General features: G+C 66.4%; 51 protein-coding genes (1 of these 51 cut by a window edge). 23 read left to right on the top strand and 28 right to left on the bottom strand.

The genetic code is table 11. The features are described from left to right. Positions 1-664: the 5' portion of an acyclic terpene utilization AtuA family protein gene (locus tag AD89_RS0111885; RefSeq protein WP_231488618.1), read on the bottom strand. 752 nt of this gene lie to the left of the window's left edge; the window shows 664 of its 1,416 coding nt (coding positions 1-664); it begins with the start codon at positions 662-664; the stop codon falls past the left edge of the window. Further along, on the bottom strand, positions 661-2,121 hold the full coding sequence (locus tag AD89_RS0111880) for a CitMHS family transporter (protein WP_025779142.1): 1,461 nt from the start codon (positions 2,119-2,121) through the stop codon (positions 661-663). Before AD89_RS0111880 ends, AD89_RS0111885 begins: the two co-directional genes overlap by 4 nt. A gap of 42 nt (positions 2,122-2,163) precedes the next feature. On the opposite strand from AD89_RS0111880, the gene AD89_RS0111875 reads away from it, so the two are divergent. After that, a complete protein-coding gene (locus AD89_RS0111875; protein WP_081770455.1) occupies positions 2,164-3,105 on the top strand; it encodes a LysR family transcriptional regulator in 942 nt (313 codons plus the stop codon). A gap of 234 nt (positions 3,106-3,339) precedes the next feature. Here the strand turns inward: AD89_RS0111875 and AD89_RS0111870 are convergent, their stop codons facing one another. The 6 genes from AD89_RS0111870 to AD89_RS0111845 all read right to left on the bottom strand — a co-directional run bounded on the left by AD89_RS0111870 (position 3,340) and on the right by AD89_RS0111845 (position 9,911). After that, positions 3,340-4,761, bottom strand: coding sequence for a dihydrolipoamide acetyltransferase family protein (locus tag AD89_RS0111870; RefSeq protein WP_025779138.1), 1,422 nt, complete (start codon positions 4,759-4,761; stop codon positions 3,340-3,342). Positions 4,762-4,779: 18 nt separating this feature from the next. After that, positions 4,780-5,757, bottom strand: coding sequence for an alpha-ketoacid dehydrogenase subunit beta (locus tag AD89_RS0111865; protein WP_035320620.1), 978 nt, complete (start codon positions 5,755-5,757; stop codon positions 4,780-4,782). Beyond that, positions 5,757-6,911 carry a pyruvate dehydrogenase (acetyl-transferring) E1 component subunit alpha gene (gene pdhA, locus AD89_RS0111860; RefSeq protein WP_025779135.1) on the bottom strand — a complete coding sequence of 385 codons (1,155 nt, stop codon included), beginning with the start codon at positions 6,909-6,911 and terminating at the stop codon, positions 5,757-5,759. The genes AD89_RS0111865 and pdhA overlap by 1 nt, the downstream gene beginning before the upstream one ends. A 467-nt stretch (positions 6,912-7,378) precedes the next feature. Further along, positions 7,379-8,896 (bottom strand): hypothetical protein, encoded by a 1,518-nt coding sequence (locus AD89_RS0111855; protein WP_025779133.1) that lies wholly within the window; start codon positions 8,894-8,896, stop codon positions 7,379-7,381. After that, positions 8,893-9,669 (bottom strand): hypothetical protein, encoded by a 777-nt coding sequence (locus AD89_RS0111850; protein ID WP_025779130.1) that lies wholly within the window; start codon positions 9,667-9,669, stop codon positions 8,893-8,895. The genes AD89_RS0111855 and AD89_RS0111850 overlap by 4 nt, the downstream gene beginning before the upstream one ends. Then, a complete protein-coding gene (locus AD89_RS0111845) occupies positions 9,666-9,911 on the bottom strand; it encodes a hypothetical protein (RefSeq protein WP_025779129.1) in 246 nt (81 codons plus the stop codon). The genes AD89_RS0111850 and AD89_RS0111845 overlap by 4 nt, the downstream gene beginning before the upstream one ends. Before the next feature lie 251 nt (positions 9,912-10,162). Here AD89_RS0111845 and purB point away from each other — a divergent pair, with 251 nt between their 5' ends. Beyond that, positions 10,163-11,596 carry an adenylosuccinate lyase gene (purB, locus tag AD89_RS0111840; protein ID WP_025779127.1) on the top strand — a complete coding sequence of 478 codons (1,434 nt, stop codon included), beginning with the start codon at positions 10,163-10,165 and terminating at the stop codon, positions 11,594-11,596. A gap of 74 nt (positions 11,597-11,670) precedes the next feature. Here the strand turns inward: purB and AD89_RS18560 are convergent, their stop codons facing one another. After that, positions 11,671-12,465: a hypothetical protein gene (locus tag AD89_RS18560; RefSeq protein ID WP_025779125.1), complete on the bottom strand. Its 795-nt coding sequence runs from the start codon at positions 12,463-12,465 to the stop codon at positions 11,671-11,673. 166 nt (positions 12,466-12,631) lie between these two features. After that, complete coding sequence (locus AD89_RS0111830) at positions 12,632-13,930, bottom strand: MFS transporter (RefSeq protein WP_231488615.1); 1,299 nt, start codon at positions 13,928-13,930, stop codon at positions 12,632-12,634. A gap of 227 nt (positions 13,931-14,157) precedes the next feature. On the opposite strand from AD89_RS0111830, the gene AD89_RS20370 reads away from it, so the two are divergent. Both AD89_RS20370 and AD89_RS20365 read left to right on the top strand, forming a co-directional pair. Then, entirely contained in the window at positions 14,158-14,676 is a 519-nt protein-coding gene (locus AD89_RS20370) for a serine aminopeptidase domain-containing protein (RefSeq protein WP_231488606.1), read from the top strand. Then, positions 14,677-15,042 carry a hypothetical protein gene (locus tag AD89_RS20365; RefSeq protein ID WP_231488604.1) on the top strand — a complete coding sequence of 122 codons (366 nt, stop codon included), beginning with the start codon at positions 14,677-14,679 and terminating at the stop codon, positions 15,040-15,042. 100 nt (positions 15,043-15,142) lie between these two features. On the opposite strand, the gene AD89_RS0111820 is transcribed toward AD89_RS20365, so the two are convergent. Then, positions 15,143-16,513 carry a D-arabinono-1,4-lactone oxidase gene (locus AD89_RS0111820; RefSeq protein WP_025779121.1) on the bottom strand — a complete coding sequence of 457 codons (1,371 nt, stop codon included), beginning with the start codon at positions 16,511-16,513 and terminating at the stop codon, positions 15,143-15,145. Further along, positions 16,510-17,709, bottom strand: coding sequence for an amino acid deaminase/aldolase (locus tag AD89_RS0111815; protein WP_025779119.1), 1,200 nt, complete (start codon positions 17,707-17,709; stop codon positions 16,510-16,512). The genes AD89_RS0111820 and AD89_RS0111815 overlap by 4 nt, the downstream gene beginning before the upstream one ends. A 49-nt stretch (positions 17,710-17,758) precedes the next feature. Here AD89_RS0111815 and AD89_RS0111810 point away from each other — a divergent pair, with 49 nt between their 5' ends. Then, positions 17,759-19,360: a succinic semialdehyde dehydrogenase gene (locus tag AD89_RS0111810; protein ID WP_025779117.1), complete on the top strand. Its 1,602-nt coding sequence runs from the start codon at positions 17,759-17,761 to the stop codon at positions 19,358-19,360. A gap of 182 nt (positions 19,361-19,542) precedes the next feature. Here AD89_RS0111810 and AD89_RS0111805 read toward each other — a convergent pair whose 3' ends face one another. The 4 genes from AD89_RS0111805 to AD89_RS0111790 form a co-directional block, all read right to left on the bottom strand. Next, positions 19,543-21,492 carry a penicillin-binding transpeptidase domain-containing protein gene (locus tag AD89_RS0111805; protein WP_025779115.1) on the bottom strand — a complete coding sequence of 650 codons (1,950 nt, stop codon included), beginning with the start codon at positions 21,490-21,492 and terminating at the stop codon, positions 19,543-19,545. A gap of 58 nt (positions 21,493-21,550) precedes the next feature. Further along, positions 21,551-22,285: a response regulator gene (locus tag AD89_RS0111800; RefSeq protein WP_025779113.1), complete on the bottom strand. Its 735-nt coding sequence runs from the start codon at positions 22,283-22,285 to the stop codon at positions 21,551-21,553. Between the two features lie 55 nt (positions 22,286-22,340). Further along, entirely contained in the window at positions 22,341-24,218 is a 1,878-nt protein-coding gene (locus AD89_RS0111795; protein ID WP_025779111.1) for a sensor histidine kinase, read from the bottom strand. An 80-nt stretch (positions 24,219-24,298) separates the two neighbouring features. Continuing rightward, the gene (locus AD89_RS0111790; protein WP_025779109.1) at positions 24,299-26,215 is read right to left on the bottom strand and encodes an MOSC domain-containing protein; all 1,917 of its coding nucleotides are present in this window, start codon (positions 26,213-26,215) and stop codon (positions 24,299-24,301) included. A 113-nt stretch (positions 26,216-26,328) separates the two neighbouring features. Between AD89_RS0111790 and AD89_RS0111785 the strand changes: the two genes are divergently transcribed. From AD89_RS0111785 to AD89_RS0111775, 3 genes are all read left to right on the top strand, one after another. Continuing rightward, entirely contained in the window at positions 26,329-26,622 is a 294-nt protein-coding gene (locus AD89_RS0111785) for a metal-sensitive transcriptional regulator (RefSeq protein ID WP_025779107.1), read from the top strand. A gap of 87 nt (positions 26,623-26,709) precedes the next feature. Continuing rightward, positions 26,710-26,922 (top strand): heavy-metal-associated domain-containing protein, encoded by a 213-nt coding sequence (locus AD89_RS0111780; protein ID WP_025779106.1) that lies wholly within the window; start codon positions 26,710-26,712, stop codon positions 26,920-26,922. Next, positions 26,922-29,216 carry a heavy metal translocating P-type ATPase gene (locus tag AD89_RS0111775; protein ID WP_025779104.1) on the top strand — a complete coding sequence of 765 codons (2,295 nt, stop codon included), beginning with the start codon at positions 26,922-26,924 and terminating at the stop codon, positions 29,214-29,216. The genes AD89_RS0111780 and AD89_RS0111775 overlap by 1 nt, the downstream gene beginning before the upstream one ends. Before the next feature lie 166 nt (positions 29,217-29,382). Here the strand turns inward: AD89_RS0111775 and AD89_RS0111770 are convergent, their stop codons facing one another. Then, the gene (locus tag AD89_RS0111770; protein WP_025779103.1) at positions 29,383-29,664 is read right to left on the bottom strand and encodes a hypothetical protein; all 282 of its coding nucleotides are present in this window, start codon (positions 29,662-29,664) and stop codon (positions 29,383-29,385) included. Positions 29,665-30,032: 368 nt separating this feature from the next. On the opposite strand from AD89_RS0111770, the gene AD89_RS18550 reads away from it, so the two are divergent. The 4 genes from AD89_RS18550 (at position 30,033) to AD89_RS18545 (ending at position 34,136) form a co-directional block, all read left to right on the top strand. Beyond that, a complete protein-coding gene (locus AD89_RS18550) occupies positions 30,033-30,578 on the top strand; it encodes a hypothetical protein (protein ID WP_035320610.1) in 546 nt (181 codons plus the stop codon). Further along, complete coding sequence (locus tag AD89_RS0111760) at positions 30,578-31,537, top strand: response regulator transcription factor (protein ID WP_025779100.1); 960 nt, start codon at positions 30,578-30,580, stop codon at positions 31,535-31,537. The genes AD89_RS18550 and AD89_RS0111760 overlap by 1 nt, the downstream gene beginning before the upstream one ends. Before the next feature lie 4 nt (positions 31,538-31,541). After that, a complete protein-coding gene (locus AD89_RS0111755) occupies positions 31,542-32,828 on the top strand; it encodes a sensor histidine kinase (protein WP_025779099.1) in 1,287 nt (428 codons plus the stop codon). 225 nt (positions 32,829-33,053) lie between these two features. Further along, positions 33,054-34,136, top strand: a complete 1,083-nt coding sequence (locus AD89_RS18545) for a M15 family metallopeptidase (protein ID WP_035320608.1) — start codon at positions 33,054-33,056, stop codon at positions 34,134-34,136. Positions 34,137-34,140: 4 nt separating this feature from the next. On the opposite strand, the gene AD89_RS0111745 is transcribed toward AD89_RS18545, so the two are convergent. After that, positions 34,141-34,758, bottom strand: coding sequence for a DUF1990 family protein (locus AD89_RS0111745; protein ID WP_025779095.1), 618 nt, complete (start codon positions 34,756-34,758; stop codon positions 34,141-34,143). 168 nt (positions 34,759-34,926) lie between these two features. Here AD89_RS0111745 and AD89_RS0111740 point away from each other — a divergent pair, with 168 nt between their 5' ends. Further along, entirely contained in the window at positions 34,927-35,379 is a 453-nt protein-coding gene (locus AD89_RS0111740; RefSeq protein WP_025779093.1) for a MaoC family dehydratase, read from the top strand. A 107-nt stretch (positions 35,380-35,486) separates the two neighbouring features. Here AD89_RS0111740 and otsB read toward each other — a convergent pair whose 3' ends face one another. Together otsB and AD89_RS0111730 are read right to left on the bottom strand one after the other, a co-directional pair. Further along, positions 35,487-38,132 (bottom strand): trehalose-phosphatase, encoded by a 2,646-nt coding sequence (gene otsB, locus AD89_RS0111735; protein ID WP_025779091.1) that lies wholly within the window; start codon positions 38,130-38,132, stop codon positions 35,487-35,489. A 35-nt stretch (positions 38,133-38,167) separates the two neighbouring features. Continuing rightward, the gene (locus AD89_RS0111730; RefSeq protein ID WP_025779089.1) at positions 38,168-39,004 is read right to left on the bottom strand and encodes an HdeD family acid-resistance protein; all 837 of its coding nucleotides are present in this window, start codon (positions 39,002-39,004) and stop codon (positions 38,168-38,170) included. A gap of 124 nt (positions 39,005-39,128) precedes the next feature. Here AD89_RS0111730 and AD89_RS0111725 point away from each other — a divergent pair, with 124 nt between their 5' ends. The 3 genes from AD89_RS0111725 to AD89_RS0111715 all read left to right on the top strand — a co-directional run bounded on the left by AD89_RS0111725 (position 39,129) and on the right by AD89_RS0111715 (position 41,229). Further along, positions 39,129-39,671, top strand: a complete 543-nt coding sequence (locus AD89_RS0111725; protein ID WP_025779088.1) for an ArsR/SmtB family transcription factor — start codon at positions 39,129-39,131, stop codon at positions 39,669-39,671. A gap of 86 nt (positions 39,672-39,757) precedes the next feature. Next, the gene (locus AD89_RS0111720; protein ID WP_025779086.1) at positions 39,758-40,858 is read left to right on the top strand and encodes a serine hydrolase domain-containing protein; all 1,101 of its coding nucleotides are present in this window, start codon (positions 39,758-39,760) and stop codon (positions 40,856-40,858) included. Beyond that, positions 40,855-41,229 (top strand): hypothetical protein, encoded by a 375-nt coding sequence (locus AD89_RS0111715; protein WP_025779084.1) that lies wholly within the window; start codon positions 40,855-40,857, stop codon positions 41,227-41,229. Before AD89_RS0111720 ends, AD89_RS0111715 begins: the two co-directional genes overlap by 4 nt. 2 nt (positions 41,230-41,231) lie before the next feature. Here the strand turns inward: AD89_RS0111715 and AD89_RS18540 are convergent, their stop codons facing one another. Further along, positions 41,232-41,708 carry a Rieske (2Fe-2S) protein gene (locus AD89_RS18540; protein WP_155807425.1) on the bottom strand — a complete coding sequence of 159 codons (477 nt, stop codon included), beginning with the start codon at positions 41,706-41,708 and terminating at the stop codon, positions 41,232-41,234. Between the two features lie 269 nt (positions 41,709-41,977). Here AD89_RS18540 and AD89_RS0111700 point away from each other — a divergent pair, with 269 nt between their 5' ends. Continuing rightward, a complete protein-coding gene (locus tag AD89_RS0111700; protein WP_025779078.1) occupies positions 41,978-43,189 on the top strand; it encodes an MFS transporter in 1,212 nt (403 codons plus the stop codon). Between the two features lie 235 nt (positions 43,190-43,424). After that, the gene (gene recQ, locus AD89_RS0111695; protein WP_025779077.1) at positions 43,425-45,260 is read left to right on the top strand and encodes a DNA helicase RecQ; all 1,836 of its coding nucleotides are present in this window, start codon (positions 43,425-43,427) and stop codon (positions 45,258-45,260) included. A 1-nt stretch (position 45,261) separates the two neighbouring features. Here recQ and AD89_RS0111690 read toward each other — a convergent pair whose 3' ends face one another. Then, the gene (locus AD89_RS0111690) at positions 45,262-45,687 is read right to left on the bottom strand and encodes a VOC family protein (protein WP_025779075.1); all 426 of its coding nucleotides are present in this window, start codon (positions 45,685-45,687) and stop codon (positions 45,262-45,264) included. 256 nt (positions 45,688-45,943) lie between these two features. Here AD89_RS0111690 and kynU point away from each other — a divergent pair, with 256 nt between their 5' ends. After that, a complete protein-coding gene (gene kynU / locus AD89_RS0111685; protein ID WP_035320606.1) occupies positions 45,944-47,236 on the top strand; it encodes a kynureninase in 1,293 nt (430 codons plus the stop codon). Positions 47,237-47,311: 75 nt separating this feature from the next. Here kynU and AD89_RS0111680 read toward each other — a convergent pair whose 3' ends face one another. Together AD89_RS0111680 and AD89_RS0111675 are read right to left on the bottom strand one after the other, a co-directional pair. After that, positions 47,312-48,064: an MOSC domain-containing protein gene (locus tag AD89_RS0111680; protein WP_025779071.1), complete on the bottom strand. Its 753-nt coding sequence runs from the start codon at positions 48,062-48,064 to the stop codon at positions 47,312-47,314. A gap of 67 nt (positions 48,065-48,131) precedes the next feature. Further along, the gene (locus AD89_RS0111675) at positions 48,132-49,469 is read right to left on the bottom strand and encodes an MFS transporter (RefSeq protein WP_025779069.1); all 1,338 of its coding nucleotides are present in this window, start codon (positions 49,467-49,469) and stop codon (positions 48,132-48,134) included. Between the two features lie 94 nt (positions 49,470-49,563). Here AD89_RS0111675 and AD89_RS0111670 point away from each other — a divergent pair, with 94 nt between their 5' ends. Both AD89_RS0111670 and AD89_RS0111665 read left to right on the top strand, forming a co-directional pair. Then, positions 49,564-50,133: a cysteine hydrolase family protein gene (locus tag AD89_RS0111670; protein WP_035320623.1), complete on the top strand. Its 570-nt coding sequence runs from the start codon at positions 49,564-49,566 to the stop codon at positions 50,131-50,133. A gap of 59 nt (positions 50,134-50,192) precedes the next feature. Next, complete coding sequence (locus AD89_RS0111665; protein ID WP_025779065.1) at positions 50,193-50,615, top strand: OsmC family protein; 423 nt, start codon at positions 50,193-50,195, stop codon at positions 50,613-50,615. 64 nt (positions 50,616-50,679) lie between these two features. Here AD89_RS0111665 and AD89_RS0111660 read toward each other — a convergent pair whose 3' ends face one another. From AD89_RS0111660 to AD89_RS0111645, 4 genes are all read right to left on the bottom strand, one after another. Next, positions 50,680-51,540 (bottom strand): PPK2 family polyphosphate kinase, encoded by an 861-nt coding sequence (locus AD89_RS0111660; protein WP_025779063.1) that lies wholly within the window; start codon positions 51,538-51,540, stop codon positions 50,680-50,682. A gap of 45 nt (positions 51,541-51,585) precedes the next feature. Further along, complete coding sequence (locus AD89_RS0111655) at positions 51,586-52,413, bottom strand: hypothetical protein (RefSeq protein ID WP_035320605.1); 828 nt, start codon at positions 52,411-52,413, stop codon at positions 51,586-51,588. A 21-nt stretch (positions 52,414-52,434) separates the two neighbouring features. Further along, positions 52,435-53,127 carry a trimeric intracellular cation channel family protein gene (locus AD89_RS0111650; protein WP_025779060.1) on the bottom strand — a complete coding sequence of 231 codons (693 nt, stop codon included), beginning with the start codon at positions 53,125-53,127 and terminating at the stop codon, positions 52,435-52,437. A gap of 231 nt (positions 53,128-53,358) precedes the next feature. Beyond that, entirely contained in the window at positions 53,359-53,862 is a 504-nt protein-coding gene (locus AD89_RS0111645) for an OsmC family protein (protein WP_025779059.1), read from the bottom strand. A 109-nt stretch (positions 53,863-53,971) separates the two neighbouring features. On the opposite strand from AD89_RS0111645, the gene AD89_RS0111640 reads away from it, so the two are divergent. Then, positions 53,972-55,549: a molybdopterin-dependent oxidoreductase gene (locus AD89_RS0111640; protein WP_025779057.1), complete on the top strand. Its 1,578-nt coding sequence runs from the start codon at positions 53,972-53,974 to the stop codon at positions 55,547-55,549. 154 nt (positions 55,550-55,703) lie between these two features. Beyond that, positions 55,704-56,396 carry a fasciclin domain-containing protein gene (locus tag AD89_RS0111635; RefSeq protein WP_025779055.1) on the top strand — a complete coding sequence of 231 codons (693 nt, stop codon included), beginning with the start codon at positions 55,704-55,706 and terminating at the stop codon, positions 56,394-56,396. The last annotated feature ends 386 nt before the right edge of the window (positions 56,397-56,782 follow it).

The raw sequence follows: 56,782 nt of genomic DNA, 5'->3' as shown, positions 1-56,782 counted from the left end.
ATTCGAGGAGGTGACCGATGACAGTGGCCTGACCGATGAGGTCGGCATCGTTGTTCGGCCAGGAGAAGCTGTGGCTCAGCGGCCCGACATACAGTGAGGGATCTGCGACCCTGCCGGTGATGACAACGCCTGCGCCCTCATCGAGGGCCCTTCTGATTCCAGCTGCTCCGAGGTAGGCATTGGCAGAGGCAAGGCGGGCGTCCCCATCGCTGACTGGCAGCGATTCCTCCCATGTGAGGGGATTCGCCGCCCGCACCTGGTCGAGCACATCGTCACCGGTGACAACTGCCACCGGCATGTCGATGCCCATATCGTCGAGAAGCTCAGCGACGGCCCGTCCTGCCGCAAGCGGATTGGCTGCCCCACCATTGGTGATGATGCGAGTTCCATTGGCCGAGCAATGCGGTGCGGTGAGTCGGATCCTATCGAGCAGGGACGGATCATAGCCCACAGACGGGTCATTCAGCCGGGCCCTCTGGGCGTTCGCGACCGTCCGTTCGCCGAGGAGCTCGAAGACGAGGAAGTCGAGGTGCCCGAGCTGGGCGAGTTCGAGAGCCGGGTCGAGACGGTCGCCAGCGAACCCTGCTCCCGATCCGATGCGAACCGTCCGGGGTCCAGGCGGATCAGCCTCTCTGGCCGTTGAGCCCAGATCCTGTGCATTCACGATACCCACAGTGGAATCACTCCTAGCGCGATGGCGACGATGGTGATGACGATACTGACCAACCACAGCCATCCGGTGGCGCGGATGATGTGTTTGCCGATAGGCACTCCGGCCAGGCCGACAAGCAGATAGAAGGATCCGGTCAGCGGGCTGATGGGGAAGCCCAAGGTCTCCTGCCCGATGATCGACGCCTGTCCGAGGACCACCGGGTCGATCCCGTAGGTGCTGCCGACACTCGCCAGCACGGGCAAGAGCCCGAAATAGTATGCGTCCGGACCGAACAACAGACTCATGGGAACGCCGAGCACAGCGACGATGATCGGCAGCACAGGCATGATTCCGGCAGGGAGGACTGCTATCGCCGACTCGGCCATCGCCTCGATCATTCCACTCTCGTCGAGCACTCCCAAGAGCACACCGGCAGCCAACAGAGTGCTGGCCATGAGCATGCATGATTTTGCGTTGAGATCGAACTGTTCGGACTGTCCCGCCATTCCGCGATGGTTGATCAGCAGAGCGAGAATCGTTGCGACCATAAACGTCAGTGCCGGTGAGATCGCTCCCGTCATCATCGCCGCCAGAGCTGCGATGAGCACGAGTCCGTTGAGAATCAGCGACAGTGGCGTCGGCCCCGCTGCCGCAGAACCACGAGTGGAGTCAGACTCACCTGAGATGTCGGCTCCGCCGGATGCGTCCGACCCAGCAGACGAGCCGGTCTCGGCCAGTGTCTCCGAACTCCGAGAAGAACGGCCGGTGCGGGGTGCCGCTGCCGAAGGTCCGATTCCTGCGGCCGACGTCGCGTCGATCACTGCTGCGTTCGCAGAGTCGTCGACGGGCACCCTGTCGAGCCGCTTGGCTTCCCGATGACCGAGGTACCAAGCCACAGCCAGAGCTGCAATGATCCCAACGAGCTGGGCCGGAATGAGCGGGGCCCACAGATCGTTCGCGTCAGCCTTGATCGTTGCGGCCGCTCGGGCCGTCGGACCTCCCCAGGGAAGCATGTTCATGACACCGGCGCCCAGCGCCACACATGTCGACAGCGTCAGCCGGCTCATCCCGAGGCGCTGGTAGAGCGGCAGCATCGCCGGGATGGCGACCAGGAAGGTCGTTGCACCTGCGCCGTCGAGGTGAACTACACAGGCCAAGAGTGTGGTCGCCACGGCGACCGTTCGTGGCGAGGAGCCACCGAACCTGATGATTCTGTCAATGATCGGATCGAAGAACTTCGCATTGCGCAGAATTCCGAAGAAGACGATGGCGAAGATGAACATGACGACGACATCTGCGACCCCGGCGATTCCGGCTGAGACGAATTCGCTGACATCAGTCAGCGACTGACCGGCGATCAGCGCCGCAACGAGCGGCACTCCGGCCAACGCGACGACCGGAGAGACCTTCTGCGTGAGCAGCAACGCCAGGATGACCAGCATAGTGACATAGCCGATAAGTGAAAGCACCTTTGATTCCCTTCTCGATGAACGTATTCATCCTCGCCGAGCATGAGTGTGAGCGTCCAATATCTATCGCAGCTAGACTCATGCCTTGTGGTTATCAATCTGTCAATGCATCACCTACGAGCGATCGAAGCCGTGCATCGCACGGAGAATTTCACTCGGGCAGCCGAGGAAATCGAGGTGAGCCAACCGGCGCTCAGCCGAACCGTCGCGGAGGCGGAACGGCGCATCGGTGCTCCCCTGTTCGATCGAACGACTCGAAAGGTCACCGCTACCGTCGCCGGCAACGAGGTGGCTCTGTACGCCGCACACGCAGTTCGGTCGTTTGACTCCGCACTGACGCGGATCTCCGGCTTCGTCACGGGCAGTTCCGGGCAGGTCAGGATCTCCTGCCTGCCGTCATTGGCGGCAACAGGTCTGCCCGAGGTCGTTCAGGGGTTTCGCCGGGACTATCCGGAAGTCGAACTCGTCATCCATGATGCTGCTCAGGACCAGATCGTGCCGATGGTGAGTGACGGGACAGTTGACATCGGTCTCGTCGCCTTCACGGATTCCCTCCCGACTGACCTGGCGGTGACACCATTCCTGTCCGACCCCTTCGTCGCAATCGTTCCACGCGATCATGGATTCGCTGCACGAGCATCCGTTCGGTGGGAGGATCTTCACGGCGAGGAGTTCGTCGGCTTCAATTCCGTGACCAGCATCGCACCGATGGTGCGGCGTGCTCTGCTGCAGGTCGGAGCAGAAACTCATGAGGTGCAGACGGCCGATACGATTCCCGCGGTCGGGGGGATGGTCGCGGCGGGCATGGGCATCACCGCAGTGCCGAGGCTGGTCGTCCCACTGATGAACTTCAGCGAACTCGTCAGCATACCGATCACCCCCAGCATCGAACGCGAGCTGGTCATCACCTATCTGGCCGATGCGCCGCTCCCGCGCCCGGTCGCCAATTTCAAACAGCGACTGATCGCCGCAGCCGCCGGCTGACTGGCGAAACGCTCAAACACACCGCGCCCGCTGCCCGGCCCGGTCCTGCCAATTGCTCGCAGCCCAGTCTGAGGCAGATAGCACAGATTTGAAGCTGGGCTATCTGACTCGAACTGGGCTGCGGCCGGCACTAGGGACAGAAAGAACGCCCCGGCCTCGCACCAAGCGAGACCGGGGCGTTCTCGTCACGTTCACGCCCTTGCGCCGACGAACAGCCGACACCAGGGTGAGGCTTCAGGCCAACATCAGGGTCGGGTCCTCCAGACCCCGGCCGACATCGGCGAGGAACTTCGAGATGATCTCGCCGTCGACGACACGGTGATCGGCGCTGACCGACAGCGTGGTGATCTCACGCGGAACGATCTCGTCGCCCACCACCCACGGCTTCTTCCGCACCTGCCCGAACGCGAGGATCGCGGCCTCGCCCGGATTGATGATCGGCGTACCGGCATCGACTCCGAAGACGCCCACATTCGTGATCGTGATCGTACCCCCGGCCTGATCGGCCGGCGGTGTCTTGCCCGACCGCGCCAGAGCGGTGAGATCCTGAATGCCCTGCGCCAGTTCGCCCAGACCCATGGCCTGCGCGTTCTTGATGTTCGGCACGATGAGTCCGCGCGGGGTGGCGGCCGCGATGCCGAGGTTGACGTACTTCTTCACGACGATCTCGTCGCCTTCGAGGCACGAGTTGATCCGCGGATTGCGTCCCACGGCCCACGCCACTGCCTTGGCGACGATGAGCAGAGGAGAGACCTTCACATCCTCGCCGAGGAACTTCGTCGACTTGAGCCGGCGGACCATCGCCATCGTCTCGGTGACGTCGACGTCGAGGAACTCGGTGACGTGCGGCATGGTGAATGCCGAATCGACCATGGCCTTGGCCATCATCTTCGTCACGCCCTTGAACGGGATCCGCTCTTCGAGCGCTGCCTGATCACTCGCCGAGGCGGCCGCCGGTGCCGTGGCACCCGCGGTCGGTGCGGCCGTCCTGTTGGCGGCGGCGTGCACATCATCGCGCGTGACGTCGCCGCGGGGACCGGTCGGGGTCACCTGGGACAGGTCGACGCCGAGATCCTTCGCAAGCTTCCGCACGGGCGGCTTCGCCAGCGGTTTGCCCGGTGAGGCAGGTGCCGATGCGGGCTGTGCTTGAGCAGCGGGAGCCGCTGCAGGAGCCGACGCCGCTGGCGCCGGTGTGTCCGCGTCCGCCCCCTCCGCAGCCGACGCTGCGGGAGAAGCGCCAGCCGCAGGGGCCGGGACGGGAGCGCCCTTGCGCGGACGACGCTTCGACGAAGTCTCCTTCGCCCCGTAACCGACGAGGGTGGCTCCGCCGTCGGCATCACCGGAGGCACCGGCCGATTCCTCGGCCGAACCGGAAGTCGGCGCACCGGCGGAGGCGGGGGCCGCCTCGGCGCCGGAGTCATCTCCGCCGAAGCGGATGATCGGGGTGCCGACCTCGATGGTCTGGCCCTCCTCGACCAGGAGGGCACCGACGGTGCCCGCGTGCGGGCTGGGCAGCTCGACGAGCGACTTCGCGGTCTCGATCTCGACGAGGATCTGGTTGACGGTGACGGTGTCGCCGGGGGCGACCTTCCACGCGACGATGTCGGCCTCGGTCAGGCCCTCACCGACGTCGGGAAGAGGAAATTCGAATGACATTCTTGACTCTCCTCGAAATCAGTAGGACAGGGCCCGATCGACACCATCGAAGATGCGATCGAGGTCGGGCAGGTAGTGCTCTTCCATTCGCGAACCGGGGTACGGGGTGTGGTAGCCGCCGACCCGGATGACCGGAGCTTCGAGGTTGAAGAAGCAGCGTTCGGTGATGCGCGCGGCGATCTCCGAACCCAGCCCCAAGAAGGTCGGAGCCTCGTGGGCGACGACCAGTCGGCCGGTCTTCGTCACGGACTTCTCGATCGCGGTGAAGTCGATCGGGTTGAGGCTGCGCAGGTCGATGAGTTCGACGCTCTTGCCCTCCTCGGCGGCCGCGGTGACCACGTCCTGCGCCGTCGGGACCAGCGGCCCGTAGGCGACGAGGGTGACATCGGTGCCTTCGGACACGACCCGGGCGTCGTGCATGCCCAGCTCGCCGCGAGCGGTGGTGTCGACGTCTCCGCGCATCCAGTAGCGACGCTTGGGTTCGAAGAACATCACCGGATCTTCGCTCTTGATCGCATCCTGGATCATCCAGTACGCGTCATGAGCGTTCGCCGGGGAGACGAGCCGCAGTCCCGCGTGGTGGGCGAACACGGTCTCGGGGCTCTCCGAATGGTGCTCGGGTGAACCGATGCCGCCGCCGTAGGGCACGCGGATGACCAGGGGGATGTTCTCCTTGCCCAGGGTGCGGTTGTACAGCTTCGCCACCTGGGTCACGATCTGGTCGTAAGCCGGGAAGATGAATGCGTCGAACTGGATCTCGATGACGGGACGGTAGCCGCGGATGGCCATGCCGATCGAGGTGCCGACGATGCCGGACTCGGCCAGCGGGGCATCGATGACGCGCTGCGGGCCGAAGTCCTTCTGCAGACCTTCGGTGACGCGGAAGACGCCGCCGAGTTTGCCGATGTCCTCACCGATGAGGACGACCTTCGGGTCGTCCTCCATGGCCTTGCGCATTCCGGCGGTGATCGCCTTCGAGAGGGGAAGTTTCTCCATCAGGCCTCACCCGCATCGGCGAACGAGGCCTGGTATGCCAGGAATTCGGCACGTTCCTCGTCGACGAGGGAGTGGGGTTCCGCAGTGACGTGCGCGAACATCTCGACGCCGTCGGGGTTCTCCATGGTCATGCAGTTGTGGCGGATGCGGGCGGCCAGGGTGTCGGCCTCGGCGTCCACCTCGGCGAAGAACTCGTCGCTGGTCTCGGTGTGCTTGTCCAGATACGCCTTGAGGCGGGTGATCGGGTCGCGGTCCTCCCAGATCTCCTCTTCGGCCTTGTCACGGTACTTCGTCGGATCATCGGCCGTGGTGTGGGCACCGCGACGGTAGGTGAAGGCTTCGATGAGCATCGGACCGTGGCCGGCGCGCACGGAATCGAGGCTGGCGCGGGCGACGGAGTACATCGCGATGATGTCGTTGCCGTCGACGCGGATGCCGGGGACTCCGAATCCTTCGCCGCGGGTCGACAGCGGAGCTGCGGACTGGACGTGAGTCGGTTCGGAGATGGCCCACTGGTTGTTCTGGCAGAAGAACAGGACCGGAGCGTGGAAGGCTCCGGCGAAGGTCAGCGCCTCGGAGACATCGCCCTGTGAGGTCGCACCGTCGCCGAAGCAGGCGATGGAGACGGTGTCGCGTTCGATGTCGCCGGTGCCGACGTCGCCGTCCATGGTGATTCCCATGGCGTAGCCGGTGGCGTGCAGGGCCTGCGAGCCGATGACGATGGTGTAGGTGTGGAAGCGGTGCTCCTGGGGATCCCAGCCGCCGTGGTTCTGACCGCGGAAGATCGACAGCAGGGTTTCGGGTTCGACGCCGCGGGTGTAGGCGAGGCCGTGTTCGCGGTAGGTGGGGAAGACGAAGTCTTGGGGGCGAGCGGCTCGTCCCATGCCGATCTGGGCCGCTTCCTGTCCGAACAGAGGCGCCCACAGGCCCAACTGTCCCTGACGCTGCAGGGCAGCTCCTTCGGCGTCGATGCGACGTACCAGGACCATATCCCGGTAGAAGCCGCGCAGATCCTCATCGGTGAGTTCTGCGGCGAAGGCGTCGTACTCACCGGATTCGACGCGATTTCCGTCTTCGGTGAGCATCTGGATCATTCTGGGCTCCGAGGACTGACTGTGGGCAGCACCGGTTCCCACTGAAATGTTGGAGGTCATTTCAGTTCTCCTTTGTTCGAGGTCCAACTTCACCGGAGGTGACCAGTGGTGGACCGTGTCCGTCGGGCAGGCCCTCGGATGTGAGAACTCGCCCTCGAGTGATCTGATTCACAGGTGGTATCACAATACCGAATCCACTCACTGCTTGCCACTCTCCCCATGCGGTTCGAGTATCAAAAGTGCAGGTCAGAAACAGACTATGGCCCGAGCTCGACACATGTGGCCGAGTTCCAAAGCGCTGAGCGGACAATTGTCGATCTCGGCAGAGATGCTCCATCGTCCGACCAATGCACATCCGAGCACCGAGGCGGCCCTTCACCGGGAGGCGGAGCACAGGTTTCGTCAGGTCCGTTCGCGCACCGAGGCGGCCCTCCGGCACGCAGTCGGTTTCGGGTTCGGTCAGGCCCGTTCGCGCACCGAGGCGGCCCATCGTGTCGATGCCGACTGCCGCACCCCTCCGACCGAGGTCAGTGTCGTTCTCGCTTTCCCTGGTAGTCGCGCGTCTTGGCGAGGTCCCCGGTGAAGAAGCCCGAATTCTTCGAGGTGAAGCGGTCGAAGGCGGGAGTCCCGGCTCTGCGCAGAAGCCCGATGGAGGCAGCGTAGGCAACGGAGGAGTGCGCCGCCCCGGCCGAGGCGAACATCTCGTCGAGTTCGGCATCGGTCTTGTCCGCGAGCTCGGGGACTCTGCGCAGTTCGTCGGGATCATAGTCGACGGTGACCGTCGACCAGTTCTTCGTCGCCGGGTTCTCGTTGCCGTCGAGATCGGGCACGAGGTCCTGTTCGTGTTCGATCGAGAGTACGTCGATTCCCTCATCGATGGCGAAGTCGGAGACCGGAGCACCCACCGTCATCAGTGCCGTGACGTTGACATCGTCGAGAAAGGCCGGGTCCGCGGCCAGAGAACCTGCGGTGATCCCTCCCTGCGAATAGCCGACGAGCATGACCTCGGCGTCGTGCCCGATACCGGCGTCGGCGATCGCCTGGCGCACCATTTCGCGCATCACGGTGTCGTTGCCGGCCATCCCCTGCACGTTCGTCGTCAGGTCGGTCGTATTGTCTCCCGGCTTCGGCGACCAATCCGTGGTGGCCGGCACGTAGACGATATAGCGGGTCGTCCCGTCGGGTCCGACGATCTCCTCGATGCGCACCTGTCCGGAATCGACTCCGCGGTGGCAGTTCGCTTCGCGGAGGAAGAGGTCGTCGACGTCAGGTGGCGGCTCTTTGTGCGGCGGCGTCAGTCCTTTCGCCCTCCATACCTCGACATCGGAGGGCAGCAGCAGTCCGAATGCGTTCGCACCGGCCAGGACCCAGATCGTCATCGACGTTGAATCGTGCGGCCAGAACGCGTGGTCGCCTTCGGAATCGAGGACGAACGGAGGCAGCCCGAGGAATCCGACGACGAAGCCCGGCAGCACGTGCTCGATGACGGCTCCCGTGACATCCGACTGTTCGAACACGAACGTGATCAGCGCTTCCTTCGCTTTCGCCTTCGTCTTGCCCAGGTCGATTCCGAACTGTTTGGTGATGACGTCGTCGAGTCCGGTCACGTCGAGGATCTTCGTGACCACAACGACCTGAGCCCCGACCACGAGTGCGACGGGGATGATGACGGGCAGGCTGAGAGCGATGACGCGGCCGGTCGCGTAACCGAGAGCGTCGAGCAGTCCGCCGAAGACTTCGCTGAGGCCCTTCTCCGCCTGACGGTAGGCGAAGGCGGCGGTCCGAACGGCGAGCAGTGTCGCCTCGAGCTCGAGCACCGAGGCGGTCAGCTGGCTGTGGAATCGGATCCGGCAGGCATCGAGGTTGAGCGCTGTCACGGGAGCCGGCACCTGGGTGAGGAGGGTCGCGAGATCGAAGTCTCCGACAGCTGCTTCGACGGACAGCTCACCGATGTCTGTGATGACGGTCTGCAGTGCGTCCCCGCTGCCATCGGCGCGTTCGTCGACGGTGATCCGCCCACCGCCGCGCGTCGTCGAATCGATCATTGCGGGCCTTTCGCAGCCCCTGCCGTCAGTGTCCGTGTGAGCACGGCGCTCAGCAGCGTCCGCACCGCCGCATCTCCCGCAGCGACGTCGTCATCGACGGTGACGGAATCGCCGTCGCGCTCGATGACCGGCCGGAACCACGCGCCGCTTTTTCGGCGGAGGAACTCCAGCCCCGTGGCTCCCCCTCCGCACGCCCAGCTGAGCGTGAGCACGCAATCCTGTTCGACGAGCTCGGCGAGGTCCTCGACGACGTGCCCGATCCGTCCCGGTTCGATCCGGCGCAGCAGCTGGTGCTGTGCGAAGTCCTCAAGTCCCTCCCCCTGCAGTGCCAGGATCGCGTGCCCGACACCCGAACCGAGGCACAGCGCCAGGTGAACGGTTTCGGTTCCCGAGGACACGACAACGCTGAGGCGCGAGCTCACCCGGTTGAGCTCGGAGGCGAATCCTCGCAGCCAGGCGGTGAGCACATCGAGATCCCGTGTCGCGCCTCCACCGCCACCGACGCCGCCGATCTCCGAGGCCGCGGCGCCAGACCTCTCACCCGCGCCGGCCCTCCCCGGATCTGCACCGCCCGGGTCTGCGGATTCCGGGGCAGTGCTGCCCTGCCCCACCTCCGCCGAGGCGGAAAGACAGTCCCGTTCGACTCGGCGAGGGAGCAGGTCGGGCGGCCAGAGCCGACGCAGCCGTTCGGGCAGCCGGGTGATCCGATCGAGGTCGACGACGATCCAACTGTCGATCCCTGCTGTCTCACGTGCGGCGGGGCGGGCGTTCACAGTTGGATCCGCCCGCCTGCCGACACGACCTGCAGGTGGAGGTCGTACGCCTCGGCGAGCTTCTCCGCCCGCTCACCCAACCGGTCGATCGATTCCGCGCATGAGGCCACCCGGTCATCGAACAGCTTTCCTGCTGGCGAATCCCATCCGTCGATTCGGCGGCAGCTCTGCGCCAGGGAGTGCAGCACCTGCGCTCGCCGTCTCCACTGCTCGCGATTGCGCTCCAGCTCATCCGTGATCATGCCTCAGTCCTCCCGCCTGTCCGTCCGGCATCCGTGCCCGAATCCCTCGACCGTAGGAGGCCCCAGCACGGGAGAGGAAGCCTCGATTTCGGGCCTGGGGAAGAGCCTCGAGCGTCCACAGGGCCGTGATGTCGAAGTCACCACGGAATCCACAGGGGACGACGCTCGAGTCCGCCCCTTCTCCCGCGCCTACCGGCCGGTAGACCCGGACGCGTGCCGGCCCGATTCGCCGCTCATGAGAAAATGAGGGCATGCCGACTGTTTCCCTTGCCGAAATCTCGCCCGCCATCGCTCTCGGACCGCTTGATGGTCGCTATCGCAAAGACACCGCTGACCTCGTCGATCACCTCTCCGAGGCGGCTCTCAACCGCAATCGCATCACGGTGGAGATCGAATGGTTCATCCACCTCGCACAGAACTCGGTGATCGAGGGTGTACGCACCCTCACCCCCGACGAGGTCGACGGACTGCGCGCCTTCGCCGCCGACTTCGACGCCGACACCATCGCCACACTGGCCGCTCATGAAGCCGTCACCGTCCATGACGTCAAGGCCGTCGAATACACAATCAAAGAAGCACTAGTGACGATCGGCGCCGAGGATCTCGGCGAGCTCGTCCACTTCTGCTGCACGTCCGAAGACATCAACAACCTGTCCTGGGCATTGGGCATCAAAGGCGCCACCGAACAGGTGTGGCTGCCGCGGGCCAGGGCTCTCATCGACGCTCTCGCCGAGTCCGCCACGGAACTGGCCGAGGTTCCGATGCTCGCCCACACCCATGGTCAGCCGGCCACACCGACGACGATGGGCAAGGAACTCGCGGTCTTCGTCCACCGCCTCCGCCGCCAGTACGAACGCATCGCCGCCACCGAGTTCCTCGGCAAGATCAACGGCGCCACGGGCACCTACTCGGCGCATCTGGCGGCCGTGCCGGGAGCCGACTGGCCGCAGATCGCCCGCACCTTCGTCGAAGACCGTCTCGGGCTGACCTTCAACCCTCTGACCACTCAGATCGAGTCCCACGACTGGAACGCCGAACTGTTCGCCGATCTCGCTCGGTTCAATCGGATCGCCCACAATCTGGCCACCGATATGTGGACCTACATCTCGATGAACTACTTCAAGCAGATCCCCGTCGCCGGTGCGACCGGTTCGTCGACGATGCCGCACAAGGTCAATCCGATCCGGTTCGAGAACGCCGAAGCCAACCTCGAACTCTCCTGTGCTCTTCTCGACTCCCTGGGCTCGACGTTGGTCACCTCGCGGATGCAGCGCGACCTCACCGACTCGACCTCACAGCGCAACATCGGTGTCGCTTTCGGCCACTCGGTTCTCGCGCTCAACAATCTGGTCAAGGGCCTCGGAGCCCTCGCCATCAACGAGGAGGCACTGGCCGCCGACCTCGACGGCAACTGGGAGGTCCTCGGTGAAGCCGTTCAGTCGGTCATGCGCGCCGCCGGGCTGCAGGGTGTGCCGGGAATGGACAATCCGTACGAAACGCTCAAGGAACTCACTCGCGGCAAGCGCATCAACCAGGCCGATCTGCAGACGTTCGTCGACGGCCTCGGGCTGCCCGAGGAGCGCGCCGAACTGCTCAAGGCTCTGACACCTGCCACCTACACCGGTGTCGCGGCTCAGCTCGCTGAGTCCGAGGTCGCGGACTGGAAGGCCGTCAGCGAGGGCTGAACCACGACGCTGACGACTCGTCGAGGCCGGTCTTGCGAATTCGCGAGACCGGCCTCGATGCTCAGACGGCAGGCTCAGCCGGCGGGGATGTCGAAGGTCGTCGTGAACTCGGGGACCTTCTCGTCGGTTCCCATCACCTTGCCGGCACCGCGTTCGTAGCGGATCGTGTAAGTGTCCTGCTTCTCATTCGGAACATAGGCGAGCCAGCCCTGATGTGTTCCGCCGTCGCGGCGAGACACATCTTCGAAGGGTTCGAATCCGGCGGCCCGCATCTCGGCTTCGAGGCCGTCGGTCTGGTCGTAGCGGAAATCCGCACCCCCGTCTTCGGAGATCTTGAACGCTCCGGACTGGATGAGTCCGCTGTATTTCTTGCCCGGGGTGATCTTGACTTCGAGGAGGACGACTTCGCCGCCGAGCTCGATCGACGAGGCCCTCTTGGACGACTCGAAGTTCCGCACCGCCGAGAGCACCTCGATCTTGTCCTGCATCTCCGGGTCCTCGAAGCTTTCACCGATGCTGATCTGGCCCTGACTGCCGGACGACGACCCCGAATCCGACCCGGTGGACCCGTCGGCGGACGAGGTCGACGACGACGAGGAGTTCGAGGCCGACTGGTCCGAACTCGAGTCCTGCTCGCCGGCCTGGTCCTGGCCGTTCTGGTCGGCACTCGGCTCCTGCCCGTTCTCATCGCCCTGATCCTGACCATTCTGGTCCTGACCGTTCTGGTCCTGACCGTCGGCGTTCGACTGCTCGCCGGTCTGGCCCTGGTCGGGCTGGACGACCTGGCTGATGAGCGAGCAGCCCGAGAAGGCGAGGGTACAGCTGAGCAGGGCCGCAGCGGTGAAGGTGGCACGCTTCATGCGTTTCATGGTGACTCCTTGATCGGTCTCTCGCACTCGGAAGCAGGTCGCCCGAATGCGTGTTCTGAAACCAATCTATGAGCTCGTTGCGGCCGAGATGTGTGCAGCGTGTGGCAGAACGGCAACGTCTGTCACCGATCCGCCGCAGCCCCCGAACAGCCGCCCGGCCACGTCCTCAAGCGGGCGCGAGATGCCTGTCCGCGTCCACCTCGGCGAGGGTCTTCTTGCCCATGCTGCGGGCGAGGATGAGGGTCGGGACTCCGGCGACGATGATGACGACGGTGGCGTAGATCGCCGGTGCCAGCGTGATGCCCGTCGACGACATGAGTGCCGTGGCGATGAGCGGTGAGAGCCCGCCGAACAGAACGGTGGCGACGTTGTAGCCGATCGCCATGCCGGAGAAGCGGCTCGTGCCGGTGAACTGCTCGGGGACCATGGCGGCCGCCACAGCGCTCCACCCGGCCGCCGGGATCGCGAGGAACGCCGATCCTGCGATCGCGATGCCCGCGGACTGGTTTGACAGCAGCACATACGCGGGAATCGTCGTGAAGACGAAGACGACCATGAGTGCCGCCAAGGCAGGTTTGCGCCCGAACTTGTCCGAGGCGAGGCCGAAGAACGGGGTGACGACGATGGCGACGACGGCCGCAACGGTGCCCAGTGCCAGGGAACCGGAGTTCGGGACCTTCGCCACCTCTTCGATGTAGGTGGGCACATAGGTGATGTTGAGGAAGTAGCTGACCGAGCCGATCGACGAGATGAGGAAGGCGACGAGGATCGCCCGCGGCTGCTCGAGGATCGCGGTGATGAGCGGGGAGCGTTCGAGACCGACGTCCTTCTTGCCCTTGTTGTCCTTCTCCGCCTGCTGCAGCCGTTTGAAGGTCTCGGTCTCCTCCATCATCGACCGAAGCGGAACCATGATGATGGCAAGCACGGCGCCGAGGACGAACAGCAGCCGCCAGCCCCAGGAATCCATCGCCTCGGGAGAGAGCGTATTCGCCAGCAGCGCACCGGATCCCACGGCCAGAAGCGCGCCGACCTCGCTGTTGGCCGCAGCCCAGCTGGCAGCCAATCCGCGCTTTCCCGGTCCCGCCGATTCCATGAGGAAGACCATGATGCCGGTGTACTCGGCACCGACCGAGAATCCGGACAGGCAGCGCAGGGCGACCATGAGGACGCCGGCCCAGATGCCGATCGTGTCGTAGTTCGGGATCACCGCGATCCCGAGCATGGAGATCGCCATGAGGACCGCGGAGATGATGAGCGTCGAACGACGTCCGATCCGATCACCGAGGTGACCGAAGACCATCGCACCCAAGGGTCGGAAGAGGAATCCCGCTGCACCGACCCCGAGGGTCAGCAGCAGAGAATCCGTCTGGTCGCCGAAGAATTCCTTGGTCAGGGTCGTGGCGACATAGAAGAAGATCGAGAAGTCGTACCATTCGACGACGGTGCCGAAGGCGGCGACAAACATCGACCTGCGCCGGCCTCTCTCCCGCTCTCGACTGCCTGCTTGGGCGGGTGATGCGGGATGGTTCCGATCCGACGCTGTCATTCCCCGAGCGTACCAGCACGCTCGGACATGGGATACCGCCGAGGATTTCGGCAGTGATTGCGCCGCACATGTCGGCAGTCGAGGCCAACCGGAATTATATTACTGACTGGTAGCATATTGGGGCAGTGGAGATTACCCTGAAAGTTATGGACTCACTTCTCAAGCAGGACGTGTGCATCCCGGTGTCGAGCCGGTCCGGCTCCAGCGATCTCAAGGGACATCTCTTCCTCACCTCGGCCGACCCGCATGCGGTGCTGACGATCCACCCGGCCACCGCGACTCCCGAACGCTTCTACTTCTCCTTCGCCGAGGCGGCGGCTGCCCGTGGGTTCGCTGTGGTCACCTACGGCTTCCGCGGTGTCGGTGACCGGAGGGCGGCTCGCGCCCATCGGCATCTGCGCATGCGCGACTGGATCTGCGAAGATGTGGCGGCCGCGGGCGCCTGGGCCGAGGAGAGTTTCCCTGATCTGCCGCATACGGCGTTGGGCCACAGCCTCGGCGGGCACGCCCTGCTCCTGGGCAGCGGCGGACAGCGGCTGTCCGGAATCGTCACAATCACCACAGCGATGGTGGCGGCACGCAGCATCGCGCCCCGCAGCGAGCGCTGGCGAGTGGAAGTCGGCCTCGGAGTCTTCGGCAGGGTGGCCACACGAGTGTGCGGGTAGATGCCCGGCAGCCGAGTCGGACTCGGCGAGGACATCCCCGCCGCCGCCCTCTACGAGTGGACAAACTGGCTGCGCCGTCCCCACTTCTTCTTCGACGACCCGAGTTTCGACGCCGAAGCGCGCGCCGCCCGACTGCGCACACCTGTTCTCGCCGTCGGCACCTCCGACGATCCGTGGGCGACAGAAGCGTTCATCGATGCGCTCACCGACCGCCTGCGACTGGCCCCGGTGACCCGTCGCACTGTCGACCCGACAGAACTCGACGCGACGAGCATCGGCCATCACGGTCTCATGCGCCGATCCGTCGCCGCAGACGCCTGGCCGGAGATCCTCGACTGGCTCGAGAGGAAAGCAGCCGAAGAATAGGTCACCATCGGAGACTTTCCTCGCCCAGAATTATCCGTTTGCGACCACTTTTCGACCGCCGGTATCCGTTTGCGACCACTTCTCGACTGACGCTGCGCCCTCAGCTGCGGCTGAGACCGAACAGCGAGTCGGTGAAGCGGTTGCCGAACATGGCCGCCGGATCCAGACGGGCCCGCAGCTCGCAGAAGTCCGCGAATCGCGGATAGAGCTCGTTCAGGTCGGCGGCCGTGCGGGTGTGGATCTTGCCCCAGTGCGGTCGGCCACCGTGCCGGCAGACGATCTCTTCGACGACGCGAAAGTACTCGGCGAAGTCCTCCTTGATGAAGCGGTGGACGGCGATGTACATCGTCTCCCGTCCCGTCGCCGTCGACAGCGGCACATCATCGGCGGCGGCGCACCTGACCTCGAGGGGGAATGAGATCGCCCACCCCTTGGCCTCGATGGCGCCTCGGATCTCCCGGATCGCCTCGGGTCCGGAGTCGAAGGGCAGGGCGTACTCCATCTCGTTGAACCGCACCCGCCGTGGGGTGACGAACACATCGTGGCCCGGTGCCCGGTACGTTCGGTCTGCCACGACGGACTGGGCGACGCGATTGATCGAGGGCACCACGCCCGGGACCTTCGCCCCGAGCTCGACGGCCAACCGGAGCGCTCCGTTCTCCACCACCTCTTTGTCGAGGAGGTTGAGCCACCGGTTGCGCACCCCCGCCTCGGCGAGGTGGCCCGGCCCGGCCTGCCCCGGTTCCACCCGGGTGTTCGTCTTCGTCAGCACCGAATCGGTGTGCGGGAACCAGTAGAACTCGAAATGGTCGGCCCCGCGCATCCTCTCGGTCAGCCCGTCGAGGAGCTCGTCGAATCCGGCGACCTTCTCCTCGGCGATGAGGTCGAAGGCCGGCACGCACTGGAGTTCGACTTCGGTGATGACACCGAGAACGCCGAGGCTGACCCGTGCAAGGTCGAAGACCTCCGGTTCCGACTCCGCCGACAGCTCCCGCGCCTGCCCGTCGGGGCCCATCAGGCTCAGCCCGGTGACGGTCCCGGCGAACCCGGTGAACCCGATTCCGGTGCCGTGCGTGCTCGTCGAGATCGCGCCCGCCAGGGCCTGCGGATTGACGTCGCCCTGATTCTCCAGGGCCAGACCGTAGGGTGCGAGCAGGGCGGGAATGTCCCGCAGCCGGGTGCCGGCGGCGAAGCGCACCCGCTTGCGCTCCTCGTCGACGGCGATGATGCCGGAGAGTCCGTCGAGATTGACCATGACATCGTCGCCGGCGGCCACCGGGGTGAACGAATGCCCGGCCCCGACGACCCGCAGACGGTCCCCCGCCGCCGCAGCGGCCGTGACGATGCCCGATAGCTCCTCCGCCGAGGCGGGGCGTGCGAATGTGTGCGGATGTGCATGGACATGACCGGCCCAGTTCCGGAATCTCTGCCGACCGTGCCGGTCGCCTCGTCGCGGCTGCACGTCTCTCACAGCACGAGCCCCTCTCCTCGATAGGTGGTCCAGGCATCGCGGATGCGGCCCTGAGACACGATCTGGAAGTCGTTGAAATGTTCGGCCAGCTCACCGGCCTTCGCGTGCCGGAACCACACGAGGTCGCCGATGCGCAGCGAGTCCGTGCCGGGCCCGGTCAGCGGCGTCTGCACCTCTCCGGGCCCCTCGAGGCCGGAGTATTCGAGGCCCGGCGGCCAGGCGATCGTCGGCAGACGGTCGGGGCCGGGGACTCCCGAGGCGATGAATCCGCCCTTGAAGACCGTCACCCAGCCGGGCCCGGGCCTGCGCACGACGGGAGTGACGAAGTATGCGGCGGGCCGGTGCCGGAAGTGCGTATAGCCGTCGAAGAGTCCCGGGGAGAAGAGGCCGGATCCGGCGGCGAGTTCGGTCAGAGTGCCTTCGACGGAGCTGGATTCGAACGAGCCGGTTCCCCCGCCGTTGACGAATTCGAGGTCGGCGACCTCTCTGACGGCGGCGATGACGGCGGCTCGTCGTTCGGCGAGTTCGGCGATCGAGGCTCTCTGCATGAACCGCACGATCGCCTGCCGGGCTGTTCGTCCGGCGTCGGCGGTGCCGGCGATCTGCCCCTCGTAGAACATCATCCCGACGAGATCGAACCCGGGCCGGGCCGCGACCTGACGGGCGAGCGCGACGGCCGCTCGCCCCTCCCGGATCGGTGAGCGCCTGGCCCCGATATGGACGCGGTCGCCCAACCAGGATTCGGCCGGGCGAAAGGAGGAGTCGACGTCGATGCACACCCGCACCGAGGCGGCTCCCGCCTCGGCGAGGGATCTGCGGACGTCGTCGATGATGTCGAGGTGGTCCACGGAGTCGATCATCACGGTGATGTTCGACCGCGCTCCCGCCTCGGCGACCATCCGGGTCAGGGCCGGCCGGTCGAGGCTGGGATAGCCGATGACGATGTCGCGGACACCGTGGGCATGGAGCGACAGCGCCTCGGGAACGGAGAAGGCGAGCACGCCGGAATAGGCGGGATGGGCGAGCGCTCGGTCGATGGCGGCGGGCACACGCAGGGACTTCGTGGCCAGCCGGATCGGCAGTCCGCGAGCGCGCTGAGCCAGGGCATCGAGGTTCTCGTCGAAGGCGTCGAGATCGACGACGGCGGTGGGTGCACAGGTCCCTTTCAGCGCACGCCGGAGTCCACTCGAAACCATATTCGGTAGTCTAGCCTGCGATGACCTACGTCACATGGTTAGGAAGCCGATGAGAACAGAGACCAGCGCCCGCACCTCCGAAGCAGGCACTGCACAGACCGCGTCCGCGCATGTCACCGCGGCACTGCGGGACTTCCTCGACACCGATCCGTACGCCGATGCCTCCGGTTCGGGCGAGGTGATGCGCGGCGTCGAACCGTTCACCGGCCAGGAGGTCGACCGGTTCGCCCGGAACACTCCCGACGACATCGAAGCCGCCTACGCCACGGCCCGCATCGCAGGCGAAGCATGGGCCGCTCAGTCGGTTCAGCACCGGGCGAAGGTGCTCACTCGACTGCATTCCGCACTGGTCCGGAACGAGGATCTGCTCCTCGACATCATCCAGTACGAGACCGGCAAGGCCCGCATCCACGCCTATGACGAGATCCTCGATACCTTCAATGTGCTCCGCCACTACGGGGTGATGGCCGCCCGGTATCTGCGTCCCGAACGTCGGCGCGGGGCGATCCCCGTGCTCACCCGCACCGAGGTCACGCGCACCCCGCTGGGCGTGATCGGGTTCATCACACCGTGGAACTACCCGCTGACCTTGGGTGCGACCGACCTGTTCGCGGCCCTGACCGCCGGCAACGCCGTCGTCCACAAAACCGATTCGACGACGACGCTGACCTCGGTGTTCATGCGCAGGCTGGCCATCGCCGCCGGTCTGCCCGCCGAGGTGTGGCAGCTCGTGCCCGGCCCGTCCTCCGAGGTCGGACCTGCACTCATGGCTGGTGCCGACGGAATCTCGTTCACCGGGTCGACGGCCGCGGGACGGTCGATCGCCGCCGAGGCGGGGCAGCGTCTGCTCCCGGCCGCGCTCGAGCTCGGGGGCAAGAACCCGCTGATCGTGGCCGCCGATGCGGATCTGGAGAAGGCCGTCGAGGGCGCCGTGCGCGGATCGTTCTCCTCGGCCGGGCAGCTGTGCATCTCGATCGAGCGCATCTACGTCCACGAAGACCTCTATGAGACCTTCTGCGCCCATTTCGCCGAGGCGGCCCGCGCCCACCGTCTCAGCGCGGAGTTCGAATACGGCCCGGACATGGGCACCCTGGCGGGACCGAAGCAGCTCGAGACGATCACGGCTCATGTCGAACAGGCCCGCAACGCCGGTGCCACGGTGCTCGCCGGCGGGCACCCGGTGCCCGATCTCGGCCCCTATTTCTACGCTCCGACCGTGCTCACGGATGTTCCCGCCACGGCGGAGCTGCATCGCGAGGAGACCTTCGGCCCCGTCGTCTCCGTCTATCCGGTGCCGTCGGACGCCGCGGCGATCGCTGCGGCCAACGACAGCGACTACGGACTCTCGGCGTCGGTCTACTCGCGTTCCCATGGGCGCGAGATCGCGCGGCTGGTCGAGGCCGGCATGGTCAATGTCAATGAGGTCTACCCGGCCAGCTGGGGGTCCATCGACGCTCCGGCCGGCGGAGTCAAGGCCTCAGGCATGGGCCACCGGCACGGACCCGAGGGCCTCTTCCAATTCATGCATTCGCACACGATCGCGCAGCAGCGCCTCCACCCGATCGCACCGGCTGGTCCTCTCGATCAGAAGACGTTCGCGAAGGCCATGACCGGCGCACTTCAGGTGATGCGGTCTCTGCGCATGAAGTAGGCCGGCGGCCTTCACCGGCGAATATAGGTCACCATCGGATACTTCTGGCGCCGAAAAGTATCCGATGGTGACCTATGTTTCGGACCGATTGTCCGATTGTGACCTATTCTCCTGCCCGGGCCGGCCGCAGGACGAGCCCTGCGGCGTCGGGCAAGGCTCAGTCGACAGCTGAGCAGTGGGACTCAGCTGACGGAATCGAAGAATTCGTGCGCCACCGGCACGGCCGCCTCGGCGCCGAATCCGCCGTCTTCGACGAGGACGGCCACGGCCAGATCTCCCTGGAACCCGGCGAACCACGAATGTGTGCGCGGCGGGGTCTCCTCGCCGTATTCGGCCGTTCCGGTCTTGCCGTGGACGGGGTCACCGGGAATGTCCTTGAGCGCAGTCGCAGTGCCCTCGGTGACGACTGTGCGCATCATCGTCGAGATCTCCTTCGCCGCGTCCGCGTCGAGCGTCGGGGCATCGCCGTCGCTGCCGTCCTTCGCACCCTGACCGCCGTCGCCGCTCTTCGCCTCGTCGAGCGCCTCACCGAGGACGAGCTGCGGGTCGACCGTCTCCCCCGCCTCCACCGAGGCGGCCATCGTCGCCACGGCCAGCGGGCTCGCCTGGACCTTGCCCTGGCCGATCATCTGCGCGGCGTGGGTGACCTCGTCATCGTCGGCCGGCACCGAGGCCATCTTCGCGCCGATGGCCGAGGTGTCACCGAGCATGCCGAGCTGGGCGGCGGCCTCGGCCACCTCGTCGCCGGTGACCTTCTCCGAAGAGGAGACGAAGGCGGTGTTGCAGGAGTGTGCGAAGTCGTCGGCGAAGCTGACGGTGCCGAGCACTTCGTCTTCGGCGTTCTTGAAGCTCTTGCCGCCGATGTTCACGGTCTTCGGACAGTCGATGTCGTCAGCCGGTTTCACCCCGGCGTCGAGGAGTGCCAGGCCAGAGGCGATCTTGAACACGGAACCGGGAGGGTACTGACCACTCAGCGCTCTGTCCCAGGCCGCTCCTGCCGGGTCGTGGTTGGCCACGGCGAGCACCTGGCCGTCGCTGGGACGGATCGCGACGACGGCGGCCGGTTTCTTCGCGGTCGCCGCCGCGTCGTCCGCGGCGGTCTGGATATCGACGTCGAGGGTGGTCTCGAGATCCTCACCGTCCTGCGACTCGAAGGCGTGGAGGCTCGTCAGCTTCGTCTTTCCGCCCTTGTCGTCGGTCGGATCGCCTTTGGCGAAGACTTCGACGCTGCCGGGTCCGCTGAGGCGGGAATCGAAGGTCTTCTGCAGGCCGGTGCGGCCGACGATGTCACCGGCGATGATCTCGCCCTCGGAGTTCTCGATGTCTTCGGCGCTGGCGGGTCCGGCCGAACCGAGCGTGGCCTGCGCGAACCCGCGAGACCGGGTCAGAGTCTGGGTGTCCTCGGAAAAGAGCACCCCCGGCAGATCGTGGATGGCGCTCTTGACCGATCTGTAGTCGTCTTCGCGCAGGGTCACGACGGGGACGAGCTGATTGCCTGCGGCGTCGTCGACGGACTTCTCGAGGTCAGCGGCGTCGAGGTCGAGGGAGTCGACGCCGTCGTTGAGCCCGCTGACGAGTCGGCCGATGGTGTCGGGCTCCAGGCGATTCGGATGGACGCCGATGTCGATGACCTTCCCCTCTGCCATGAGCACTTCGCCATCGGCGCCGAGGATCTTCCCGCGTCCGCCCGGATTCGCGCGCAGTGCGAAGCGGCCGCCCTTGCCGAGCTTCGGGTGGACGGCCTGCTCCGTGAGATCCGCCCACCAGAAGAGTCCGTTCTTCTCCAGGGGCAGCTGGGAACTGTACTCCCAGGACTCTCCGCCGTTGTTCGCCCAGCTCCAGTCGAGTGTGGCCACGGTCCGCCCCTCGGCCTCGGTGATGTCGTCGACGGTGACCGACCGCAGGTCGACTCGCTTGCCCAATGCCTTCGTGACCCGGTCGAACAGGCTCTGAGCGAGGTCCTTCTGGTGCCAGACGTCCGAGTTCAGCTGCTCTTCGGCGAGGTCGTTGGCGGCTGCCTCGGCAGCTGAGGACTTCGTCATCGGAAGCCGGAAGAGCGCGAAGACCCCGGCGCCGAGCAGCAGAACGAGGACGAGTGCGACGGCCAGCCAGACCCGGGACTTCTTCGACATGGGACCATCCTCTACCGAGGGGCGTCCGATGTCCATTGCGCTGAGCCGAGACCGCCGGTCAGCCTGCGTCGGGGACGACGGTGTATTCGAGGACGGGGCGGCCGGCCGAACCGTACCGGGGACGGCGTTCGAGCATGCCGGCGTCGGCCATGGATTCGAGGTAGCGGCGTGCGGTGACCCGGGAGACGCCGAGGCCCTCGGCCAACTCAGTCGCGGACTGTCCCGGATTCTCATCGAGCAGGTTCTTCACCTCGGACTGGACGGCATCGGGCACACCCTTCGCGGTCGCGGCCACGGTGTGGGTGCGCAGGGCCGAGATCGCCTTGTCGACCTCGGTCTGGGTGACCTCCCCGTCGTTCGAATCTCCGCCGAGGCGGTTGCGGAAGGACGAATACGCCTCGAGTTTGGATTTGAAGACGGGGAAGGTGAATGGCTTGATGATGTACTGGGCGACGCCGTACGACAACGCCTCCTGCACGATCTGCATGTCCCGGGCGGCGGTGACGGCGATGATGTCGACGTCGACGCGCTGGCCGCGGATGGCGCGACAGACCTGGAGTCCGTGCCCGTCGGGCAGATTCATATCGAGGAGGACGAGGTGGATGCCGGAGGACTCGAGGCCGTAGATCTGACCGGTGAGAGCAGCCATCGCCTGAGTGGCATTCTTCGCCACCCCCGCGACGTGATAGCCGTCGATGCGATCGATGTACTTCGCGTGAGCACGGGCGGCGACCACCTCATCCTCGACGACGAGCACACCGATGCTCGATTCGGGCACAGTTGAGTCCGACATGCCGCCAGTCTATCTGCACCCGTTTGACAGCGTGCCTGATCGTGTTGCAGTCCCGTCACATCGAGCTGTGGCCCGCTTGACCTGCACCGGCCGAGTCCGGCAGCCACACCGTGAGCACCGCACCCTTGAACCGGTCGCAGTCCTCCCCCCGGCCCTGCACGTCGACGGCTCCCCCGAGGCGGCGGATCGCCTGCACGACCAGGGACAGCCCGACCCCGCGGGTGCCCGTCTGCTGGCGCCCCTGCCCCTGGTCGATCTCGACACCGTCGTGCTTCGTCGACCAGCCGCGTTCGAAGATCGCGTCGAGGTGCTCCTCGTCGATGCCCGGACCGTCGTCGCTGACCTCGATCGTGAATCCGCCGGGACCGCCGGATCCGGAGAGCTCGACGTGGACTCTCTTGTCTTCAGGCAGGACATCCTGCCTGCTCAGAGCGTCGAAAGCATTGTCGATGAGGTTGCCGATGATCGTCGCGAGATCCCGATCGTCCCCACCGAGGCTGCCCGTGAGGCCCGCAGTGTCCACCGTCATCTCGATGCCCACCTCGGCGGCTTGGGCGATCTTCGACAGCAGCAGGGCCGACAGCACGGGGTGGTCGAAAGTCATCGACCCGTCCCCGTTGACTCGGTTGAGGTCGTCGATGTCCCTGGCCGCGAAGTCGATGGCCTCATCGACGTGGTCGGTCTCGAGCAGGGACACGACCATGTGCAGCCGGTTCGCGTATTCGTGGGTCTGTGCGCGCAGGGAATCGGAGAACGATCGCACGGACACGAGCTCGCCGGAGAGCTCGGCCAGCTCCGTGTGATCGCGCATGGTCACGACCCACGTATCGCTGGCCGCCTCGGTGGGCTGCTGATTGACGACGAGGACGCGGTCGTCGGTGTAGTGGATCTCGTCGCGGGCCCACCGGCCGGAGGCGAGAAGATCGTGCAGCGCCTCCGGCAGGTCGAGTTCACGCAGCGGCATCTCCTCCGCCGAGGTGGGGCCCGAGTCCTCGTCGTCTCCGGCGGCCGGCATGCCCAGCAGTTCCCGGGCCTCGGTGTTGATGAGCACGATTCCGCGGGCGCGGTCGACGAGCAGCAGACCTTCGGAGACGGCCGTGAGCACGGAGGAGTAGAAGTCGAGCATGCTGCGCAGCTCCTCGGCGCCGTAGTCGCCGGTGACCCTGCGCAGGCCCCGCGATGTCACCCAGGAGGAGCCGATGCCGAGGATGAGAGTGAGGACGGCGATGCCGATGAGCCATTTGCCCTGCGCCAGGAAGCCTTCGCGGACCGAATCGGCGGAGCTGCCGACGATGACGGCGCCGACGACGGTGTCGGACCTCATGCCGTCGACGCCGACGTGTTCGGCATAGACCGGGGTGACGACGTACATGGTGCCATCGGACGCGCCTCCGTCGTCGATGAAGCGCACGGTCGACCGGCCCTCCTGCAGAGCCTGCCCGTCGACCGCCTGGGCCAGCTGGTCGATGGAGTCCTCGGGAATCTTCCCGGACTCCGCCGAGGCGGTCTTCGCTTCCAGCGCCTGTTGGCGTCCGGGTGAGCCCAGGGTCGGCGGGGTGAGGAGGAAGTCGATGGGCACGACCGCGGCGATGTCGAAGCCGTATTGGCTGATGACGTTGTCCAGCAGCGTCTGGACGTCGTCGCGGGACTCGGAGTCGAGATAGTCGTCTTGGCCGACGTCACCGGTGCCGACGAGGCCCAGCGACATCGAGATGTTGTCCGCGGCCGACCGCAGCAGGTCCTGTTCGCGTTTCGTGTTGAGTTGGGAGAGCTGGAGGTAGAGCAGACTCGTCGTGAGCACCATGACGCCCACGAGCATGATCGAGTTCGCGAACATGATCCGCCCTGCCGCGGACAGGCGCACCCACCGACTCAGGCGGCCCACCGGTCCGGCGGGCCCCTGCGGCAGCACGGTGCGCTTCTTCTTCGGCATAAAATCCATTGTGCCACCCGCTCAGTGGCAGCCTGCTGGGTCGGTCTGCTGCGTCAGGCGGCCAGATGAGCCTGCCGGGGTCAGAGCGCCAGAGTGATGGGTCCGGCGGGGACCGCGGAGCACACGAGCACCTCGTCGCTCTCGACTCGGGCGGCGGGTTCGATCGGGTAGAGCACGGACCCGGCGGCCAGGGAGACCGAACAGGTTCCGCAGGATCCGCCGCGGCAGGAGCTCGGCGACCGGAATCCGCGTGCTTCCAAGGATTCGAGCAGAGTGCCTTCCTGCGGCTGCCAGACGAAGCTCGTTCCCGAGTTCTCCAGGGTCACCTCGGCGGGCGAGCACGCGGCGATGGCCTCGCTCATGCCCGTGTTCGGAGAGGCGAAGGTCTCCTGGTGGACCGCGGGAACGCCGGCCTCGTCCGCGGCGGCGAGCACGGCCGCCGTGAAGTCGCGGGGTCCGCAGACCATGACGTTGTCGCAGCCGGCCACCCAGTCGACGAGGTCCCGGTGGCCCGGTCGACCGGCCGTCGCGGTATTGCGGTGGTGGGTCTCGACGGGCACGGCGCCCGAGCGGGCGCGGTCCTGCAGCCGGTTCCACAGGCATGCGGTGCGGTGGTCGCGGTCGACGTGGACGAGTCGGATCCGATCGGTCTCAGGCAGCTCGGCCATACCGTCGCTGCGCAGCAGTCCGAGGCTCGGGGTGATACCGATTCCGGCGGTGATCAGGGCCGTTGTGCCGCCGAAGACGCGTGAGGCGGTCATGGTTCCGTGCGGACCGGAGGTCAGTATCCGCTGTCCTTCGTCCAGCGATGCCACGGCGCGCGAGCCCTTGCCCTGGGTGCGCACGGCGATGCGGACGATGTCGTCGTCGACGTCGGTGATCGTATAGGTCCGCCAGAACGGTGCGCCGAGGTCGAGGTGGACGCGCAGATTGGTGCCCGGTTCGTCGAATTCGCGGATCCAGCCGAGGTCGTCGCGCAGCGCCACCTCGACGATGTCGTTGCAGATCTGCCGGCGGCCGACGACGGTCATGAACCGCGGAGTCCGCGCGACCTTGATCAGTTCGCGCGGGGCCGGACCTTCGACGGTGATCTCGTCGCCGGCCGTGACGTCGCCGGTCTCGAGGATCTGTCCGTAGATTCCGCAGTGCAGGTGCCCGCAGGCGGTATTGAGCAGCCTTGGGACGTTGACGTCGACCTCGGTCGTCGTCGGGTTGACGGTCGTCGCCGGGCAGCGTTCGATCGTCGAGCGGATCGCCAGTCGCACACCGCCGAGGCGGATGACCGAACCGATGAGCGCGAACTCCTCGAACGGGGCGAGTCCGTCGACGAGGATGTTGCCGCGGAACCGCAGCGGGTCGAGCTCGACTGCATGATCGGCTGCACCAGTCGCACGATCGTCCGGAGTACCCGCGTCAGCCGACGTCGGACCTACCGATTCCGCGCTCAGGCCGAGGGCCGCGCGGCCCTCATCCGTCTCGGCGATCGCGGCGACCGTGGCGGGGTTGATGAGCGAGATTCCCGAGCGCTGCGAGTCGAACATCCCCTGATCGGCGACGGCCAGGCTGCGCGGGAATGTACCCTGAGGGGGTATCCGTTCGGAGAGGAAGCTCGCCGAGGCGGCCCTGCCCTCTTCGTCATCCGTGGAGAAGGTCGTCGACTCCCCCGTCGGGGACGTGAAGGTCACGGTCGCGGAAACATCGTCGACCGCCTCGGCGGGGGCACTCCGGTCATCCGGATCGGGCGCGGTTGCGGATTCGCCTCCGGCCGCCTCGGGGAGGGCCACTGCGACCTGCCACTTCTGCAGGTCGGTGTCGTTCTTGAGCACCGTGAAGGCGGAATACGAGTGCCAGGCGTCGACGGGAACGTCGAGGCTGCCGTTCGTGAACGCCGCGATCCGGTCACCGCGGATCCCGCGGTCCTTGACCACTCTGGCCTCGGTGAGCTCCTCGGCGGGGAATCCCTTCACCGGGAACCGGAACAGTCTGGCAACATGCATAATTCGATTGTAGGAGCCGGAGAACACGGAACGGTCGGGATGAGAGCAAACGCACAGCCGCCTCGGCGAGGGCCGATCTTGATTTATACCCTATAGGGGTATACGGTTTATCCATGACTGAGCACCATGGATACACCCCGCAGAAGGACGCTCTCGCGCGGAGGATGAAGCGGATCGAAGGCCAGGTCCGCGGCATCGGGAAGATGATCGATGACGACAAGTACTGCATCGACATCCTCACCCAGGTCTCCGCCGCGACAGCCGCGCTGCACGCGGTCTCCATCAACCTCCTCGAAGAGCACATCGCTCACTGCGTGGTCGACGCCGCCTCATCGGGCGACGACGAGGAAGCGCGGAAGAAGGTCGAGGAGGCATCAGCCGCCATCTCCCGACTCATCAAGAGCTGAAGCCGCAGGCCGCGTCCGCCCCATCGGGGTGGAACGACGCTTGAGGTCCGGACGTCGGGACAATTTCACCGCTGATAGGAGAGCACGATGACGACCACCACCATCACCGTTTCGGGAATGACCTGCGGACACTGCGAAGCCGCGGTCAAGGACGAGCTCGGGGCGCTTGCAGGCGTCTCGGACGTCGCGGTCGACCTCAACGCCGGGGGCGATTCCCCGGTCACGATCACATCGTCGGCCGAACTCGACGACGCGGCGATCCGTGCCGCCGTGGATGAAGCCGGCTATGAGGTGAAGTGATGCCTCGCGAGCTCGAGCTCGACATCACGGGCATGACCTGCGCGTCGTGTTCGGCGCGGATCGAGAAGAAGCTCACCCGCCTCGATGGGGTCACGGCGGAGGTCAACCTGCCGCTGGAGACCGCGCATGTGGTCATCGACTCCGAACTCAGCGACGACGACATCACCGGCGCCGTCGCGAAGGCCGGCTACGGTGCCACCGTGCGCCGCCCCGGCGCGGGCGGTGCTGGAGGCGCCGGTCCGGAGATCGTCGACTACGATCCCCGCCATCTGCGGCCGCGCTTCGCAGGCGCCCTCATCCTGGCCGTCCCGATCGTCGCGATCTCGATGGTCATGAGCTGGCACTTCGCCGGGTGGCAGTGGGTTGTCGCGATCCTCGCCCTGCCGGTCGTGACCTGGGGTGCGTGGCCGTTCCACTCGGCGGCGTACAAGGCCGCCCGCGGTGGGTCGACGACCATGGACACCCTGGTCAGCGTCGGCATCACCGTCGCGAGCCTGTATTCCTACTTCACGCTGGGCCGGGCCGTCGCCGACGGTCACGGCTGGACGATTCCCGCCGAATACCATGTGTGGTTCGAAGCGGCCGCGGCGATCACGGTGTTCCTGCTCATCGGCAAGCTCACCGAGGACCGGGCGAAGAACCGGGCGACGGCGGCGCTCAAGGCGCTGCTCGACCTCGGCGCGAAGTCCGCAACCGTGCTGCGTGAAGGTGATGCTGCCGAGGGCGCGCCGGAGGCGACTGCGGCCGATGCTGCTTCCGGCGCTGCCGGCGCGAATGGCGACCGCGTCGAAGTGCAGGTGCCGATCGACGAGCTGACCGTCGGCGATGTCTTCCTCGTCCGTCCCGGTGAGAAGATCGCCGCCGACGGTGAGGTGCTGACCGGACATTCTGCTGTCGACGAGGCGATGCTCACCGGCGAATCCGTTCCGATCGAGGTCGGCCCCGGCGATTCCGTCACCGGAGCCACGATCAACACCTCGGGTGTGCTCGAGGTCCGCACCACCCGCGTGGGTGCCGATACGACACTGGCGGCCATGGCCGATCTCGTCTCTCGCGCGCAGAGCGGGAAGCCTGCCGTGCAGCGGTTGGCCGACCGGATCTCGGCGGTGTTCGTGCCGATCGTCTTCGGCATCGCGATCCTCACCCTGCTCATCTGGGGATTCGTCACCGGAGACTGGGCGGCGGGGCTGCATGCGGCGCTCACCGTGCTCATCATCGCCTGCCCCTGTGCCTTGGGTTTGGCCACGCCGACGGCACTGGCGGTGTCCTCGGGGCGCGGATCCCAGCTGGGCATCCTCGTCTCCGGGCCCGAGGCGCTGGAGTCGACGCGGTCGATCGATACGGTCGTGCTCGACAAGACCGGCACCCTGACGACCGGCGTGATGAGCCTGACCGGAACCGAGCTCTCACCCGCGGACTTCGCTGTGCTCGCTCGTTTGGAGGCGCGCAGCGAACACCCGATCGCCCGCGCCATCGTCGACGCCGCACCCGAGATCGTCGAGGCGGGTTCCGCGGGGGCAGGCTCGGCCGGGACTGGCTCGACTGAGGCGGGCTCGGCCGGGACATCGGTCACGGATTTCGAGAACATCGCCGGCGGCGGTCTGCGGGCCACGATCGACGGCGCCGAGGTGCTCGCCGGGCGCCCGGACCTGCTCCGGGAGCGCGGGATCGCGGTCGACTGTGCGGCCGATTCGGTGCCGCGCGGAGCCACGATCGTCGCGCTGGCGATCGACGGGGTCTTCCACGGTCTGAGCTTCGTCTCCGATGAGGCCAAGCCGACGGCCAAGGCTGCGATCGCCGAACTGCATTCGCTGGGGCTGAGCACCGTGCTGCTGACCGGGGACAATGCCCAAGCCGCCGAGGTGGTCGCCGAGGCTCTCGGGATCACCGAGGTCCGCGCGGATGTCCGCCCGGAGGGCAAGGTGTCCGTGGTCAGCGAACTGCAGGAGCAGGGCCGGGCCGTCGCCATGGTCGGCGACGGGGTCAACGACGCCGCCGCTCTGGCCGGTGCGGACCTCGGCATCGCGATGGGGTCGGGCACGGACGCGGCGATGGCGGCATCAGACATCACCATGGTCAAGTCCGATCCGCAGCAGATCCCGCAGGCGATCCGGCTCTCGCGCCGGACCTTGGGGCTCATCAAGGGCAACCTGTTCTGGGCCTTCGCCTACAACACCGCGGCGATCCCGATCGCGGCGTTCGGACTACTCGATCCGATGATCGCCGGCGCCGCAATGGCGTTCTCGTCGGTGTTCGTCATCCTCAACAGCCTCCGCCTGCTCCGTTTCTCGTAAGCGCGGCGGGGCCTCCGGCGACGGAGCTGCGGCGAGGTCGGTGCCCACATCTCAGCGCATGGGCCTAGAGCCTCAGCGCATGGGCCGGAGGCCTCAGTGAAGGGTGCCGCTTCTCAGTGCGATTCTCAGTGCAGCCCCCGGCGTCTCAGCGCATGTCTGGTGCGGCTCACCGCATGACAGGGTAGGACTGGTTCTGATTCTGCGTGTCCTTGCGCATCACCCAGTTGAGGTAGCTCGTGAAGCCCGACACCAGCACAAAAGCCGCTCCGGCGTAGACGAACGCATAGCCGAAGGCGCGACCGTCCTGCCACGCTCGGGTGACGATGATCGCGAGGACGAGAGTGACGATTCCGCAGACGGCGCCGACTCTGATCGCATCCTTGTAGGACACCGTGCTGGAGGGCTTGCCGCCTGTGGACTTCTTCTTCGGGGTGTTCGAGGGCGCCATGCCCTCCATTCTACCGGTCCGAGCTGAGAGCCGAGGTGGCCACAAGCCGCCTTGAAACCGACGGATCCTGCCTCGCCCGGCGGATCCGACGACGCCGGCGACCCGCCTGAGCCGACGATCAGGTGGACTACGGGCTCGGAACAGGCAAAAATGAGGGTGTGCCCGTCACCGTCAGACGCGCCTCCGGGGAGGCGCTGTGCTCATCTCTCTCCAGCCAGGCCCCGCCTGGCCGTGAACCATGCGCAGGCACTGCGACTCGGTCCGCCGTCGGCCCCGGCCCCCTCGACCCTCGCCCTTCGACACCCCTGTCTTCGACGCCCTTCCGCCGCACCGCCCGCACTGCCACGGCGCTCCTCCTTGCGACAGTCATGGCCCTCACCGTCACAGCATGCGGCCCCGATCGCGGTCTCAAGGTCTCCCCCGAGGGCAACCCCTCCCCCTCCCTCTTCGCCCCCAACACCGAGGCTGCGGGCGAAGCGAATGAACCGTTCTCCCTCGACGAAGTCCGCACGGCCATCGAATCAGCGTCGGGAGTTGCGGTCACCGGCCGCGCCACGAAGACGGCCGAGGTCGTCGCCGACTGCAAGGACTGTCTGAAGTTCGCGTCGCCGTTCCTCAGCGGTGAACAGAAGTTCCAGCTGGTCACGGTGGCCAACCCCAAACAGCGGAATGAGATCATCGCCGGTGCGGTCATCAGCGATCACAGGGGCGAGCCCCGCCTCGAGCTCATCGCCACCGGCAATCAGCTCAAGGTCAGCCCCGGCAGAAATGGGACACTGGTAGTGCAGGAGGCCATGTTCGCCGACGGGGACAGAGCATGCTGCCCCTCCGGCTGGTCGGTGCAGGTGTTCCGCATGCACGACGGTAGGTTTGAACCAGGTCAACGCTTCACGCGGCTAAATGGAGAAACGTAATGCACATAGTTCTGGTCGAGGATGACGAAGTCATCCGTGAGACGACGCAGATCGGACTCGAACGCTTCGATTACACGGTCTCGGCATTCGCCGACGGCCGCGAAGGGTACGAGTTCGTCTCCGCCAACGGCGCCGACGTCCTGCTTCTCGATCTCATGCTGCCGACGATGAACGGCGCCTCCATATGCCGTGCCGTGCGCGAGCGCTCGACGATCCCGATCATCATCATCTCCGCCCGGTCCGACGCCATCGACATCGTCCAGGCCCTCGAGGCCGGAGCCGACGACTATCTCACCAAGCCCTTCGACATGCAGGTGCTCAACGCTCGCATCCGCGCGGTCGTGCGTCGGTTCATCACCACCGGCACCGACCGGTTCGGCTACTCCCCCGCACCCGAAGCGGACGAGCATCACGACACCGTGATCGGCCCCGGCGGCATGGTCACCGGCGACGGCATCCCCGAGGTCCTCGGCGCCAGCCCCGGAATGGACACCCGGGATCGACTGCGAGCGCAGCTCGAATCCGATGACACCTACCTCGGTGCCGGTGGGAAATTCACCACCGCCCCCGAGGCGGACGACGACGAAGAGGCGATCGGCGGAGTTCCCCCGCGCCCGAGCGGCTCCCCCACGGTGAGCGCGGAGACGTCCGATTCCGACGGCGGGCTCGGCCAGTTCCGCACGCGACTGGGGTCCCTGGTCCTTGACACCGGCCGGCTGACGGTCGAGGTCGACGGGGAGGAAGTCCACCTCACCCCGACCGAACTGCGGGTCCTCCTGCTGCTCACCGAGCAGCCCGAACACGTGTATTCGCGGGAGAAGATCGCGTTCACGGTGTGGGGCTACGAATGGGCCGGCGACTCCCGCGTCGTCGACGTCCACATCCAGCGCCTGCGGAAGAAGATCGGGGCGAGCATGATCGAAACCGTTCGCGGATTCGGTTACCGCTTCGCAGGCTGATCGCATGTCGCTGCGCTGGAAGATCTCTCTGCTCATCGTCGCCTCGGTGATCATCGCCGTGCTGTCGTGCTCGATCGTGCTGCGCCAATCCGCGGCCCGGGCCGAAGACGACCGGATGCGCTCGACAGTCACCGAGCAGCTGACGAATGCGACGACCATCTTCTCCGAGACCGGGGTACTCACCCTCAATGCCCGCATCGATGATCCGGAGCTGCCCAAGGAGGCGCGCAGGTCCGCGCTCAAGGGCCAGAGCGTGACGATCCGGTCCGAGGTCGACGGTGAGGAGATCGTGTGGGCCGCGGCCCCGATCGAGGTCGGTTCGCACACCCAGGTGATCTCCGTGCGCGCCTCGACGAAGGAGAGCCAGGAGCTCATCGGCCGCATCGACCAGGCGCTGCTGGTGGGAATGATCGGCTCCGCCCTCGTCGTCGGCGGCGTCGGATCGATCGTCGCCGGCCGCATCTCCCGACGGCTGACGCTCGGTGCGCAGGCCGCTAGGAAGATCGCCGCCGGAGACACGACGACGCGCATCGCCGATGTCATCGACGAATCCGATCAGGAGGTGTGGGCCTTCGCCACGGCCGTCGACACCGCAGTGGCCCGCCTAACCGAACGCATCGACTCCGAGCAGCGCTTCACCGCCGACCTCGCGCATGAGATGCGCACCCCGCTGACCGGGCTGGTCAACGCCGCGAACCTGCTCGAAGAGGATTCCCGCCCTGCCGAGCTCGTCAAGGACCGGGTCGTGCGCATGCAGGTCCTCGTCGAAGACCTCCTCGAGGTCTCCCGGCTCGATGCCGGACGCGCCAATCCCGAGTTCACCCGCGTCGACATCGATCAGGCGATCCGCTCCCTGCTGGGCACGATGGAAGCCTCGGGTGCCCTCGCCGGACACCAGATCGACACTCGTCTGGCGGCACTGAATTCGACCCTGGTCACCGATGTCCGCCGCTTCGAACGCATCGTGTCGAACCTGCTCGTCAACGCGATCAAGCACGGCGGGGATCCCATCCGTCTGGAGACCAGCACGCGCAGCATCGTCGTCGCCGACTCCGGCTCGGGCTACCCGCCGGACATCGTCAACACCGGCCCGACCCGCTTCGTCTCCGCCGGCGGCGGCGGAATGGGACTCGGTCTCGTCATCGCGCAGGGGCAGGCCCGCCTTCTCGGAATCACACTGATCTTCGGTAACGATCCCGTAACAGGGGGTGCACGGACCGAGGTGATCTTCCCCGAGGAAGACGCCCAGGAGCGCGCGCTCCGACAGTACATCGAGAGTCGATCCGAATAAGCTCGCCGAGGCGACCCTCACCTTGGTTCAGGTCTCTGAACTGGAATGACGGCAGGAATTCGTGGTTGCGCTGAAATCGACCTGGGTGTCGGCTGACCGCCCGCGAGTGCGACTCGTCACCAACATATGACAGGTTCGATATATTCCCGTTACACTTTTGTGATGTAGTTTTGGAGTCGTCGGAACGTCGGCGGTCTTCGAGGAGTCACAGCCATACGGAGAGTTATGTCAGAGTCATCATCGACCACAGAGTCACCGGTGCGTCGACGGGATCTGCACAGGCGGCGTTCATCGTCCCCGTTCTCTCGCACCCGCACCTCGACTCGCAGCACCTCGGTTCGCAGCACCGGGGCACCGACCGCGGCTGCGCCCGCCGCATCCACCGACTCCGCGAGCGAAACCCCGTCGCCGCGGCGCGCAGCGATGGCCGCCGAGGCGCGAGCGACTCAGTCGTCCCCGCGTCGGACCGCAATGGCTCGAGAAGCCGCAGCGGTTCCGACGACGTTCGGCTCACCGTCTGCGTCGTCGGCCCGTCGGGTCAGCGCAGGAGCCGCCGAGAGCCGCGGGTCCGATGGTGCGCTGCTGAGGTCCGTGCGCAAGAAGAAGCTGCGGACCATCTCGACTCTGGCTGCCGTGTCCGTGGCCGGCGCCGCCACTGCAGTGACCATGCTGGTCAACAACCTCGGCGGAGGTGCCGAGGTCAAGACCGACCCGACCGCCACCGGTGAGCCTGCCGCGATCAATGCTGAGAAGGTCAACGCCGACGTGCCCGCAGTCAAGGGGAAGTCGTCGATGGAGATCGGCGCGCCGAGCGCCAAGCAGAAGAAGGTCGAAGCCGCGTCCCGCGCGGTCGAGAAGAGCGTCCTGCCCGGCTGCGATGAGAAGCAGAACTTCGATCAGTCCGCCGGCAACGGCGAGCTGCCCGATGAGTGGCTGTGCGACCTCGGCAAGGAAGACCACCGACTCCGTGCCGATGCCGCCGTCTCCTTCGCGAAGATGAATGCCGCCTACAAGAAGGACACCGGCAAGGAACTCGAGATCACGGATTCCTACCGTGACATGGCCGGACAGGTCTCTGTGGCCGGCCGGAAGCCGGGGTTGGCCGCCAAGCCGGGCACCTCACTGCATGGTTGGGGCATCGCCCTCGACCTCGGCGGCGGAGTCGCCTCGAAGTCCGGAGCCTGGAGCTGGCTCGTCGAGCACGGGGACGAATACGGCTGGGAGAACCCCGACTGGGCCAAGTCGAGCATGTACGAGCCCTGGCACTGGGAATACACTCCCGCCCGCGACTCGATTCCCGGCAAGTGATCGATCAGCTGCGCAGCGCCCGTCCGTAGCGGCGGCGGTAGACGATCTGAGCGAGCCGAACGAACGGTTCGCCGAGTCTCCAGATGCCCTGCCCTGCCCGCGAGACCGACCTCAGGACGAGGAAGACTCGGTCGTCGGCGGTGCGGATGAGGATGAATGACTCCTCTCCGGTGATCGGATGTCCCGGCTTCGTGCCGTAGGTGAAGCCGCATCGGTCCTCCGTGTCGACGACATCGATGACGCGTGAGGGCTCAGGCAGCTGGAAGGGGCCGAGGCGCACGCGGATCGTCGGCTCCTGCCCCGGCTCCACCCGAGGCGGCCGACTGGCACTCTCACCGCCCGAGCGAGCGTCGGCATCGGCCGTCGTCTCCCCTCGACCCGCTCGATCGGCTCCGCCCGCACTTCCGACGTGGACGGCGTCGACGTTCACCTCGATGTCGAATCCGCTGCGGATCTTGACCTCCCAGTGCAGGAGCTCCTCGGCGCAGCGGTCGAACGTCTCTTTCCCGTGGCCGACGAAGTACGCGGATTCGAAGTGACGGTAGCCGTCGGGACGCTCCAGCCACCTCGGCGAGAGGGGATGCGTCAGCGTCACGGGACGGTTGTCGGAATGGTCGGCCATGCCTCCAACCTAGCGGACGCGGCCCGTCAACCCTACGGACTCGAACCGTGGGACTCACAGTCCGGACGACGGGGTGGTGTCGACCGGACGGCCACGTATGATGCCAAGAACAGCGGACCTCAATCGAATGTCCGCTCAGCATCTGAGCCAGGATCAAAGGAGAACCACGTGCGCACAATCAACGGCATCGACGAGATCGAATCCCTCATCGGCCAGGGGCTCGGCTCCTCCGAGTGGATGACGATGGATCAGGACGCGATCAACACCTTCGCCGACGTCACCGGCGACCACCAGTGGATCCACGTCGACGAAGCGCGCGCGGCCGAGGGGCCCTACGGCGCGACGATCGTCCACGGCTTCTTCACCCTCTCGCTCATCCCGAAGTTCTCCACCGAGGTCTTCACCATCGAGGGCGTGTCGATCCGCGTCAACTACGGCCTCAACAAGGTCCGCTTCCTCCAGCCCGTCGTCGTCGGCTCCCGACTGCGCGGGACCATCAGCGTCAAGGACGTCATCCGCGGCGACAAGGGCACTCAGGTCATCCTCGAACACACGATCGAGATCGAAGGCCAGGACCGCCCCGCCTGCGTCGCCGAGGTGGTCACCCTCCTCGTCGAGTGAGCTGAGCGCCGCCTTCTGCCGGCGGGTTAAGGGGGTCAGATTGCCCATTTCCGCGTGGTCGAAACTGGCAATCTGACCCCACTTGACTCGATGGAGAGGTTCTGCCCTCAGCTCGGGCGGTGGGCGTCGAGCTGCTGGGCGACGCGGATATAGCCGAGGTGTGAGTACGCCTGCGGGTGGTTGCCCAGGTGCATCTCGGCAACGGGGTCGTATTCCTCCGACAGCAGTCCGGTGGGCCCGAGCAGATCGTCGACCTGCCGGAACAGGTCCCAGGCATCGTCGATGCGGCCAACCTTGATGAAGGCCTCGATCAGCCACGTCGTGCAGATGTGGAACCCGCCCTCGAGCCCGGGCAGTCCGTCATCGTAGCGGTAGCGGAAGACCGTCGGACCGACCCGCAGCTCCCGTTCGATCGCGTCGACGGTGGACACGAACCTCGGATCGTCGGCGTCGAGCAGTCCCGAGAGTCCGACGAACAGAGCCGCCGAATCCAGGTCCGCCTCACCGTAAGCGACGGTGAACGCTCCGACCTCCTCGTTGTAGCCGTGGGTGAGCACGTCGTGGGCGATCTCCTCGCGCAGCTGTCGCCACGCACCGGGCGGCTCCCGATCGAACCGGTCCGCGATCCGCAGCGCCCGATCGACCGTCACCCAGCACATCACGCGTGTGTACACGTTGTGCTTCGGCGGACGCCTCGCCTCCCAGATCCCGTGATCGGCCTCGAACCACCGTTTGCCCACGGCTTCGACCATCTGACAGGTGAGCATCCAATAATCCTCGGGCAGCTCGCCGAGGTGGTCGCTGAGTTCGTCGAGGAGCTCCGTGACCGGGCCGAACACGTCCAGTTGGACCTGATGTTCGGCGGCGTTGCCGACCCGCACCGGCCGTGATCCGGCATATCCGGGCAGGTGGTTGAGCACCGCCTCGGTGGTCAGGGCCGAACCGTCGACGGCGTAGAGCGGGTGGAGCTGCTCGGGAGAGACCGTGCGCGCGAGGATGCCCGACAGCCAGGAGAGGAAACCTTCGGCCTCGCCCGTGGAACCGAGGGCGAGCAGGGCGCGGACGGTCATCGACCCGTCGCGCAGCCACGTGTACCGGTAGTCCCAGTTCCGGACGCCGCCGATGCCTTCGGGCAGAGAGGTCGTGGGGGCGGCGAGGACACCGCCGGTGGGCTCGTGGCACAGAGCGCGCAGGGTGATCGCGGAGCGGATGACCTCGTCGCGGTGGTGGCTCGGCAGGGCGAGCGAGTCGACCCAATTCGTCCAGAAGTTCAGGGCGCGTTCGCGCACATGGTGCTCTCCGCCCGTAGCCATGTATCCGGCGTCGCCCGTGCCCGTCCCGCAGGCGAGGACGAGGACGATGGATCCGCCGGGCTGCTGCGAGGGGATGACGGTCGCCTCGGCGGTGTGGGAGTCGCCGTTCTCGACGATGTCGAAGTCGATTCCGGGGGCGTGGAGTTCGATCGGCTCCGCAGTGCCGAGCACCGCCACACCGTCATCGGTCCTGGTCATGCCGGTGGGCACCGTGGCGTAGTCGAGCCTGGGTGCGAACCGGATGCGGGTCGGGGTGTCGCCGGTGAGCACGCGGACGACGATCGTGTCGTCGCTGTGCCCGTCGACGGGTGCGAGGTAGTCGACACAGCTCAGTCCGGCCCACCGGGTCTCGAGCAGGGTCGAGTTCCCGAGGTAGCGCTGCGTCAGCGGAGCGGCTCCGTTGGCCGGTGCTACGGCGAAGAATCCGGCCGCCTCGGAGCCGAGGATCTCGGAGAACATCGACGCCGAGTGCGGCAGCGGGTGCGGCATCCAGCAGATGCTGCCAGTCGGGTCGATGAGCGCGGTCGATTGTCCGTTGCCGATGAGGCTGTGCCGCTGGATCGGGGTGGCGCGACGGCCGAAGAGCCAGGACTTGCGCAGTTCGAACAGGGCGCCGAGGACGGTGGAGACCTCGTCCGGTGAGTCGAGGCGGAAGTCGGCGTGTGTGGGCGTGTTCCCAGTTCCGACCTTGAGCCCGAGGTCATCGGCGCCGAGGGTTTCGAGAGCGAATTCGTCGGCGGTGTCATCGCCGATGAACACGACGGCTTCCGCTCCGGTCTGGCTGCGCAGTCGAGTCAGCGCATCGGCCTTCGAGGAGGGAACGACGGAGAGGTCGATGACCTGTTTGCCGCGGGTGGGGTGGATCGGGTGGGCGGCCGCGAGCTTGTCGACGGCGGCTTCGATCTCGCGCCGGCCGGCCTCGTCGAGTCCGCGCAGGTGCACGGCCGCACCGGTGGTCTTATGCTCGATGACGTCGCGCGGCAGGGCGCGGGTGAGGTCGGCGCGGAAGTCGGCGAGGACCGCCCGCTGCTCTTCGGTGAGCGTATCGATGGTGAATGTGTCGGTCTCACCGCCGTGAGACCCGAATAGGTGGACCTCCCTGGGCAGGCGCGACATCGCCGCGAGGTCGCGCAGGCTGCGACCGGAGATCACCCCCGCCGAGGTGGACGGCAGCAGGGCGAGCGCGCGCAGTGAGTCGACCGAGCTCTCCAGGGGAAAGGCTTGGCTGGGGACGTCGACGATGGGGGCGATCGTCCCGTCGTAGTCGGTGGCCACCAGCAGGGATGGGGAGCGGGAGAGCGCGAAGAGGCGCCGGAAGAGGACGGGGTCGAGTGCTCTGCTGGCTTCGGCCAGGTCGCCCAATAATTCGGAGGACCTCACCGAGGCGGCGATGGTGGCCAATCGGGATTCGGTTGCGCTCTCGTGCTCGACGGTGCTCATCTCACCTCTGGTGTCTCGGTTGGCTCGGGTGCCGGTCAGGGCTCTTTCTTCACTGGGGTGTCGCTGTCCGGATCGTCGGGAGATTCGGGATCGGCCGTGCGATCGGCTTCGCCGGCGGCGTCGGTTGGGTCGGACGTGTCCGCGGCATCGGACGAGTTCGTATCGTCGGCGGCGTCAGCGGCACCCGAGGGGGCAGCGTCGGCGGGCTCGGCCGCCTCGGCGGGGGTGTCGATCTCCTCGGGGAGGGCACCGCGCTTCGCCAACTGGCGGCCCTTGCTCAGGCGGGAGTAGCCGCCGATGATGAAGATGACGCCGGCGATGAGGGTCGCCGCTCCGGTGAAGCCGAGGATCGACAGGGCTTCCATGCCGTCGCCGAAGACGAGGATGATGCCGAGCAGGACGTGGACTCCCGAGGCGATGAGGAAGTCCGAGGCCATGGGCTGGGAGCGCAGCTGCCGGTGGGCCCAGAATTCGAGGGCACCGTGCAGCAGGGCCCAGATGCTCAGGGCAGCGCGCAGTTCGGCCGGTTGGTCGGCGAGGAAGAGGAAGACGATGGCTGGGATCGCGATGACGGCCTGGCCGAAGATCGCGGTGCGCACGTTCAACGGCGAGCGCACGGCCTGGAAGACCAAGGCCAGGGCGAAGAGGATGAGGTAGCCGATGGCCAAGTGGTCGACGACGTCGGTCGGCAGGCTCAGCTGCGCGGGGTTGACGGCGTCGCGGGGCCAGAAGACGGTGACGATGCCGAAGGCGACGCCGAGGATTCCACGCACGACCATGGGCCAGCCGAGCCGACTCGCTGCGGCAATGGCCTGCGGGGCGGCTTCGTTACGCGGGGGCGTGGATTCGGTGCGCGGTTCTTCGGTACTCATCACGGCACCAGTCTAGGTCGCCTGCCTGAGTCTGTCCGGTCAGCGTCGACTCAGGCGCGGGTGGGCGGCGCTTCTTTGCGCCTCATGTATTTACGTAATTACGTATTGATTGTATTATCGAAGCATGGAATCAACACCGTCGGCAGACGATCGCCTCTCCGCCCTCGAACAACGAGTCGCCGAACTCGAGGCTGCGGCCGCCTCCATCGCGCCACCGCGGCCCGCCGCAGGCGAAGCGGCGACCGCACTGCCGGGCGACGCGGAGACCTTCTGGGCGCTGCATGGGCTCGTCGACCACCTCGGCGAGGAGGGCGGAGTGACCTACACCGGGTACACGACTCCCCCGGGCGGCAGCGGTCCCGTGGCGTGGCAGATGGGCCTGAGCAGCGCGGGCCTGGCGCAGATCGACTTCGCCGAGGCGGCCGGATCCCTGGCAGCCCTCGGCCACCCGGTCCGCCTGCAGCTGCTCCAGGCGATCTATGAGGGCACGAGCACCGTGGCCGAGCTGGGCAAGGACGAACGCTTCGGCACGTCCGGGCAGATCTATCACCATGTGCATGCCCTCGCCGGCGCCGGCTGGTTAGAGAGCGCCCGCCGCGGACACTGGCGGGTGCCCGCTCAGCGAGTCGTTCCGCTACTCACCCTCGTCCTCATCGGCACACACTGACGAAACCTCGCGTCCTTGAGCCATCGCCCACCGCACGACCCGTACCCGACCACCACACTTTCCACCCCTGCTGACCAGGAGGAACGATGACCGTCACCGACGACCACCGCACATCTGCGGCCGCGGGACGGCCGCCTCGGCGAGTGGGGATTGCCTTGCTTGCTGCCTCACTCACGGCCGCCGTGCTCGCGGCGATCACCCCGTGGCCGCGCGGTTTCCAGGGCGCGCCTACCGGGGATCCCGAGCTCATTGCTGAGCTCGAGGACGCACTCGGCAGCCGGCATTGGCAGCACGTGGCGGCCGCCCGCGTCGACGGCGACGAAGTGACTTTCGCGGGCACCGGAGCCCATGAGCACACCGAGTTCGAGATCGGATCGATCACGAAGACGTTCACGGCCGCGCTCTTCGCCGAGGCGATCGACCGGGGCGAGGTGAAGGCGGACACCCGCCTCGGCGAAGTCTGGCCGGACCTGGACGGGAAGGTCGCCGAGGTGACGCTCGAGTCGATTGCGATGCAGCGGTCGGGGCTGCCCTCCCAGGAACCCGCTCCGAGCTTCAGCGACGGAGTGATGAGCGTGCTGTCGAATTACATCCACACCGACCCGTACCGCGGGGACGCCGGGGACATCGTGGCGAGCCTCAAAGACGTGGAGGTCGGCGAACCGGAACCCGAGTATTCGAACTACGGGTTCGCCGTCCTCGGCCAAGCCCTCGCCGAGGCGGCCGGTCAGGACTATACGGACCTCGTCCGCGAGCGGATCACGGAACCGCTGGGCATGGAGGAGACCTTCGTCCCGGATTCCGCTGAGGGGCTGTCCCACGGATACACGGCCTCGGGACTGCCCGCCGCACTGTGGACGCTCGGCGGGTCGGCACCGGCCGGGGCGATCCGGTCGACGACGCACGACATGTCCATCTGGCTGCGGGCAGTACGCGACGAAAGTGCCCCCGGCGCCGAGGCGGCCGAACCTCGAGCCGACTTCGACGACGACCGCATCGGCTGGGCGTGGTTCACGACGACGCATGGCGGCTCGACCATCACCTGGCACAACGGCGGCACCGGAGGGTACCGGTCGTACCTCGGATTCGACACAGAGAGCGGTGGCGGCATCATCGTCCTGAACGACTCAGCCAACGACGTCGATGAGGCCGCGAGTCTTGTCTCGACGAAGGGAGAACGCTCATGAGTCCCGAACTCGTCTCTACTGTCATCGGGGCCCTCATCGTGGCCTGGGGTGCGTTCACCGCGTGGCGAGCTCCCCGCGCAGCGTCCCGGATCGGGCTGCTCTCGGGGATGGTCACGGCGGTCGTATTCGTGCTGCTCATCCGCCTCATCACACCGTTCGGAGGCTGGGAGGGCTGGTTCATCTACGTCTGGCTGGCCGGAATGCTCGTCATCGTCGTCTCCGTCTTCCGGGCTGCGATCGTCTGGGCGGACCTGCCGTGGCGATCCGACGATGCCAAGGCCCGCCGGAACGAAGCGAGCGGGCTCGGCTTCTCCGCCCTGCTCGCGCTCCTCATCGCCGGCGCCCTCGTCGTTCCCGGGCTCTTCCTCTGAGCTCAGCCGCCCTTGACGGTGAGTGTCCCGTCGCTCTCGGAGACCTCGTAGCTCTGCAGCGGCTCCTCGGCCGGCCCGCTGATCACCTCACCGGTGGAGACCGAGAACTGCGAGGCGTGGCATGGGCAGATGATGGCCTCGGAGGTGACCTCCCTGACCTGGCACCCCTGATGCGTGCACACCGAGGTGAAGGCGAAGAACTCGCCCTCCTGCGGCTGAGTGACGACGTAGCTCTCGTCGATGACCGTGCCCGATCCGACGGGAACGTCGGCCACGGCCACGGTCGCCTCCTGCGCCGGAGTCGACTCCTGCCCCTGCGCACCGCCTTCATCCGAGGAACACGCCGAGGTGACCGCCGCCGACGATCCGATGACCGCCGCCGTTCCGGCCACCCCGGCCGTGCGCATCAGACGGCGTCGGCTCGGGTTCGCGGGTCCGGCCCGGTCTGCGGTATCCGGGCTGTGCGTGCTCGTGTCCATCGGAATCTGCTCCTCGTCGCGGCTGCATGCCGACACGGCGGCATGGACATCCGTGTTCAAGCGTACAATCACTCACGGCTCGAACCCCGCAAAGCACCGGCAGATCACCTGGGCGAATCCTTGGAGAAGAATCCCGCAGAGAATCACAGCGGAGGAATCGGCGGACCGCCGCGATGAGGTGAGGTACAGCGCCCGCGATGATTCACCGATGATCGGGGTCAGCCGCCAGAGCGATCATACGGGGCCGGTTGATGAGAGGCGGAACGACAATGAGTGACAAGACGGTGTCGCCGAACGAACGGCAGTTGGAACGGAGCGCCGCGACGGGGTGGGGGCTGGCCGCCTCGGCGTACGTGTTCACAGTGGTGATGATGGGCACGACCCTGCCGACGCCGCTCTACCCTCAGTACGAAGCCGCCTTCGGCTTCGGCAGCACGCAGACGACGATTCTCTTCGCGATCTACGCGGCCGGAGTGATCGCGGCCCTCGTGCTCTTCGGACGGTTCTCCGACGCCCTCGGACGGCGGCCCATGCTCGCAGCGGGAGTCGTCCTCTCCGTCGCCTCGGCGGTGCTGTTCATGATCGGATCACACATGGGTCTGCTCTACACCGGTCGCATCCTCTCCGGCCTGGCGGCGGGAATCTTCACGGCCACGGCCACGGTCACCGTGCTCGAGAACGCACCGGCCGGGCGGGACCGTCTGGCGGGTTCACTCGCGACGGCCGCGAACATGGGTGGACTCGGACTCGGCATCCTCATGTCGGGACTGGCGGCGAGGTTCCTGCCCGGGCCGCTCTTCACTCCCTTCCTCATCAATGCGATCACGCTCGTCATCGCCGGCCTCGCCCTGCTCATCGTGCGCGATCGAGTGGTGCCCAGCCCCGCCTCGCTGCGGCTGCAGCTGCCGGGCATTCCGCCCGAGTCACGGCGGATCTTCGCCGCGGCCACGCCCGGCGCTCTCGCCGGCTTCACCGTCTGCGGGCTGTATTCGGCGATCGCTCCGAATTTCATGGGACAGACCCTGCAGATCGAATCCGCGGCGCTCATCGGCACGGTCGTCTTCCTCCTCTTCGGCTCCTCCGCCGCGGCCCAGCTGATGTTCCGCGACCTCGCCGATCGCACCCTCATCATCGTCGGCAGTCTCGCGATGATCCTGAGCATGGCCGCGCTCATCACCGCTCTCTCCGTCGCACTGCTGTCGCTGCTCGTCGTCTCCTCGGTGCTCGCCGGCATCGGCCAGGGGCTGGTCTTCATGACAGGCATGCGCGCAATCACCGCAGCCACCCTGCCGGAGCGACGCACCGAGGCGACCACCTCGTACTTCGTCGTCGCCTACCTGTCGATGTCCGTTCCTGCGATCGGCGCCGGCCTCCTCGCCTCGATCGCCGGGCTGGCGGGTGCGACGACGGTCTTCGCTGTGGGGGTGGCGGCGGTCTGCGTGGTCGGGCTGGTCGCGGCCCGGAGGTTCGCCGCGCGCTGAGCACGGGGTTGAGTGTGGTGTGGTTGTGGGCAGAGCGCGAGGTTGAGGACGAGTGGAGATCCGCATCGAGGAGAATTCGCCCCGCCGGCCAAGCCTCTCTGACACACGGTCACCTTCAGCCGACCTGACCCGAAACCTCGGTCTCGGCTCTCTGCGGCCCTCCTCGCCGCACGGTTTCACGCGACGGTACGTCCCCCGGATATGCGAGTCCGTGGCGTGAACTAGGGTGGGTGCCATGACCTCCGCAGCCACGACCTCCGCCCTCGATGTCCTCCACGATGTCTTCGGCTATGAGGAGTTCCGGGGTCAGCAGGCGGCCATCGTCGACCAGGTCGTCGGCGGCGGGGATGCGGTCGTACTCATGCCCACCGGCGGCGGAAAATCCCTGTGCTATCAGATTCCTGCCCTGGTCAGGCCCGGTACAGGTGTCGTCATCTCCCCACTCATTGCGCTCATGGCCGATCAGGTCGCGGCCCTGGAGAACCTCGGTGTGCGGGCTGCCTATCTCAACTCGTCCCTCGATTTCGACACCGCCCAGCAGGTCGAACAGCAGCTGCTCGCCGGAGAGATCGACCTGCTCTACCTCGCCCCCGAGCGTCTCGTCCTGCCGCGGACGATGCGGCTGCTCGAGCAGGCACAGATCTCCCTGTTCGCCATCGACGAAGCCCACTGCGTGTCCCAATGGGGCCATGACTTCCGCAGCGACTATCTGGGACTCGGCGTCTTGGCCGAACGATTCCCCGACGTCCCGCGCATCGCCCTGACGGCCACGGCCACTCCGGCCACCCACGCCGAACTCACCGAACGACTCCACCTCCAGGATGCCGAGCACTTCGTCGCGAGCTTCGACCGACCCAACATCACCTACCGGATCGAGCCGAAAGCCTCGGCGAGATCGCAGCTGCTCAACTTCATCACCACCGAACACCCCGGGGATTCGGGCATCGTCTACTGTCTGTCCCGGCGCGGGGTCGATCAGCTGGCCGAAGCACTCGTCGCCCGCGGCCTCACGGCCCTGCCGTACCACGCAGGGCTTCCCTCCGAGGTGCGGGCGGAGAACCAGGCGAGGTTCCTCCGCGAGGACGGCATCGTCATGGTCGCCACCATCGCCTTCGGCATGGGCATCGACAAACCCGATGTCCGCTTCGTCGCCCACCTCGATCTGCCTCGATCGGTCGAAGGCTACTACCAGGAGACCGGGCGAGCCGGCCGTGACGGACTGCCCGCGGACGCGTGGATGGTCTACGGCCTCGGCGATGTCGTCTCCCAACGCCGACTCATCGAATCCGGCGAGGGCGACCAGGTGTTCAAACGCCGCCAGATGAGCCACCTCGACTCGATGCTCGCCCTCTGCGAAACCGTCGACTGCCGCCGTGTCCAGCTGCTGCGCTACTTCGATGAGGAATCAGACCCGTGCGGCAACTGCGACACCTGCATGACACCCCCGGTGACCTGGGACGCGACCGTCGCCGTGCAGAAGCTGCTGTCGGCCGTCATCCGCCTCGACCGGGAACGCGGGCAGCGATTCGGATCGGGCCAGGTCATCGACGTGCTGCGCGGCAACGACAACGACCGTTCCCGGGCCTCGGACCATGCGAGTCTGAGCGTCTGGGGCGTCGGCGACGACCTGTCCGAGAGCCAATGGAAGACCGTCATCCGCCAGGTGCTCGCCCGCGGACTCCTCGAATCCCATGGCGACTACGGTGTCCTTGTGGTCGGCGAGAACGCCGGCCCCGTGCTGCGCGGAGAAGAGGAGATCTCACTGCGCGTCGATCCGGTGAAGAAGTCCGGAGGCAAGAAGGCCGGATCAAGTCGCCGAGGCGGCCCCGAGGTCGAGCTCGACCCCGCCGATGCCTCCCTGTTCGAGGCGCTGCGCTCCTGGCGAGGAGAGCAGGCGAAGGAGCAGGGCGTGCCCGCCTACGTCGTATTCCCCGATGCCACGCTCTACGGCATCGTCGAGGTCAAGCCGACGACGATCAGCGAACTCGGCCAGGTCAGCGGTGTGGGCTTGAAGAAGCTCGACCGCTATGGCGATTCCGTGCTCGAAGTGCTCGCCGCGCACGCTGGCTGACTCAGCCTTCGGCGAAGGCCTCGGGGCCCTGTTCGGCGGCCGCCGGGTCCATCCACATGAACTCGAGGATGTTGCCGTCGGGGTCGGTCATGCTGATGCCGTACATGAACCCGAGGTCCTGAGGTTCTTTGTTCTCCCCGCCGCCGGCGTCGAGGATCGAGGCGCGCATTGCGTCGACCTCATCGCGGGATTCGCAACTCAGAGCGGTGAGCGCCTGTGCCGCGGTGTGCGGGTCGACGATCGGCTTGTCCGTGAACGTGGCGAGATGGTCGCGGGTGAGGACCATGAAGAAGATGTCATCGGTCCATCTGATGCACGACGCGTTGTCATCGGTGAACTCGGGCACCACCTCGGCGCCGATGGATTGGTAGAACGTCTTGGCACGTTCGAGGTCGGTGGTCGGAAGATTGACGAAGATCTGGGTCATAACTGCTCCCTTGCAGTGACGGCGACGCATCAGCGGATGCGAGACCAGACGAACCATGACAGCCGGACGGCTGAACGATGGGAGTCTGGTTTTCGCCGCACACCCACCCCAAGTCAACACCCTGCTACCTGACGGCGGCCCAGCAACCTGGCGCGAGGTTGCTGGGCCGCCGTCAGGTAGTTCTGGGAGGGAAGTGACGGGGTAGCCTGAGAAGCGCACGGGCCCACCGGCCCTCTCGATTACTTGGAAGGCGACGATGACGACTCCTGACCCGGTCTCCACCACCTCGGCGATCACCCGCGCGAACTGCGAACAACGCGATGCGAACGATCCCCTGCGTGATTTCCGCGACGATTTCCTGCTCCCGGAAGGCACGATCTACCTCGACGGGAACTCGCTCGGTCCCCGCACGAAAGGCGCGGCCGAGCGCGCCCAGGACGTCATCGCCGACGAATGGGGCACCGGCCTCATCGGGTCATGGAACTCCGCCAGCTGGTGGGACCTGCCCGCTAAATTGGGTGAGAAGATCGCCGGGATCGTCGGCGGCGGGGCCGGGTCCACCGTCGTCACGGACACCACCTCGATCAACCTGTTCAAGGCCGCCTCGGCGGCGCTGAAGATGCAGGCCGAGGACTCCCCGGACCGGCGGGTCATCCTCACTCAGCGGGAGAACTTCCCCTCCGATATCTACATGCTCCAAGGATTGGCCGAACAGCTCGGCGACGGATACAAAGTCCGCCTCGTCGACGATGAGGAAGTCACCTCAGGGTTCCCGACGACGATGTCCGACGAGGTGGCCCTCGTCGTGCTCACCCACGTGAACTACCGGACGGGTCGTCTCTTCGATATGGGCACGACCACCTCGGCGATCCATGCTGGCGGGGCCCTGGTCATCTGGGACCTGTGCCATTCGGCGGGTGCTCTGCCCATCGATCTCACCGGTTCGGGTGCCGACATGGCGATCGGCTGCACGTACAAGTTCCTCAACGGCGGGCCAGGCTCACCGGCGTTTATCTGGGTAGCCGAAGGGCTGCGGAACCGATTCAGCCAACCTCTGTCGGGGTGGTGGTCGCATGCCCGACCCTTCGAGATGGACCCGGACTACCAGCCAGCCGATGGCATCCGCCGCTACCTCACCGGAACGCAGGGAATCCTGTCGATGTCCGTGGCAGAGCTCGGCCTCGACATCCATTCTCGGGTGGACATGAACCTGGTGCGGGAGAAGTCCCTGGCCTTGTCCGACCTGTTCATCGACCTCGTCGATGAGCGTTTGGCCGATCACCCGGTCGAGGTCGTCACCCCACGTGAGCACGCTCATCGCGGATCCCAGGTCTCGATCCGGCACCCGGAGGGGTTTGCGGTGATGAGCGCACTCATCGAGCGCGGAATCATCGGCGACTACCGCGAACCGGAGGTGCTGCGGTTCGGGCTGACCCCGCTCTATATCGGGTTCACCGAGGTGTGGGACACCGTCGAGGCCCTGCGCGACATCCTCGACAACCACCTCTGGGACACAGACGCTCACAAAGTCCGCGGCGCCGTCACCTGATTACTACCTGACGGCGGCGCAGCAACCTGGCGCCAGGTATCTGGGCCGCCGTCACCTGCGTTGGAACGTGGCCACTCAGGTGTCCGGAGCCGCAGAGGTTTCGATGACTTCGGCGTTGACCCCGAAGTACGGTTCACCCGCCTCATTCCGCGGGCGGCTGGCGACGAGCGTCTTGAGCAGGTTGCTGCCCCGCTCGCCGGTGATCGGGTCGAGATCGAGGATGGCGCACCGCGCAATCGGTTCCCCGATCTGCACACGCAGAGCGCCGACGTCCGGCACGTTCAGCATCACATCCCTGCCTCGCCAGGTCTCTTCAATGAAGGGTTCGTCCGTGTCGAGGACGAGGGTGGCACGGAAGCGGGCGGCCTCATCTAGCAGCTCGTGGTGACCGGACTGATCGGCGAGTTCCCTCATCGAAGCAGTCGTGACGATCGACAGGCCAGCTCCGTAGATCACGTCCCCACGGTGTGCGCGGGCCAGCCGGACCGACTTTCCCAGCCACTCGGAGGCGAGCGCCGAATGCGGACCGTCGGTGAGTTCCAGGTCGACCGGTCGCTTCCAGTAGGAGCAGGTCAGGCGCTCGCCCGAGCCGGCTGGCACCCCAGAGGCAGAGCGCCCGTCGGGCAGGGTGACCGTCAGTGTGTCGTCGACGAGTGAGGTGGTCATTCGGATGAGCCGCGGATTCTGCACGGTCCTGAGCACCTGCGCTCGCTCGACATCGACGAAGCAGAACGGGCGGTCGCCGACCGGCCCCTGAGCATCGACGATCGCTCCCGGTCGGGCCTCGTGCCGGGTGCCTTTGATATGGGCGAAGCCGATCGATGGCACGCCGAATTCCCGCGCTGGAGCAGGTGACGGGGGCGGAGCAACCTGGCGCCAGGTTGCTGCGCCGCCGTCAGGTAGCAATTGGGGCATGGGGGTTGCCGCCTCCTGTGATGGCGTAGGTACCGATGGCCACCGCACCGATGCCCAGGACAGTGCCGCCGATGATGACGGCTCCGGGAATCGTGGCGATCGTGCCGAGCACTCCCACGGTGACTCCGGAGAAGGTCTGCATGCCGGGGCCGAACGTCGCATAGGAGCCGATGACGCGACCGCGGATCTCAGGCGGCGCTTCTAGTTGGATGATGGCCATCTCGGTCGACTCGGCCGTGATCTTCGAGACCCCGGCGATGACGAGCAGGATGACCGCCACCCACAGGTGCGAGGTCAGGGCGAAGAGCAGTGCGCTCAGGCCCATCGCCGAGGCGGCCAGTGCCGCCGCAGCCGGGACGGCCTTGATCCACCCGGTCGCCTCGAGCCCGAACCCGCCGAGCACCCCGCCGGCGCCCATGGCGAAGAGCAGCACACCGTAGGTGAAGTCGCTGTCCCCGCCGACCGGGTTGAGGATGTCGCCGAACACCGGCATCGCCGTCTGCAGCACCGCCCCGATCGTCGTCGACGCGAGCGCGGCCAACAACAGCATGCCGACGATCGCACGATTGTGGCGGACATCGATGAGCACCCGCAGCGACTGGATGAGGGTCGTCCGCGCGGTGCGCACCCCTCCGCTGCGCAGATGTCCGGTGAAGGGGGTGCGGATGAGGAAGGTCGTCAGCGGCAGATAGAAGACGATGTTGATGAAGATGCCCCATGTGGAGCCGACGCCGAGCAGCAGGGCGGAGCCGACGACGGGACCGAAGAGGATGCCGAGGCTGCGGAACGTCGCATTGAGGCGGACCGCGCTCGGCAGCTCTGTCCGATCGACGAAGTCATGGAGCATCATCTGTTCGGCCGGACCCCACAGACAACCGGCGAGTCCGTGGATGACGAGCAGCACGCAGGCCTGCCACAGCTGCAGGGAGTCGGTGAGGAAGAGGATCCCCCAGCACAGGGACACGACCATGAACATGATCTGCCCGATCTGGATGAGGCGGCGGCAGTCGAAACGTTCGGCCAGGGATCCCGCATAGACGGACAGCAGCAGGAACGGCAGCCAATGGCTGATGAGCTGGAACCCGACGAGCGCCGGGGATTCGAACTTCTGCCACAGCACCCAGTAGGTGATGACGTGCTCGATGTTGTCGCCCATCATCGCCGTACCCGACCCGACCAGATAGGGCGCAGTCTTCCAGCTGCGCAGGACGCTGAAACGGCGCGGACCCGCGGCACTGCCGCCACCCGCTCTGCCCGCACCCGCGCCAACCTTGCCGACGCCCACCTCGTCGCCGGAGATCTCGGAGGAATCGCTCACCCGCCTATTCTCACACCCGCAGAACAGACCGGCGCCGCGCTCTTGCCTGCTGGGATCGGAGCGAGGACAATGATCCTTGATCGAGGAGGATCATATGCCCACCGCTCAGCCGCCGTCATCCACTCGTCCGAACTCCGCCCTCGTCGTCATCGACGTCCAGAACGGGGTGATGCAGGCCAGTTGGAACTCCGATCAGGTCATCTCCACGATCTCGGATCTCGTCGACCGCGCCCGGAACACCGGCACCGAGGTGGTCTGGGTCCGGCACAGCTCCGGTGAGCTGCCGCTCGATTCCCCGCAATGGCAGATCGTTGACACGCTCTCCCCCGCCGACGGCGAATCCATCATCGAGAAGACCCACGGCAACACTTTCGAGGACACGGACTTCGAGGAGGTGCTCGCCGGCAAGGACGTCGGCCACCTCGTCGTCACCGGTGCCCAATCGGACGCCTGCGTGCGCTCGACCATCCACGGCGGCTTCGCCCGCGGCTACGACGTCACCCTCGTCACCGACGCCCACACCACCGAGGATCTCACCGAGTGGGGCGCTCCCCCTCCGGAGCAGGTCGTGTCCCACACGAACCTGTACTGGCAGTTCGAATCCGGTCCCGGCCGGCAGGCACGGGTCCAGGAGTCGAGCGAGGTCGACTTCGCCAGACCGTGATCGCCTCCGCTCCTCAAACCCTGCCATTCGGCAGCCCGCAAATCTGCCATCATTAGGGCATGAGTGAAGACACCCGCAGCATCGAACTGACCCGCATCGCCGAGAACCACTACCGCGCCACCGCGCCAAGCGGAGCGAGCATCGAATTCGGTCGCGGCGAGGGCCTCATGACCCCCGTCGAACTGCTCCTGGCCGCCGTCGCCGGCTGCTCGTCGATCGACGTCGACACCGTGACCAGCCGTCACACCGAACCCACGAAGTTCGACGTCACCGCGACCGCAGACAAGATCGACGAAGACGGTGCCTCCCGTGTGGACAACGTCCACCTCGACTTCGATCTCGAGTTCCCCGACGACGAGGAGGGTCGGAAGGCCGATGCCCGCATCGAACGCCTCGTCGGGCTCTCCCACGACAAGTACTGCACGGTCTCGCGCACCGTCGAACACCCAACGAAGGTCGACTTCAGCATCCGTCGCGACTGACGTCCTGACTCGTCAAGGCAGATGCCTCGCCGAGGCGGCCAGTCGTTCCGTGCAGACGTGATCGTCAGCTGTCGGCGAGCCGTTTCTTCTCGACCTCGACGTCGAAATCGGCGGCGGGCCACTGCGGGTCGATGTCCTTGAGGACATCGAGCAGCAGACGCTGCACGGCCAGCCGGGCGTACCATTTCCGGTTCGCCGGGACGACGAACCAGGGGGCCGCCTCGGTGGAGGTGCGGTCGAAGGCTGCCTGGTAGGCGCCCATGTAGTCCGGCCACAGGAGTCTCTCATCGACGTCTCCCGGGTTGTACTTCCAGTACTTGTCGGGCCGGTCGAGGCGTTCGGCCAGGCGCTCCTTCTGCTCGTCCGGGGAGATGTGGAGCATGACCTTGACGATCCGGATTCCTGCCGCGACCAGTTCGGCTTCGAAGTCGTTGATTGCTGTGTAGCGGCGCTCGATCTCGGCGGCGTCGGCGAGTTCGCGGACGCGGCCGATGAGCACATCCTCGTAGTGGGAGCGGTCGAAGACCCCGATCATGCCGGGCCCGGGCACGCGCGGACGGATGCGCCAGAGGAAGTCGTGGGCGAGCTCCTCCTCGGTCGGCTTCTTGAAGGCGGCGAGTTCGACGCCCTGCGGGTCGACGGCACCGACGACGTGACGAACGATTCCGCCCTTGCCGGCAGTGTCCATGGCTTGGAGAACAAGGAGAACGGCAGGCCCGGAGTCCTCGTCATGGTGCGCGGCGAAGAGGCGCTCCTGCAGATCGCTCAGCTCGGTCGACAGCGCCTCGAGATCCTTCTTCCCCGATTTCTTGTCCCCGTCGTAGCCGGGCGTCGACTGCTGGTCGACCTCGCCGAGGCGGAATCCCTCCCCGGCGCGCAGCAGTGGTGCGGGGTCGGTCGTCCAGTTGCTTCTCGGCTCACTCATGCGTTCATCTTTCCAGGTGGGAATGGCCGCGTCTATACCGGCAGCTCACCGCCGAGGCGGCTGAGGTCCGTCGATGCCCGGCAGCGGGTTCTCATTCGTCAGTCCACGCCGACGCCGATCCTCCGTAAAACGCTGGTAGTCCACTTCGCGGTCGGCTACGGTCCTCTGGGGCTTCGGCATGTCGATGACATTGCGCAGAGCCGCAAGCACTGTCAATCCTGCCAGCCCCGAGACTGCGGCTGCGGCGCAGAGGACCGTCGTTCCGAAGCTGGGTGGATTGTCGAAGACCTGGAGACCAGCGAACCCCAGGAGAAGGACCAATCCGAGGAAAGGCACCAGGAGGCACAGCGCCACTTTGAAACCGCCGATCACCATCGGCATCAGCATGCACATACTCCATGCCATGCCGCCGACGAAGAAGCACAGGACGAGGAAAACGGCGCCCGGATCTGAGCTCAACTCGGCAGCGACAGTTCCGGCACCAGCCCGATCACCAATGATCAAGGGCCACGTCATCGTCACAAGAGTCACGATGATGCCACTGCACACGACACCGAGGAGGGTCAACGGGATCAGACCGTTGCGCCGCAATCCGTCGTCCCGGCGTTTGTGCTCGATAAACACGAATGGATAGAACAAAGCCATCATTCCTGCACAAATCCCCGCCCAGACACCGTCGGCCTCGACCGGAACGAAGTTCTGCTGCCGCATCCGGCCGGTCGAAGCGAGCAAGATCAGGAGGGTGAAGAACAGGATGCCGACAAACGTCATGACGAGAAGCCGCAGAAGGTCGCGCGTCCACGTCGGGACCGGTTCCTCCTCGTATTGCGGAGGCGGCCCGGGCGGGTGTGGTCCAACCGGCGTATCACTCATAGAGCCATCGTCGCACAACCCTCAGTCCGGTTTCCGGAACACCGACGGCAGCTTCTTTTTCACTCGACGACTGGTGTCCCGGTACGACCATTGCCGCATCGGCTGCGGCACCCGCCACTGCAGCTTCCAGGCGAGCATGCGGAAGCCGAAGGCGGCGGCCGCGATGATGAGTGAGGCGATGGCACCCAACAGCCCGGTCACCTCGGCGATGATCGTCAGTCCCGAACCGAACAGGGCGGGGATGAGGTAGAGGTCGGTGCCGCGGAAGATCGCCGGATCCTCACTGGCCACGGCGTCGCGCATGAGTCCGCCGCCGCACGCGGTCAGCGCACCCATGAGCAGCGCCGCCGGATAGTTCGTCCCAGCGGACAGCGCAATCGTCGTTCCGGTGACGCTGAAGAGGCCGAGGCCCATCGCGTCGAAGGCGACGATCCAGATCCGTGCGCGGGAGATGTGGGAGCCGATGATGTAGATGAGCAGGGTCGCAATCACCGGCGGGGCGAGGTAGATCGGTTGGCCGATGGCGTTGGGCACCCGGTCGAGGAGCACATCGCGGATCATTCCGCCGCCGATTCCCGTCATCGTGCCCAGCACCAGTCCGCCCGTGATGTCGAAATCGCGGCGGGCGGCCAGCAGCACTCCGGAGACTGCGAAGACGAAGGTGCCGGTGAGGTCGAGGGCGAGGAACAGGAACTCCTGCAAGTTCGTCTCCACCTCGGCTCCTCTCGTCGCTCCGTGCCCGGTCCGGTGCCGAGCGTCCTACCAGCCACTGTAATCCGCCGTTGGGCCCCCTGGACCTTTCTTCCCCGCCGAGGCGGCCGTACAGTTGGCGCAGATCGCCGCCGAGGTTGCCGCGGAGTCCGACAGGTAAAGCGCGAGTGCGAACTGACGGGGCCCCGACCGTGACGGTCGGGGGCTCTTCCTCCGCCGAGGCGGGCGGCGAACTCAGCTGAGCTGGAAGTTGTCCGGGTTCTTGTAGGGTTCGATCTCGACGACCGGGGTGCCCTTGCCCAGGAGCAGTTTGGAGATCGGGCAGCGAGCGTGGGCGCGGGCAGCGTACTTCTCGGCGTCGGTGTCCGAGACCCCTTCGATGGAGATGAACGCCTTCGGCGCGAAGTAGAAGCCATTGCCGGAGGGTTCGTTATGCAGTTCGACCTCGACGCGCACGCGTGAGAGCGCTTCGATGTCATTGACCGCGAGGACGACCTTGAGCGTTTCGCCGAGGCAGGTCGACCAGGCCATGGCGAGGAACTGTTCCGGGTTGTTGCCTTCTTCGACGCGTGAGGTCGGGGCGGTGGGCAGGGTCTGGCCGTCTTCGACGCGCACCTCGCCCGAGGTGCCGCCGAGGTTCTCGACCTTCGCGGTGTAGATCGGCGCACTCGGGTTCTTCGGCTCATCCGCATCTCCGGTCGGAGCCTGCGGCTGGGCGTATCCGGGGTTCTCAGTCATTGCACCATGCTACGACAGGCGCGCAACAAGGTCACTGGCGATTCAGTGAATGGTCAGTAACGAAAGCGCACAGACCCATCCACCGCGCCCGCGGCTCCGAATGATCACTATGAATCGGACAACCCGTGCAACCCACCGTTTCCGCGGCGCCGTGGCAGGCATCGTCGCCACCGTCATGATGTTCGGTCTCGCGGACCTCATCGCGCGTGCCTTCACCCCGAGTGCGGCACCCCTGCTCACCCTCGGTCAGGCGATCATCCCCCTGGCTCCCCCGGCGGCGATCAAACCCGTCATCGCCCTCTTCGGCGACAACGACAAGCTCGTCCTCGTCCTCTCCACCGGACTCGGTGCGATCGTCCTCGCCGGTCTCATCGGAGCCCTGGCCGCCTCCCGCCGGCGTCTGGCCACGACGCTGCTGATCGTCGCCGGGCTCGTCCCGGTCATCGTCATCATCATCCGCCCCGAGGCGGGTGCCCTCGACCTCGTCCCCGCGCTCATCGGCTTCGCGGTCGGCATCACGGGCTTCATCCTGCTGCTGCGTCTCGGCCTACCGACATCCCCCGCCGAGGCGGCCGACCGTGCCGATGTCACGCGCGGTTCGCGGACGTCGGATCCCTTGAGCCGCCGCCGTTTCTTCGGCCTCGCCGGAGCCGTCGGCGCCATCGGAGCCGTCACCATCGCCGCTGGTCAGACCGTTGTCTCGCTGACTCAGGACGCCGGTGCCGCGATCGCCAAACTGGTTCTGCCCACCCCCGCGAAGAAGGCGGCCGCGATCCCCGCGGCCGCGAGCACCGACCTCGACGGCACTGTCCCCTTCGTCACCGAGGCCAAGGACTTCTACCGCATCGACACCGTGCTCTCACCACCGGTCATCGACCCGCAGCAGTGGTCCCTGCGCATCCACGGCATGGTCGAGAACGAAGTCACCCTGACGATGGACGAGCTCCTCGATCTGCCGCTCGAAGAACACCACATCACGCTCACCTGCGTGTCCAACCCCGTCGGCGGGGAACTCGTCGGCAACGCGACCTGGCTCGGCTATCCGGTGCGCGAACTCCTCGCCCGAGCCCGCCCGAGCGCTGATGCCGATATGGTCCTCTCCCATTCCTTCGACGGATTCACCGCCTCGACTCCGCTCGGTGCGCTGACCGATGACCGCGCCGCCCTGCTGGCGGTGGGAATGAACGGCGAACCGCTCACCCCGATCCACGGTTTCCCCGCCCGCCTCGTCGTTCCCGGGCTCTACGGTTTCGTCTCCGCAACGAAATGGGTGACCGAACTCGAGGTCACCCGCTTCGATGAGAAGACCGCCTATTGGACCGACCGTGGGTGGGATGCGTTGGCGCCCATCCTCGTCGCCTCCCGCATCGAGGTGCCGAGGCCCTTGGCCACGGTCCCGGCCGGAGACATCCAGGTCGGCGGAACCGCCTGGGCGCAGCATTCAGGGATCGACCGTGTCGAGGTCAAGCTCGACGACGGTGAATGGACGCAGGCGGATCTGGCCGCGGAGGTCACGATCGACACCTGGCGGCAGTGGCGGGCCGAATTCGCCGAGGTGGCTGCGGGCTCCCATACCCTCACCGTGCGTGCCACGGACAAGGACGGCACGGTGCAGACTTCGAAACGTCGGGAGTCGATCCCGAACTCGGCCACCGGGCACCACCACATCCAGTTCCGCGTCGAATGAGCCCGCAGCCGCCTCGGCGAAGAAATTCTCATATTTCTTCCCCATCCACCCATCCGAACCCGAAACCGCACCGAATACTCAGTACACAGCGAGCAATGGAGACCACTTCACAGCTGTGGGATCATCCGCATCACTGTTTCTAAGGAGAAGAACAATGAAGACTCTGCTTCGCACACGCACCGCCACCATCCTCTCGGCCGGCGCCATCGGCCTGTTGGCCCTCAGCGGCTGCGGAATGGATTCCGGATCCGGCAGCGAAGACTCCGGCTCGGAATCGTCCAACTCCGAATCCCAGCCGGCTGACTCGAGCGAGTCCGAAATGCCCGACGAGTCCGGCGACTCCTCCATGGCCGATGCCGACCTCGTCGGCAAGGGCTGCTCGGCCTACGCCGAGGCGAACCCGGACGGAGCCGGATCCGTCGAAGGCATGGGCCAGGACCCGGTGGCCACTGCCGCGTCGAACAATCCGATGCTGACGACCCTGACCAAGGCGGTCTCGGGCGAACTCAATCCCGATGTCGACCTCGTCGACACCCTCAACGGTGACGAGTTCACGGTCATCGCCCCGGTCGACGACGCCTTCGCCGATGTGCCCAAGGACGACCTCGACGCCCTGGCCAAGGACTCGGACGAGCTGACGAAGGTCCTGACCTACCACGTCATCCCCGGTCAGCTCTCCCCCGATGAGATCGCCGGTGAGCACGAGACCGTCGAAGGTTCGAAGGTGTCCGTGACCGGTGAGGGCGAGGGCATGAAGTTCGACGATGCCGGACTGGTCTGCGGCGGAGTCAAGACCGCCAACGCCACGGTCTACATGGTCGACGCCGTGATGATGCCGGAGAAGTGACCGGAACCTCCACAGCGAGAGAGCATCACGATGCAGCGGCCGGGAATCGATCAGCAGCACCAGGATCGGCTCCCGGCCGCATTCGCTTCCTCGACGGTCCCGGCGGTTTCGTACGAACGCCGGCTGACCGTCTCGGCAGCGCACGGCCCGACCGCTGCGCGCACCTCGTTCGACTCGCTCACCTGGGAAAGGTGTGATCGGTTTCTGCATGCATGGCATGATTGGGCAATGAGCTCTGATCACCAGCCGGCGGATACCGCCGACCCCGGCGGAGCCCTGCTGATCCGCATCGCCGAGGGCGACCGGTCCGCATTCGAAGAGCTGTTCACCACGCACTCCCGCATCCTCATGGCCGTTGTCCTGCGAATCGTCAAGAGCCGAACACT

The organism is Brevibacterium sp. VCM10, assembly GCF_000583215.1.
Classification (GTDB): domain Bacteria; phylum Actinomycetota; class Actinomycetes; order Actinomycetales; family Brevibacteriaceae; genus Brevibacterium; species Brevibacterium linens.
The sequence above is the reverse complement of the archived record's forward strand: the minus strand, read 5'-3'. Positions and strand labels throughout refer to the sequence as shown.

What these genes read in the sequence shown, in the direction of transcription:
- pdhA (WP_025779135.1), bottom strand. Translation starts at nt 6,911, where the DNA reads ATGACCTCCAACATTTCAGTGGGAACCGGTGCTGCCCACAGTCAGTCC.
- AD89_RS0111830 (WP_231488615.1), bottom strand. Translation starts at nt 13,930, where the DNA reads ATGTTTGTCGCCGCCTTCGGCACCGTCGTCGAATGGTACGACTTCTCG.
- recQ (WP_025779077.1), top strand. Translation starts at nt 43,425, where the DNA reads ATGACCTCCGCAGCCACGACCTCCGCCCTCGATGTCCTCCACGATGTC.
- purB (WP_025779127.1), top strand. Translation starts at nt 10,163, where the DNA reads ATGCCGACTGTTTCCCTTGCCGAAATCTCGCCCGCCATCGCTCTCGGA.
- AD89_RS0111635 (WP_025779055.1), top strand. Translation starts at nt 55,704, where the DNA reads ATGAAGACTCTGCTTCGCACACGCACCGCCACCATCCTCTCGGCCGGC.
- AD89_RS0111810 (WP_025779117.1), top strand. Translation starts at nt 17,759, where the DNA reads ATGAGAACAGAGACCAGCGCCCGCACCTCCGAAGCAGGCACTGCACAG.
- AD89_RS20365 (WP_231488604.1), top strand. Translation starts at nt 14,677, where the DNA reads ATGCCCGGCAGCCGAGTCGGACTCGGCGAGGACATCCCCGCCGCCGCC.
- AD89_RS0111660 (WP_025779063.1), bottom strand. Translation starts at nt 51,540, where the DNA reads ATGAGTGAGCCGAGAAGCAACTGGACGACCGACCCCGCACCACTGCTG.
- AD89_RS0111745 (WP_025779095.1), bottom strand. Translation starts at nt 34,758, where the DNA reads ATGGCCGACCATTCCGACAACCGTCCCGTGACGCTGACGCATCCCCTC.
- AD89_RS0111715 (WP_025779084.1), top strand. Translation starts at nt 40,855, where the DNA reads ATGAGTCCCGAACTCGTCTCTACTGTCATCGGGGCCCTCATCGTGGCC.
- AD89_RS18545 (WP_035320608.1), top strand. Translation starts at nt 33,054, where the DNA reads ATGTCAGAGTCATCATCGACCACAGAGTCACCGGTGCGTCGACGGGAT.
- AD89_RS18540 (WP_155807425.1), bottom strand. Translation starts at nt 41,708, where the DNA reads ATGGACACGAGCACGCACAGCCCGGATACCGCAGACCGGGCCGGACCC.
- AD89_RS0111755 (WP_025779099.1), top strand. Translation starts at nt 31,542, where the DNA reads ATGTCGCTGCGCTGGAAGATCTCTCTGCTCATCGTCGCCTCGGTGATC.
- AD89_RS0111805 (WP_025779115.1), bottom strand. Translation starts at nt 21,492, where the DNA reads ATGTCGAAGAAGTCCCGGGTCTGGCTGGCCGTCGCACTCGTCCTCGTT.
- AD89_RS0111775 (WP_025779104.1), top strand. Translation starts at nt 26,922, where the DNA reads ATGCCTCGCGAGCTCGAGCTCGACATCACGGGCATGACCTGCGCGTCG.
- AD89_RS0111815 (WP_025779119.1), bottom strand. Translation starts at nt 17,709, where the DNA reads ATGGTTTCGAGTGGACTCCGGCGTGCGCTGAAAGGGACCTGTGCACCC.
- AD89_RS0111640 (WP_025779057.1), top strand. Translation starts at nt 53,972, where the DNA reads ATGAATCGGACAACCCGTGCAACCCACCGTTTCCGCGGCGCCGTGGCA.
- kynU (WP_035320606.1), top strand. Translation starts at nt 45,944, where the DNA reads ATGACGACTCCTGACCCGGTCTCCACCACCTCGGCGATCACCCGCGCG.
- AD89_RS18550 (WP_035320610.1), top strand. Translation starts at nt 30,033, where the DNA reads ATGGCCCTCACCGTCACAGCATGCGGCCCCGATCGCGGTCTCAAGGTC.
- AD89_RS0111770 (WP_025779103.1), bottom strand. Translation starts at nt 29,664, where the DNA reads ATGGCGCCCTCGAACACCCCGAAGAAGAAGTCCACAGGCGGCAAGCCC.
- AD89_RS0111845 (WP_025779129.1), bottom strand. Translation starts at nt 9,911, where the DNA reads ATGATCACGGATGAGCTGGAGCGCAATCGCGAGCAGTGGAGACGGCGA.
- AD89_RS0111665 (WP_025779065.1), top strand. Translation starts at nt 50,193, where the DNA reads ATGAGTGAAGACACCCGCAGCATCGAACTGACCCGCATCGCCGAGAAC.
- AD89_RS0111800 (WP_025779113.1), bottom strand. Translation starts at nt 22,285, where the DNA reads ATGTCGGACTCAACTGTGCCCGAATCGAGCATCGGTGTGCTCGTCGTC.
- AD89_RS0111655 (WP_035320605.1), bottom strand. Translation starts at nt 52,413, where the DNA reads ATGAGTGATACGCCGGTTGGACCACACCCGCCCGGGCCGCCTCCGCAA.
- AD89_RS0111670 (WP_035320623.1), top strand. Translation starts at nt 49,564, where the DNA reads ATGCCCACCGCTCAGCCGCCGTCATCCACTCGTCCGAACTCCGCCCTC.
- AD89_RS0111720 (WP_025779086.1), top strand. Translation starts at nt 39,758, where the DNA reads ATGACCGTCACCGACGACCACCGCACATCTGCGGCCGCGGGACGGCCG.
- AD89_RS0111785 (WP_025779107.1), top strand. Translation starts at nt 26,329, where the DNA reads ATGACTGAGCACCATGGATACACCCCGCAGAAGGACGCTCTCGCGCGG.
- AD89_RS20370 (WP_231488606.1), top strand. Translation starts at nt 14,158, where the DNA reads ATGGACTCACTTCTCAAGCAGGACGTGTGCATCCCGGTGTCGAGCCGG.
- AD89_RS0111855 (WP_025779133.1), bottom strand. Translation starts at nt 8,896, where the DNA reads ATGATCGATTCGACGACGCGCGGCGGTGGGCGGATCACCGTCGACGAA.
- AD89_RS0111870 (WP_025779138.1), bottom strand. Translation starts at nt 4,761, where the DNA reads ATGTCATTCGAATTTCCTCTTCCCGACGTCGGTGAGGGCCTGACCGAG.
- AD89_RS0111875 (WP_081770455.1), top strand. Translation starts at nt 2,164, where the DNA reads ATGAGTGTGAGCGTCCAATATCTATCGCAGCTAGACTCATGCCTTGTG.
- otsB (WP_025779091.1), bottom strand. Translation starts at nt 38,132, where the DNA reads ATGAGCACCGTCGAGCACGAGAGCGCAACCGAATCCCGATTGGCCACC.
- AD89_RS0111795 (WP_025779111.1), bottom strand. Translation starts at nt 24,218, where the DNA reads ATGCCGAAGAAGAAGCGCACCGTGCTGCCGCAGGGGCCCGCCGGACCG.
- AD89_RS0111725 (WP_025779088.1), top strand. Translation starts at nt 39,129, where the DNA reads ATGGAATCAACACCGTCGGCAGACGATCGCCTCTCCGCCCTCGAACAA.
- AD89_RS0111780 (WP_025779106.1), top strand. Translation starts at nt 26,710, where the DNA reads ATGACGACCACCACCATCACCGTTTCGGGAATGACCTGCGGACACTGC.
- AD89_RS0111700 (WP_025779078.1), top strand. Translation starts at nt 41,978, where the DNA reads ATGAGTGACAAGACGGTGTCGCCGAACGAACGGCAGTTGGAACGGAGC.
- AD89_RS0111690 (WP_025779075.1), bottom strand. Translation starts at nt 45,687, where the DNA reads ATGACCCAGATCTTCGTCAATCTTCCGACCACCGACCTCGAACGTGCC.
- AD89_RS0111760 (WP_025779100.1), top strand. Translation starts at nt 30,578, where the DNA reads ATGCACATAGTTCTGGTCGAGGATGACGAAGTCATCCGTGAGACGACG.
- AD89_RS18560 (WP_025779125.1), bottom strand. Translation starts at nt 12,465, where the DNA reads ATGAAACGCATGAAGCGTGCCACCTTCACCGCTGCGGCCCTGCTCAGC.
- AD89_RS0111865 (WP_035320620.1), bottom strand. Translation starts at nt 5,757, where the DNA reads ATGGAGAAACTTCCCCTCTCGAAGGCGATCACCGCCGGAATGCGCAAG.
- AD89_RS0111730 (WP_025779089.1), bottom strand. Translation starts at nt 39,004, where the DNA reads ATGAGTACCGAAGAACCGCGCACCGAATCCACGCCCCCGCGTAACGAA.
- AD89_RS0111645 (WP_025779059.1), bottom strand. Translation starts at nt 53,862, where the DNA reads ATGACTGAGAACCCCGGATACGCCCAGCCGCAGGCTCCGACCGGAGAT.
- AD89_RS0111790 (WP_025779109.1), bottom strand. Translation starts at nt 26,215, where the DNA reads ATGCATGTTGCCAGACTGTTCCGGTTCCCGGTGAAGGGATTCCCCGCC.